The organism is Herbivorax alkaliphila (assembly GCF_030848475.1).
Lineage (GTDB): Bacteria > Bacillota > Clostridia > Acetivibrionales > Acetivibrionaceae > Herbivorax.
The window spans coordinates 1-57,624 of record NZ_JAVDDS010000025.1; the positions used below are offsets into that span (position 1 = coordinate 1).

52 protein-coding genes are annotated in these 57,624 nt (G+C 32.4%); 37 read left to right on the forward strand and 15 right to left on the reverse strand.

Features of this window, described 5'->3' with window-relative positions; all coding sequences use genetic code 11:
• Positions 1-136: 136 nt before the first annotated feature.
• Positions 137-1,474 (forward strand): anthranilate synthase component I family protein, encoded by a 1,338-nt coding sequence (locus RBH29_RS10345; RefSeq protein WP_306696744.1) that lies wholly within the window; start codon positions 137-139, stop codon positions 1,472-1,474.
• A 100-nt stretch (positions 1,475-1,574) separates the two neighbouring features.
• Positions 1,575-2,714, forward strand: a complete 1,140-nt coding sequence (locus RBH29_RS10350; RefSeq protein ID WP_306696745.1) for a pyridoxal-phosphate-dependent aminotransferase family protein — start codon at positions 1,575-1,577, stop codon at positions 2,712-2,714.
• A 113-nt stretch (positions 2,715-2,827) separates the two neighbouring features.
• Here the strand turns inward: RBH29_RS10350 and RBH29_RS10355 are convergent, their stop codons facing one another.
• Positions 2,828-3,328 (reverse strand): 4Fe-4S binding protein, encoded by a 501-nt coding sequence (locus RBH29_RS10355; protein WP_306696746.1) that lies wholly within the window; start codon positions 3,326-3,328, stop codon positions 2,828-2,830.
• A gap of 178 nt (positions 3,329-3,506) precedes the next feature.
• Here RBH29_RS10355 and RBH29_RS10360 point away from each other — a divergent pair, with 178 nt between their 5' ends.
• Positions 3,507-4,310: a glycoside hydrolase family 16 protein gene (locus RBH29_RS10360; RefSeq protein WP_306696747.1), complete on the forward strand. Its 804-nt coding sequence runs from the start codon at positions 3,507-3,509 to the stop codon at positions 4,308-4,310.
• Positions 4,311-4,955 (forward strand): dockerin type I domain-containing protein, encoded by a 645-nt coding sequence (locus tag RBH29_RS10365; RefSeq protein ID WP_306696748.1) that lies wholly within the window; start codon positions 4,311-4,313, stop codon positions 4,953-4,955.
• A gap of 126 nt (positions 4,956-5,081) precedes the next feature.
• On the opposite strand, the gene RBH29_RS10370 is transcribed toward RBH29_RS10365, so the two are convergent.
• Complete coding sequence (locus RBH29_RS10370) at positions 5,082-5,249, reverse strand: hypothetical protein (RefSeq protein ID WP_306696749.1); 168 nt, start codon at positions 5,247-5,249, stop codon at positions 5,082-5,084.
• 302 nt (positions 5,250-5,551) lie between these two features.
• Between RBH29_RS10370 and RBH29_RS10375 the strand changes: the two genes are divergently transcribed.
• The 7 genes from RBH29_RS10375 (at position 5,552) to RBH29_RS10405 (ending at position 11,848) form a co-directional block, all read left to right on the forward strand.
• Positions 5,552-8,392, forward strand: a complete 2,841-nt coding sequence (locus tag RBH29_RS10375) for a glycoside hydrolase family 9 protein (protein WP_306696750.1) — start codon at positions 5,552-5,554, stop codon at positions 8,390-8,392.
• A gap of 189 nt (positions 8,393-8,581) precedes the next feature.
• A complete protein-coding gene (locus RBH29_RS10380; protein ID WP_306696751.1) occupies positions 8,582-8,788 on the forward strand; it encodes a DUF1657 domain-containing protein in 207 nt (68 codons plus the stop codon).
• 12 nt (positions 8,789-8,800) lie between these two features.
• Entirely contained in the window at positions 8,801-9,661 is an 861-nt protein-coding gene (locus RBH29_RS10385; RefSeq protein WP_306696752.1) for a DUF421 domain-containing protein, read from the forward strand.
• Positions 9,662-9,768: 107 nt separating this feature from the next.
• Complete coding sequence (spoVAC, locus tag RBH29_RS10390; RefSeq protein ID WP_306696753.1) at positions 9,769-10,248, forward strand: stage V sporulation protein AC; 480 nt, start codon at positions 9,769-9,771, stop codon at positions 10,246-10,248.
• Complete coding sequence (gene spoVAD, locus RBH29_RS10395) at positions 10,249-11,250, forward strand: stage V sporulation protein AD (protein ID WP_306696754.1); 1,002 nt, start codon at positions 10,249-10,251, stop codon at positions 11,248-11,250. It abuts the gene before it with no gap.
• A 16-nt stretch (positions 11,251-11,266) separates the two neighbouring features.
• On the forward strand, positions 11,267-11,620 hold the full coding sequence (spoVAE, locus tag RBH29_RS10400; RefSeq protein WP_306696755.1) for a stage V sporulation protein AE: 354 nt from the start codon (positions 11,267-11,269) through the stop codon (positions 11,618-11,620).
• Positions 11,621-11,641: 21 nt separating this feature from the next.
• Entirely contained in the window at positions 11,642-11,848 is a 207-nt protein-coding gene (locus RBH29_RS10405; protein ID WP_306696756.1) for a DUF1657 domain-containing protein, read from the forward strand.
• Between the two features lie 168 nt (positions 11,849-12,016).
• Here the strand turns inward: RBH29_RS10405 and RBH29_RS10410 are convergent, their stop codons facing one another.
• On the reverse strand, positions 12,017-12,220 hold the full coding sequence (locus tag RBH29_RS10410; protein WP_306696757.1) for a hypothetical protein: 204 nt from the start codon (positions 12,218-12,220) through the stop codon (positions 12,017-12,019).
• Positions 12,221-12,372: 152 nt separating this feature from the next.
• A complete protein-coding gene (locus tag RBH29_RS10415) occupies positions 12,373-12,996 on the reverse strand; it encodes a YhcN/YlaJ family sporulation lipoprotein (protein ID WP_306696758.1) in 624 nt (207 codons plus the stop codon).
• 169 nt (positions 12,997-13,165) lie between these two features.
• Between RBH29_RS10415 and RBH29_RS10420 the strand changes: the two genes are divergently transcribed.
• Both RBH29_RS10420 and RBH29_RS10425 read left to right on the forward strand, forming a co-directional pair.
• Entirely contained in the window at positions 13,166-13,483 is a 318-nt protein-coding gene (locus RBH29_RS10420) for a hypothetical protein (RefSeq protein WP_306696759.1), read from the forward strand.
• A 109-nt stretch (positions 13,484-13,592) separates the two neighbouring features.
• Positions 13,593-14,888, forward strand: coding sequence for a glutamate-5-semialdehyde dehydrogenase (locus tag RBH29_RS10425; protein WP_306696760.1), 1,296 nt, complete (start codon positions 13,593-13,595; stop codon positions 14,886-14,888).
• Positions 14,889-15,143: 255 nt separating this feature from the next.
• On the opposite strand, the gene sigI is transcribed toward RBH29_RS10425, so the two are convergent.
• The 3 genes from sigI to RBH29_RS10440 all read right to left on the reverse strand — a co-directional run bounded on the left by sigI (position 15,144) and on the right by RBH29_RS10440 (position 19,241).
• Positions 15,144-15,881, reverse strand: a complete 738-nt coding sequence (gene sigI, locus RBH29_RS10430; RefSeq protein WP_306696761.1) for an RNA polymerase sigma-I factor — start codon at positions 15,879-15,881, stop codon at positions 15,144-15,146.
• A gap of 251 nt (positions 15,882-16,132) precedes the next feature.
• Positions 16,133-17,290, reverse strand: a complete 1,158-nt coding sequence (locus tag RBH29_RS10435; protein ID WP_306696762.1) for a D-alanyl-D-alanine carboxypeptidase family protein — start codon at positions 17,288-17,290, stop codon at positions 16,133-16,135.
• A 190-nt stretch (positions 17,291-17,480) separates the two neighbouring features.
• Entirely contained in the window at positions 17,481-19,241 is a 1,761-nt protein-coding gene (locus RBH29_RS10440; protein ID WP_306696763.1) for an MXAN_6640 family putative metalloprotease, read from the reverse strand.
• A gap of 213 nt (positions 19,242-19,454) precedes the next feature.
• Between RBH29_RS10440 and RBH29_RS10445 the strand changes: the two genes are divergently transcribed.
• Both RBH29_RS10445 and RBH29_RS10450 read left to right on the forward strand, forming a co-directional pair.
• Positions 19,455-19,580 carry a hypothetical protein gene (locus RBH29_RS10445; protein WP_306696764.1) on the forward strand — a complete coding sequence of 42 codons (126 nt, stop codon included), beginning with the start codon at positions 19,455-19,457 and terminating at the stop codon, positions 19,578-19,580.
• A gap of 39 nt (positions 19,581-19,619) precedes the next feature.
• Positions 19,620-19,859 (forward strand): hypothetical protein, encoded by a 240-nt coding sequence (locus tag RBH29_RS10450; RefSeq protein WP_306696765.1) that lies wholly within the window; start codon positions 19,620-19,622, stop codon positions 19,857-19,859.
• A 205-nt stretch (positions 19,860-20,064) separates the two neighbouring features.
• Here the strand turns inward: RBH29_RS10450 and RBH29_RS10455 are convergent, their stop codons facing one another.
• Positions 20,065-20,289 carry a hypothetical protein gene (locus RBH29_RS10455; RefSeq protein ID WP_306696766.1) on the reverse strand — a complete coding sequence of 75 codons (225 nt, stop codon included), beginning with the start codon at positions 20,287-20,289 and terminating at the stop codon, positions 20,065-20,067.
• Positions 20,290-20,511: 222 nt separating this feature from the next.
• Here RBH29_RS10455 and RBH29_RS10460 point away from each other — a divergent pair, with 222 nt between their 5' ends.
• Positions 20,512-21,330, forward strand: coding sequence for a sporulation peptidase YabG (locus RBH29_RS10460; protein WP_306696767.1), 819 nt, complete (start codon positions 20,512-20,514; stop codon positions 21,328-21,330).
• A 98-nt stretch (positions 21,331-21,428) separates the two neighbouring features.
• On the opposite strand, the gene RBH29_RS10465 is transcribed toward RBH29_RS10460, so the two are convergent.
• A complete protein-coding gene (locus tag RBH29_RS10465; RefSeq protein ID WP_306696768.1) occupies positions 21,429-21,821 on the reverse strand; it encodes a hypothetical protein in 393 nt (130 codons plus the stop codon).
• An 87-nt stretch (positions 21,822-21,908) separates the two neighbouring features.
• Entirely contained in the window at positions 21,909-22,223 is a 315-nt protein-coding gene (locus RBH29_RS10470) for a hypothetical protein (RefSeq protein ID WP_306696769.1), read from the reverse strand.
• 199 nt (positions 22,224-22,422) lie between these two features.
• Between RBH29_RS10470 and RBH29_RS10475 the strand changes: the two genes are divergently transcribed.
• The 3 genes from RBH29_RS10475 (at position 22,423) to RBH29_RS10485 (ending at position 24,916) form a co-directional block, all read left to right on the forward strand.
• Positions 22,423-23,589, forward strand: coding sequence for a patatin-like phospholipase family protein (locus tag RBH29_RS10475; RefSeq protein ID WP_306696770.1), 1,167 nt, complete (start codon positions 22,423-22,425; stop codon positions 23,587-23,589).
• Positions 23,590-23,708: 119 nt separating this feature from the next.
• Positions 23,709-24,065, forward strand: a complete 357-nt coding sequence (locus RBH29_RS10480; protein ID WP_306696771.1) for a hypothetical protein — start codon at positions 23,709-23,711, stop codon at positions 24,063-24,065.
• A 437-nt stretch (positions 24,066-24,502) separates the two neighbouring features.
• Positions 24,503-24,916: a hypothetical protein gene (locus RBH29_RS10485; RefSeq protein ID WP_306696772.1), complete on the forward strand. Its 414-nt coding sequence runs from the start codon at positions 24,503-24,505 to the stop codon at positions 24,914-24,916.
• A 132-nt stretch (positions 24,917-25,048) separates the two neighbouring features.
• Here the strand turns inward: RBH29_RS10485 and RBH29_RS10490 are convergent, their stop codons facing one another.
• Positions 25,049-26,677, reverse strand: a complete 1,629-nt coding sequence (locus RBH29_RS10490) for a DEAD/DEAH box helicase (RefSeq protein WP_306696773.1) — start codon at positions 26,675-26,677, stop codon at positions 25,049-25,051.
• 196 nt (positions 26,678-26,873) lie between these two features.
• Positions 26,874-27,683, reverse strand: coding sequence for an adenosylmethionine decarboxylase (gene speD / locus RBH29_RS10495; RefSeq protein WP_306696774.1), 810 nt, complete (start codon positions 27,681-27,683; stop codon positions 26,874-26,876).
• Positions 27,684-28,030: 347 nt separating this feature from the next.
• Here speD and RBH29_RS10500 point away from each other — a divergent pair, with 347 nt between their 5' ends.
• From RBH29_RS10500 to RBH29_RS10520, 5 genes are all read left to right on the forward strand, one after another.
• Positions 28,031-29,572 carry a Ppx/GppA phosphatase family protein gene (locus RBH29_RS10500; protein ID WP_306696775.1) on the forward strand — a complete coding sequence of 514 codons (1,542 nt, stop codon included), beginning with the start codon at positions 28,031-28,033 and terminating at the stop codon, positions 29,570-29,572.
• 6 nt (positions 29,573-29,578) lie between these two features.
• Positions 29,579-31,684: an RNA degradosome polyphosphate kinase gene (locus RBH29_RS10505; RefSeq protein WP_306696776.1), complete on the forward strand. Its 2,106-nt coding sequence runs from the start codon at positions 29,579-29,581 to the stop codon at positions 31,682-31,684.
• A gap of 23 nt (positions 31,685-31,707) precedes the next feature.
• Complete coding sequence (locus RBH29_RS10510; RefSeq protein WP_373463320.1) at positions 31,708-32,574, forward strand: class I SAM-dependent methyltransferase; 867 nt, start codon at positions 31,708-31,710, stop codon at positions 32,572-32,574.
• Positions 32,574-33,254 (forward strand): RluA family pseudouridine synthase, encoded by a 681-nt coding sequence (locus RBH29_RS10515; RefSeq protein ID WP_306696777.1) that lies wholly within the window; start codon positions 32,574-32,576, stop codon positions 33,252-33,254. The genes RBH29_RS10510 and RBH29_RS10515 overlap by 1 nt, the downstream gene beginning before the upstream one ends.
• A 312-nt stretch (positions 33,255-33,566) precedes the next feature.
• Complete coding sequence (locus RBH29_RS10520; protein ID WP_306696778.1) at positions 33,567-34,928, forward strand: cache domain-containing protein; 1,362 nt, start codon at positions 33,567-33,569, stop codon at positions 34,926-34,928.
• 308 nt (positions 34,929-35,236) lie between these two features.
• Here the strand turns inward: RBH29_RS10520 and RBH29_RS10525 are convergent, their stop codons facing one another.
• Positions 35,237-36,451: an MFS transporter gene (locus RBH29_RS10525; protein WP_306696779.1), complete on the reverse strand. Its 1,215-nt coding sequence runs from the start codon at positions 36,449-36,451 to the stop codon at positions 35,237-35,239.
• A 269-nt stretch (positions 36,452-36,720) separates the two neighbouring features.
• Between RBH29_RS10525 and glgA the strand changes: the two genes are divergently transcribed.
• Complete coding sequence (gene glgA, locus RBH29_RS10530) at positions 36,721-38,163, forward strand: glycogen synthase GlgA (RefSeq protein WP_306696780.1); 1,443 nt, start codon at positions 36,721-36,723, stop codon at positions 38,161-38,163.
• 260 nt (positions 38,164-38,423) lie between these two features.
• Here the strand turns inward: glgA and RBH29_RS10535 are convergent, their stop codons facing one another.
• Complete coding sequence (locus RBH29_RS10535) at positions 38,424-39,452, reverse strand: LacI family DNA-binding transcriptional regulator (protein WP_306696781.1); 1,029 nt, start codon at positions 39,450-39,452, stop codon at positions 38,424-38,426.
• A gap of 428 nt (positions 39,453-39,880) precedes the next feature.
• Here RBH29_RS10535 and RBH29_RS10540 point away from each other — a divergent pair, with 428 nt between their 5' ends.
• The 4 genes from RBH29_RS10540 to RBH29_RS10555 all read left to right on the forward strand — a co-directional run bounded on the left by RBH29_RS10540 (position 39,881) and on the right by RBH29_RS10555 (position 47,727).
• Positions 39,881-41,086, forward strand: coding sequence for an NADP-dependent isocitrate dehydrogenase (locus tag RBH29_RS10540; protein WP_306696782.1), 1,206 nt, complete (start codon positions 39,881-39,883; stop codon positions 41,084-41,086).
• Between the two features lie 364 nt (positions 41,087-41,450).
• Positions 41,451-41,630, forward strand: a complete 180-nt coding sequence (locus tag RBH29_RS10545) for a hypothetical protein (protein ID WP_306696783.1) — start codon at positions 41,451-41,453, stop codon at positions 41,628-41,630.
• 177 nt (positions 41,631-41,807) lie between these two features.
• Entirely contained in the window at positions 41,808-46,946 is a 5,139-nt protein-coding gene (locus RBH29_RS10550; RefSeq protein ID WP_306696784.1) for a protein kinase domain-containing protein, read from the forward strand.
• A gap of 133 nt (positions 46,947-47,079) precedes the next feature.
• A complete protein-coding gene (locus tag RBH29_RS10555) occupies positions 47,080-47,727 on the forward strand; it encodes a response regulator transcription factor (protein ID WP_306696785.1) in 648 nt (215 codons plus the stop codon).
• 214 nt (positions 47,728-47,941) lie between these two features.
• Here RBH29_RS10555 and RBH29_RS10560 read toward each other — a convergent pair whose 3' ends face one another.
• The gene (locus RBH29_RS10560) at positions 47,942-49,276 is read right to left on the reverse strand and encodes an amidohydrolase family protein (protein ID WP_306696786.1); all 1,335 of its coding nucleotides are present in this window, start codon (positions 49,274-49,276) and stop codon (positions 47,942-47,944) included.
• A 296-nt stretch (positions 49,277-49,572) separates the two neighbouring features.
• Between RBH29_RS10560 and RBH29_RS10565 the strand changes: the two genes are divergently transcribed.
• The 8 genes from RBH29_RS10565 (at position 49,573) to RBH29_RS10600 (ending at position 57,392) form a co-directional block, all read left to right on the forward strand.
• The gene (locus RBH29_RS10565) at positions 49,573-51,303 is read left to right on the forward strand and encodes an ABC-ATPase domain-containing protein (protein WP_306696787.1); all 1,731 of its coding nucleotides are present in this window, start codon (positions 49,573-49,575) and stop codon (positions 51,301-51,303) included.
• A 410-nt stretch (positions 51,304-51,713) separates the two neighbouring features.
• Complete coding sequence (locus tag RBH29_RS10570; RefSeq protein WP_306696788.1) at positions 51,714-52,295, forward strand: GrpB family protein; 582 nt, start codon at positions 51,714-51,716, stop codon at positions 52,293-52,295.
• A 271-nt stretch (positions 52,296-52,566) separates the two neighbouring features.
• On the forward strand, positions 52,567-53,001 hold the full coding sequence (locus tag RBH29_RS10575) for a DUF3795 domain-containing protein (protein ID WP_306696789.1): 435 nt from the start codon (positions 52,567-52,569) through the stop codon (positions 52,999-53,001).
• Positions 53,002-53,338: 337 nt separating this feature from the next.
• On the forward strand, positions 53,339-53,806 hold the full coding sequence (locus tag RBH29_RS10580) for a hypothetical protein (protein WP_306696790.1): 468 nt from the start codon (positions 53,339-53,341) through the stop codon (positions 53,804-53,806).
• 287 nt (positions 53,807-54,093) lie between these two features.
• Positions 54,094-54,408 (forward strand): hypothetical protein, encoded by a 315-nt coding sequence (locus RBH29_RS10585; RefSeq protein WP_306696791.1) that lies wholly within the window; start codon positions 54,094-54,096, stop codon positions 54,406-54,408.
• Positions 54,409-54,710: 302 nt separating this feature from the next.
• Complete coding sequence (locus RBH29_RS10590; protein ID WP_306696792.1) at positions 54,711-55,415, forward strand: metallophosphoesterase family protein; 705 nt, start codon at positions 54,711-54,713, stop codon at positions 55,413-55,415.
• A gap of 294 nt (positions 55,416-55,709) precedes the next feature.
• Positions 55,710-56,699, forward strand: coding sequence for a HEPN domain-containing protein (locus RBH29_RS10595; RefSeq protein WP_306696793.1), 990 nt, complete (start codon positions 55,710-55,712; stop codon positions 56,697-56,699).
• A gap of 477 nt (positions 56,700-57,176) precedes the next feature.
• Positions 57,177-57,392 (forward strand): hypothetical protein, encoded by a 216-nt coding sequence (locus RBH29_RS10600; protein WP_306696794.1) that lies wholly within the window; start codon positions 57,177-57,179, stop codon positions 57,390-57,392.
• The last annotated feature ends 232 nt before the right edge of the window (positions 57,393-57,624 follow it).

Consider the following 57,624-nt stretch of genomic DNA (forward strand, 5'->3'; position numbering starts at 1 on the left):
TAAATTTAATAAATAGTTGTATTGACTGTATAATCACTTGACACAATTTTATTGTACATTGTATTATGAATCTACTATAGCAAAGCATATAAGGAAAGGTAATTATATTGCAAAAATAGATAAGGGTGCAAATAAAATGAAGATAATTAAGTCTAATTGTATTGATATGTATAAACTATACAAAAAGGTAAAAAAAATATATAAACACACATCTATTTTAGAAAGCCTTGGATGTAGCGATGTGAAAACATCTAGATACTCAATAATGGGAGTTATTCCTGATAAAATATTAAAAGGCAACTACAATTCTACGTATTTAATAGATGTAAAAAGTGGAAATGAATTAAAGGCAAATTGGCTTAAAGTAATGGATGAATGGACTTTATGTAATGAAGAAAACTGTATTTCTTCTCCTATTCAATCAGGGGTAATAGGTTATATAGGCTATGAAAATAAATTTTTATTCGAAAAACTTGACTGTACAATAAAAAAAGATCATAATGTGCCAGATGTATACCTAGTTAAATATGCACTGATTATGGTATTTGATCGTGTAACAAATGAAAAGTACTGGGTTTTAGATGGAGTTGATGAAAACGTATGTCAAGATATAGAAAATATGGAGATTAAAAAAGATGAGAAAGATAGTTTTAGAGTTGAAAAAGAAATAAATGAAGATTTTACAAAATCACAGTATCTTGATATAATCACAAAAACTAAAAAATATATTGCCGATGGAGATATTTTTCAGGCAAATATGACTATGCGTTTTAATGGTAATTATAGTGGAGAAACATTTGAATTGTACAGGCATTTAAGAAAAATAACCCCCAATCCATTTTTTGCCTTTTTTGATTTTGAATATCCTCTAATATCTACTTCTCCTGAAAGGTTTATTTTACTAAATGGGAGAGAAATTTTCACCAATCCAATAAAAGGGACAATTAAGAGGCAAATAGGAGGTAAAGATGCAAGTAGTATTTTAAAAAACAGTGAAAAAGACAGGGCTGAAAATACCATGATAGTAGATTTAATGAGAAATGATATAGGAAGGATATGTGAATTTGGAACTGTAGAAGTGCCTGTTTTATGTGGAGTAAAAAAGTTTAATTCTATATATCATTTAGAGTCAATTATTTATGGTAAGATAAGAGAAAATATAAAGTTTTCAGATATTTTAAAGGCAACATTTCCAGGAGGATCTATTACAGGAGCACCTAAGATACGTGCAATGAATATAATTGAAGAGCTTGAGCTAAAAAAGCGAGGTTGTTATTGTGGAATTACAGGCTTTTTTGGAAGCAGAGGGTGGGTTGATACATCCATTGCAATAAGAACCATCTATTTTGACAAAAATAAATTTTACTTTCATGGAGGAGGGGGAATTGTGGCAGATTCTAAAGAGGAGAGTGAGTATCAGGAGTTATTGTTAAAGCTTAATTCAATTAATTATGCCTTAAAAAAATTTATTTGACTAAAAAAATTTTAAATATGTCTTTTATAATTAATGATAAAATAGTAGAATAGTATTGAGCATACCTAAAGCAAACAAAAGATTTGAAAGGAGAAGATATATGAAAAATACTGAATTTAAAGATTTAGTTTTATTTATCACAGGTCCAACGTATATAAGACCTGAGATACGTCAAGCAGGTACTTACTGTGAATTTGGACATCGTGATAAAGTTGCAAAAGTTAAAGTTGAATCAATTTTAAAGAATTTAAGAAAATTAGCTGGAGTTAATGAAGATTATGAGGTTTGTTTAGTTTGTGGCAGTGGTTCGTTTGCCATGGAAGCATCCATTCGTTCATTAGTAAAGGATAACGAAAATATTCTTAATGTATCTGTAGGTGCATTTGGTGACCTTTATCACAAAATGACTGCTTCTAATAAAAAGAATGTTGATTTGTTAAAATTTAAACCAGGAAAGGCAATTGATTTAAACAAATTAGAAGAACAACTTAAATCTAAAAAGTATGATGTTGTTACATTTACTCATAATGAAACTTCAACTGGTGTAACAAATGATATGGTTAAAGTATGTAAGCTTATACAAAAGTATGGTGCAATGCCGCTTGTAGATGGTGTTAGTATTTTTGGAGGAGTGAAGATTCCTTTTGATGAAGCAAAGCCTTCAGTTTATATAACCAGTACACAGAAATGTCTTGGATTGCCAGCTGGTTTTGGAATTATGTTCGTGCATAAAGATGCTTTGGAAAAGGCTAAGAGTGTTGAAAGCAGAGGATATGTAACAGATCTTGTTTCTATAGTGGCAAGTGGTCAAAAGTCACAAACTGTAACTACTCCAAACTGTACTCTAATTAACCAGATGATGGAGCAACTTGAGTATATAGTAGAAGAAGAGGGAATTGACAATAGATTTAAGCGTCATGAGGACATGCAGAAGATGGTAGCAGATTGGGTAGAGAACTCATTAAGCGATGACTTTAAATTCTTTTCACAGGAAGGTTATCGTTCACCAGTAGTTTCAGCTATAGAAATTCCTAAATATGTTGACAGAATGGCAATTAAGGAGAGCTTAAGAGAAAAAGGTTACTTATTTGACCCAGGATATGGCAAGTTGAATAAAAGCTTGGAAGAAAACGGAGAGAATTTAAATATTAGAGTAGGTCATATGGGGGATATAACTCCTGAAATGCTTTCGAAATATCTTGAAGAATTGGAAAGTGAATTTAAAAAATACAAACCATAAGCTTAGTAGTAAGACTATTTTAAAGTTAGGAAATTCAATAGTACAAGGCGAAAAACTTAAAAGTAAAGTTGCTTACCCGAAGGTAAACGACTTTACTTTTTACAATAAAAGCATTATTTTTTGACGTCTCTTATCATTCCTGCTGCGTAGCCCATAGGACATACTTTGCACCAGCTTCTAGGTAGGAAAATTACTCCAAACACAAGTCCTACAAGAAAAGAGCGTAGCATCATGTTAAAAACTGCTCTTCCTATGTTTTCATATCCCCATCCCATTTGATAGAGCAGAACGCCAAAGTTGGTAAACATCAATATAAGTAAAAAAGTTTTAAACCATTTAGTGTTCATAAATTTAGGAAGAGACTTTTTTACTGATACAAGAGGCAAGAATTTACCAAAGAAAGACCCTCTTGGACAATAGTGGGAACAGTGCCTTTTGCCTTTTCCGATAACTGCAAATGCAATAGGAGAAGTCATACATAAAAATCCTGCCAAAGCAAAACGCACATCTATAAAAGATAATAGAAAAAATAAAACAAGAAATATCCAGCTCCATTTCATTATTGATACAGGTTTTTTATTTTTTGTAGTAATTTTTGCACTTATTGTATTCATAGTGTACCTCCTAATATTATAAAATCTATATATTATAATATTAGCATATAGTCTTTTTGGTGTCAATGGTTTATTTTTTTAGGTTATTAAATAAATAATCTTTAAAAAATATGAAAAAAATGATAATATGGTAGTATAGTTAATGTTTACAATGTTTTTTTTATGGGGAGGAAATACAATGAAAAAAATAGTTTCTTTAATGTTGGTGTTTATAACGAGCATTTCTTTGGTTGTGCCCTTTGTTGGTGTGCATGTTTCTGCAAATCAAAATCCTACGCCTCCTCATGGAGATTCTAGTTGGGAACTTGTTTTTAGTGATGAATTTGAAGGGACAAGTCTTGATACAAATAAGTGGAGTTACAATTATCCATGGGGAAACACCCATAATCACAGTGCGTACTGTGTACCTGAAAATGTATCAGTTTCTGATGGGTTGCTTAGAATTAGAGCAGAAAACAAGAGACATCCTGATGCACCAGAAGGAGTTGACCATGATGGGTGGCATTATTTGGATTACACATCAGGTGCAATTAACACAATGAATAAATTTAATTTTACAACAGGATATATTGAAGGAAGGTTTAAAGTTCCAAGCACAAGGGGGTTTTGGCCAGCTTTTTGGACTCTTAATGCTCACACAGGATGGCCTCCTGAGATAGATATTCTTGAAGTATTGTGTCATGCCCCAAATGAACTTCACACAAATTATCACTATGGACCTTCGTGGGATAATAAGTGGTCTCATTATGGTCATTTTACAACAAATGATTTATCAAGAGATTTCAACACTTTTGCAGTAGAATGGGCACCAAATTACATGATGTGGTATTTAAATGGTGAACAAGTAGGAACTGCTTTTCGTGATAGAGAATGGATTGACCAAGCACAGGAGATGTATCTTTTAATAAATATGGCGATAGGGGGCTGGGAATACCTACCTGATGACTCTACTCAGTGGCCTTCATATTTTGAGTGTGATTGAGTGAGAGTCTGGCAGAGGACAATTGCTAACGCAGGATTTGAAACAGGTTCCCTTCATCCTTGGTATTCATGGAATGATGCTGAGGTTGTTAATAATAACCAGAGATCAGGGAATTATGCACTTAGAATTGGAGATGCACCTTCTTCTGCTGAACAGGTAGTAGTGGTAGAACCTAATACTACATATGAATTTTCAGGATACGGAAAAGTTCCAGAAGGTCAGGAAGTTTTAATTGGTGTTAAAGATTATGGAGGTTCCCAGATAGTACATCCAATTAGAGGTACTGATTATACAGAAGGCAGTGTTACTTTTACAACAGGGGAAGACAATACTTCTGCAACTGTGTTTTTTTACAGGGACGGCGGAACAGGGTATGCTTATGGTGACGATTTCAGTCTTAGGGTTAAATCTGCTCACACAGAGCCAGAACCTGATATTATGATTGGGGATTTAAATGGAGATGGAATTATAGATTCATCTGACTATGTTTTGCTAAGCAGATATTTGTTAGAAATAATTGATGAATTTCCTGTTGGAAACATTGAAGCTGCTGATATAAATGGAGATGGAGTGATAGATTCAGCAGATTACGTTTTATTGGGGAGGTATCTACTGGAACTTGTTGATGAAATTCCTGTATTTTAATAATACAATTAAATTATAGAAAATTAAACGTGATTGAAAGATACTCTTGTGGGAAAGAAACTTTTTTTTCCTCCCCACAAAAACTACAAATTATGTAGCTTAATTGAATTGATAATTGTTTTAGTTTTACTCGTTAGCAAAACCGCCTGCACCAAAACCACCAAAGCCACCAAGGCCAAGCATTGGCAGGAATAGGATGATAAGAATAATTATAAAAAATATTCCAAATGGTCCTGCAAAAAGTGCACCTGGGCCTGCTGCAGCAAATGCTCCTTGTCTTTCATCGTATGACATTAACGACAACTCCTTTCAATCAACTTATAATTATTAACAGTATATACTATTAAAGAGTGTTTTAAAGTGTTACAATTATTAAGCTATATTGTTAAAAGAGCGACCTTAAAATAACAGATTAATGCGAATTTTATATAAACGGTTAATTTAAAAATTGTTGGTTTTCATGTAGCATTGTAGGGGGGTGAGTTGTTGAAGTTTGAAAATCAATAATAAATTATTAAAAAAGCAATTATGCCTTTAAAACTGTTTTGCTTATGTGAAACAGTAAAAAATATTTAAATGGGGAGAGTGAATTTTAAATGGTAAAAAAGTTTAGTAAACAAACAAAACTCACAGTTTTTCTTTTGATTTTTTGTTTGTTAGGTTTTGTAATGGTTTCACCATCTGCTGTGCATTCTATTGGGCCTATTGAACCAGAATATAATTTTGCAGTAGGATTGCAAATGGGTCTGCATTTTTATGACTCAAACATGTGTGGACCGGTAACTGGAGAAAGGTTGCCATGGAGAGGGCCATGTCATATGGAAGATGCAGAAGTACCTTTAATTCCTATGACAGAAGATTCTTTTGGTACAAATATGTCTCAGGAATTTATTGATGAACACAGAGATATTTTAGACCCTGAAGGAAAAGGTACCGTTGATTTAAGTGGTGGATTTCATGATGCTGGTGACCACATCAAGTTTGGGTTACCTGGTTCATATGCTGCTTCTACAGTTGGATGGGGCTTTTATGAATTTAGAGATGCATATGAAGAGATAGGAGTAGACGATCATGTAAAAGACATATTAAGATGGTATAACGATTTTTATCTTAAAGCTACATTTAGAGATGATGATGGTGACATAGTAGCTTATGCTTATCAAGTCGCAGAAGGTGATATAGACCATAACTTCTGGAATCCTCCAGAACTTCAACACTCGGAGATTTTACTTGACTTTTCAAGACCTGCACATTTTGCTACAGTTGAGACACCAGCAAGCGACCAGTGTGCAGGAGCAGCAGCATCTCTTGCAATAAACTACCTTAATTTTAAAGATGAAGACCCAGAGTATGCAGAAGAGTGCTTAGATACTGCAATAGCACTTTATGATTTTGCAGTAGAAAACAGAGGATTAGGATTTGATGGTGGTTTTTACACTTCATCATATGATTATGATGAAATGGCATGGGCTGCTGTATGGCTACATATTGCAACAGGTGATTGGGACTATATTGAAGATATAAATAGGACAGACGAAGACGGTTATTATACTGGATATTTTCAAAGAATTTTCGCAGATCCAGGTGATAGCTGGCAAAACATATGGGTACATTGTTGGGACACAGTTTGGGGAGGAGTTTTTGCAAAACTGGCTCCTATAACTGATACTGAGAGAGATTGGTATGTTTTCAGATGGAATCTAGAGTATTGGTCAGGAATACCTCATGAAGACCCAACAGACACTACTTTTTTGGCTCAGAGTCCAGCAGGATTTAGTGTGGTTAATCCTTATGGTTCTGCAAGATATAACACAGCAGCACAGCTCTGTGCAGTTACTTACTCAAAAGAGACTGGTGATATGAGATTTGCAGAGTGGGCAAAAGATCAGATGGAATACATTATGGGTGATAACCCCATGGAGAGAAGCTATATTGTAGGATATGGTGAAAATCATGCAGAACACCCTCATCACCGTGCTGCACATGGTTCTAGAACCTTTAGTATGTTAGATCCAGAAGAACATCGCTTTACTCTTTGGGGAGCTTTAGTTGGAGGACCTGACTTAGACGATTATCATGTGGATTGTACTACTGACTATATATATAATGAGGTTGCTGTAGACTATAATGCTGGATTTGTAGGAGCTCTTGCAGGATTATATGAATTTTTTGGAGAAGGACATTATCCATTAGAAGATTTCCCACCAGAGCCTGATCCAGTTTTAGAGTTTTATTCAGAGGCAAAGGTGGAGCAGGAAAATGATGAGAGAACACAGGTGACATTAAGATTAAACAATTATTCTGCTTATCCTCCTAGATTTGAAACAGAACTTAAAATGAGGTATTATTTTAATATTTCTGAATTAATAGCAGCAGGTCAGACTATAGATGATGTTGTTATGGAAGTGTATTATGATGAAAATGAAGCTGGTTATGATGGACCTGCTGAGTATAATGGACCATTTAAACATGATGATGCAGGTACATACTATGTAGAAATTGATTGGACTGATCGTATTGTATATGGTAAGCGTGATGTACAATTTGCAATAATGGCAGATCAGGATTCAAATTTCAACAGTAACTGGGATCCAACAAATGACTTTAGTAGACAGGGATTAAATGATGACGACTTTGTTATTACAGAGAATATTCCTGTTTATATAGGTGATGAATTGGTATATGGTGAAGAACCAGAGCCGGTTATACCTGAACCTACTCCAGAGCCTGACCCTGACGCAACACCCGAGCCGGAAGTATATTCTTTAGAAGTTGAATATAAGAGTGGCTTGTCTGTAACTGATACTAATGATATTAGAGCAGCAGTAAATGTAAAAAATACAGGAACAGCACCTGTAGATCTTTCAGATGTTACAGTTCGTTATTGGTACACAAGGGATGGAGATGATGCACAGGAATTTTCATCCTCCTACGCACATATTGGAAGTGAAAATATTACAGGGGTTATAAGAGAGATTGAAGATCCTGTAGAGTTAGCAGACAGTTATCTAGAAATTGGGTTTACAAGTGATGCAGGTACCTTAGGTGCTGGATCTCAAACAGGTGAAATACAATTTAAAATAGAAAAGGTAACTTTCGAAGCATATGATCAGACAAATGACTATTCATTTTTAGATACAGACGAGTTTTTACCAAATCCAAATATCACTGCATATGTAAACTCTTCATTGGCATATGGTGATGAACCAGTTGAAATTTCAGATGGGGATATAGTTTATGGCGATTTAAATGGAGATGGTGTTGTAGATTCAACTGATGCGGTACTACTTAGTAGATATATACTGGAAATTACAGATTCTTTCCCAGCACCTTTAGAAAGTGCTGATTTAAATGGAGATGGTGTAATAGATTCTACTGATGCAGTATTGATGAGTAGATACGTACTAGAGATGATATCCTCATTTCCTGTAGAGTAGTTGTATTAAAAGTAAAAAAGTTCTTCTGTTTTTAAAAACAGAAGAACTTTTTTTAAATGGTATTAAAAGACTCCACTTTATAGAAGGTGGAGTCTTTGTTTTTTAAAAAGGAACATATTACATATTACTTTAACGGATTAAAAGCAATAATTAGTGTAATAATAAATTTGAAATTGGAGGGTGATTAAATTGACTGTTGCTTCACAGGTTAAGCAAACTTTAGCAAACTTAAAAGGAATTCAAGGAACTTTGGGAATATACTCAAATCAATTACAGGATGAAGAGACAAAGGGTGTTTTTAATGAAGCACTAAGTGTTACAGATGATGTTGTAAAAGATGTTGAAAAAAGGCTTCAAACTTTAGAATTTGAAGAACCTCAGTACAAAGGAAATTGATAGGTGGAGATTATGCAGGAATGGATTGAAATACTATTAAGAGCTTCGTCGCTGCTTATTCTAGTTTTACTTTCAGCTAGAATTATGGGCAAAAAAAATATGGCAAAGGTAACTCCCTTTACTTTTATAAGCTATATAGTTATTGCAGTTATATCTGCTTTAATATCAACAAAAGTTATTGAAAGTCTTGTTTTTGGATTTATAGCTTTAGGAATATGGGTGATGCTACCTATTGCAATAGAATATCTTTCCATAAAGAGTAAGATTGTTCATGATATTGTAAATGGAAAAGGGACAATACTTATTAAGCAAGGTAAAATTATGGAAGAAAATTTAATTAAGGCAAGATTTACAGGAGAAGAGCTTTTGCGAGAACTCAGGTCAAAAAATGCTTTTAACTTAGCGGATGTTGAATTTGCACTTATGGAGCCAAATGGTGAAATAAATGTATTGATGAAGGCTGACAAAAAGCCTGTAACCGCTTATGACTTAGGTAAAAAGGTTGCACCAAAATCAGAATCGCAAACAGTAATATTAGATGGAACTGCTTTAAATGGTCCTCTTAAATCTTTAGGACTTAATCAGAGTTGGCTTAAAACTCAGCTTGAAAATATGGGTGTATCTATTGATAATGTTTTTGTAGGTCAGGTAGATTCTTCAGGAGATTTATATATTGACCTTTTTGATGACTCAACACAGGTACCCCAGCCAAGAGTTAAAGAAATGGTGTATGCAAATATAGAAAAATGTCATGCTGATTTTATGAAATATGCACTTGAAACAAAGGATGAAAGTGCAAAGAAAATGTATCAAAAAAACGAACAAAAACTAAAAGATTTAAAGGAAAAATTAGAACCTTATCTGCTACGATAAGCAATGGCTAAGGAATATACATCATCGGGATTTTGTTCTTGAGAATAGCGTGTTATTTCTAATGTAATTGTCCAGGAAAGATTTTATGTGCTTGGAAGGTGAGTAAAATGTCAAGTAAAAAGAAAAAAAAACTGACTCCAACTCAGCAGCAGTATCAGCAACTGGCTAAGTCAAAAGAACCAAAACGCCCCATATTAAAAAATTCAATAAAAGCATTTTTTGTGGGAGGATTAATATGTACAATTGGTCAGGCAATTAAGATGATGTTTATACATTTTTTTGAATTTACTGAAGAAAGTGCATCTAATCCTACTGTAGCGGTATTGATTTTTATTTCTGCCCTTATGACATCTTTGGGATTTTATGATTATATTGCCCAATGGGCAGGGGCAGGAACTGCAGTGCCTGTTACTGGATTTGCAAATACAGTTACTTCAGCTGCTTTAGAGCACAGAACTGAAGGATATGTTTTGGGAGTAGGAGGAAATATGTTCAAAATTGCAGGGCCAGTTATTGTATTTGGAGTTTTTTCAGCTTTTGTTGTAGCAATTATTAAAATAGCAATTGAGGCGTTAGGAGGGATGTAATTGTTACAGGGCCATCAAACATGGATTTTTGACTCTAAGCCCGTTATTGCAGGAAGTTCCGCAGTTGGAGGACCTTTTGAATCAAAGTGTGCTCTAGCTGATGATTTTGATATATTTAATGAAGACTTATGGCTTGGTCAGGATAGCTATGAAAAGGCAGAAAAAAAGTTGATGGAGCAAGCTTGTGAGCTAGCCATAAAAAAGGGTGGAACCAAAAAGGAAGATGTTCAGTTTTTTTTAAGTGGAGATTTAATAAACCAGATAATATCAAGTAGTTTTACAGCACGTACCTTAGGAGTTCCATACTTAGGAATCTATGGAGCTTGCTCAAGTTCCATGGAAGGATTGGCACTAGCATCTCTTTTGGTTGATAGCAAATTTGCTAAAAATGCTTTAGCGGCTACTTCTAGTCATAATGCAGCATGTGAAAAACAATATAGATATCCTACAGAGTACGGAGCACAGAAGCCTCCTACGGCACAATGGACAGTAACAGGTGCAGGAGCAGCTTTAGTGGCTCAAAAAGGTGACGGACCAAAGGTTGTAGCAGCTACTATTGGACGTGTTGTAGATATGGGACTTTCAGATCCCTTTAATATGGGTGGAGCTATGGCACCAGCTGCAGTAGAAACAATTACAGCTCACATAAGAGATTTGAGAATTGATTTATCCCATTACGATATTATTGCTACAGGAGATTTAGGAAGAGTTGGACATGGAATAGCTGTAGAGTTACTGAAAAAACATGGTATCAGTTTTCCAGAAGAAAGATTTACTGACTGTGGCATGCTTATTTATAAGGATGAGCAACCTGTTTTTTCAGGAGGAAGTGGTTGTGGGTGTGCTGCAGTAGCTACTTATGGACATTTTATAAATAGAATGAAAAAAGGTGAGATTAAAAAAATACTGGTGGTTGCAACAGGTGCATTGCTGTCACCTATGTCATACCAGCAAAAAGAATCAATTCCATGTATTGCTCATGCAGTATCTATAGAGATGTAAGAAGGAGGTGTGAGAAATGGAGAAATTTATCTGGGCGTTTATAATTGGGGGACTTATCTGTGTGATTGGTCAGATTCTAATGGATGGTTTCAAACTTACTCCTGCTCATACTATGTGTACCTTTGTTGTCTCAGGAGCAATTTTGGGTGGACTAGGACTTTACGAACCTCTTATTAAATTTGCTGGTGCGGGAGCTTCAGTTCCAATAAGCAGTTTTGGTTATTCGTTGGTAAGAGGAGCTATTATAGAGTCTGAAAAAACAGGCGTTGTAGGGGTTTTGACAGGTATTTTTGAGGTTACAAGTGCAGGTATTTCATCTGCAATAATTTTTGGATTTATAAGCTCATTAATATTTAAGCCAAAAGGATAGTATTGAAAGGAGGTGAGATATATGACAGTAGGAACTCAAATGCAACAGGCGGTGGCAGGTGTTCAAAGTGCGGCTGCTACAATGAAAACTTTTGCTCTTGAAACACAGGACCAACAGGCTAAACAGACATTCCAACAGTTAGCACAAAATCTTGATGATGCACTTGAACAGTTAAAAGGAAGACAGCAGTATATTGAGGAGCAGGAGCCTCAATATAAACAGCAGTAATAAGAAAAAAATATATAATAAAATGTGATGCAAAGTGTGCGTTAAAAAGCTATTAAGTACATTTTGCATCACAGTATTATTAAAAGTCTTAGAATGAAGCAGAAGACTTAATGTAGGAGGTGGTTTACGTCCTGACATTTCGTCTTTTTGTTTTCTTGATTAAAGTTACTACAAAAATAGAAATTGATAATCCCAAGCTTTAAGTTCATATTTTCCAGCTTCATCTATATTAAATTTAAATATACTTTTGCCACTACGTCCAAAAAATGAATAATTAAAATTTGCTGTAGGATTTTCAAGTGTTATAAATTCATCAGTTTCAGTATTTCTTAAACTACACGCTAGATTACTTATGTTAGTTGTTTTAAACACTTTTTCGTCAACAACACTTTCGTATTCAAGATATTGAATAAGATATTTTAAAAAGCTTTTCTATTAAAATAAGGACAGGAGTGTTGTCTCTTTAAATTAAATATTTAACACATGATTTAAAGAGACAAATTCACCTGTCCTAATTTGAATAATTAGCGTCTAGGATTTATTGTACGCATTAATCTTTCAAACATATCATCTAATTCTTCAGCAGGTCTTCTTCTGTCAATATTATTCCTTAAATCTTCGGTTTGAGTCATTGCATCAGGTGAATGACTTACCTCAACTTTTGTTATTGTATCGTCTATATCCTTAACCTTTTCTGCTATCATATTATCTGTTTCATCAGAAGGTTTTTCTGCTTCATTTGGACTATAGACAACAATGGCTGTATTGCCGTTTACAACTGCATTAATTTCACGAACACCTTCAACATCATCTAGCTGCTGCACTATTTTATCTGCCCTTTGCTTGTCAAAGCCTGTTTGCTGTTCAGGAGCCTGATTATCCAACCCAGTCATATTTCTTTCTCCTGGTTGTGGTGTTACGCCTACTCCAGGGGTTTGACGATCGTCATCTAACAGATTTCCTCCTTCAGGTCTTTGGGCGTCAGGTCTTGTTCCAATGTTTTCACCAGGAACATTTCTTTCTGGTGAAATTTCATTTTGTCCTTGTTCCTGTCGCTCAGTGCCTGGTTGAGCACATCCCGTAAATGCAAAGGATAGAGTGCATATTCCTAGAAAAGTTGCTAAAATTACTTTAAATTTATTTTTCATATTATAAACACCTCCAAAATTATTCTTCTCAATTTATATTATTTTATATTAGGAAAATATGGATTTGAATTTAAAAAATCAGTGATTTAATAGATATTTGTTTTAATATATTAGTTTAGTGGTATATTATCAATAATAATTATAAAAAAATTATTTAGGAGGTTATATTATGAAATGTAAGGATTTAAAGGTTGTAAACTTGAACATTACTGAAGACAATTATGAATATAAGGCTTTGTTTCGATTGTGCACAGAAGAAAAATGTATGGATATAGATTTATCTCAAATTTCAGAAAGTAAAATTTTAAAAGAGATAAAAGATACATTTGAACTTGAAGATGAACAAGATGAAATAAAGGATATAATTATGGAAAAAGTAATGAAAGCTTCCAAAATTGAATCTCGTACCACCGAAGGAAAAGATTGCTGTAAAAATAAGGCTGATGAAAAAACTGAGAGAGATATTGATGCATTAAGTACGTCTTAATATTGTTCTTCACATTAAATATATACACTCCAAATTGCTCACTTGCTTGAAGCTGCCGATTTTATATGTTATAATCATGTAAAATAAAACAGCTGGTGAGGAGATATTTATGGAGTTAAATGAATTAGCGTTTAATGTGAAAAAAGCATCTATCAAGTTGGCAGCAGCAGAGACTGAATTAAAAAACAAAGCTTTAGCTCAAATTGCAAAGGCACTTATTGATAGGAAAGATGATATAATAAAAGCTAATACTGAGGATTTAAAAAGAAGTGAAGAGGAAAACTTAGCTCCACCCCTTTTAAAAAGACTTAAATTTGATGAAGCAAAAATAAAGGATGTTGTTGATGGAATAAACAGCCTTATAAATTTAGAAGATCCTGTAGGAAGTACAGAGTTTTCTACCGAGCTTGATAAAGGGTTAGATTTATATAAGGTTACATCTCCTATAGGAGTTGTAGGAGTTATTTTTGAATCAAGACCTGATGCACTTGTTCAAATTTCCACTCTATGTTTAAAAAGTGGTAATGGTGTAATGCTAAAAGGGGGTTCGGAGGCGAAAAAAACCAACCGTATACTTGCAGATATTATAGTTGAAGCTACAGAAAAAGCAGGTATTCCTTCCGGATGGATTAATCTTTTAGAAACAAGATCAGATGTTAATGAAATGCTAAAAATGGATATGTATATTGATCTTATTATTCCAAGAGGATCAAACGACTTTGTAAGGTATATTATGGACAATTCAAGAATACCTGTTATGGGTCATGCAGATGGTATTTGTCACTGTTATGTTGATAAACATGCTGAGACTGACATGGCAGTAGGAGTTGTGGTAGATTCTAAGACCCAGTACGTTGCAGTTTGTAATGCAACTGAGACTCTTTTAGTTCATAATGATGCAGCACCTGAAGTATTGCCTCAACTGAAAAAAGCTTTAGATGAAAAGAATGTGACTTTAGTTGGCTGTTCAAAAACTAAAGAAATTATACCTGTATTACCAGCTAAAGACGATGATTGGAAGACTGAATATTTGGACTATAAATTGTCTATCAAAATAGTAGATGATATTCAGGAAGCAATTGACCACATTAATATTTTTGGTTCTGGACATACAGATAGTATTATTACAAATGACAAAGACAGAGCATATATGTTTATGAATCTAGTTGATTCAGGCAATGTGTTTTGGAATTGCTCAACAAGGTTTAGTGATGGATTTAGATATGGATTTGGTGCTGAAGTAGGTGTAAGCACCTCTAAAATACATTCTAGAGGGCCTGTAGGATTGGATGGTCTTTTAATTTACAAATACAAAGTTATTGGAAAAGGTCATATTGTAGAGGACTATGCAAAAAGAGTAAAAAGTTTTAAGCACATTAAAAAAGATACTAAGTTTCCTTTATAAAAGTATTAAAAGCAAGTGAACTCGGTTAGCTAAAGCTAAACATCAAGTCTTCAGGTGGAGCCTCAACTCTACCTGAAGGTTTATTGAAATCTTTACGTTTAGATGGTAATGGCTAATTCATCGTCTAAAACTCTTTAAATCATGAGAGTTTCTCCTTGAGAATAGAGAGTTATTTCTAAGAAATTTCTAAATACAGACGAGATTATTTAGAGTATACTTTAGTGTAAAATTACCATATATTTACTGCAAATTATTTTAGTCTGAAAGTGCTACAAATTCTTTTAGAGAATAAAAATCATTTCCTAAAATTAAAGCCGATGCTATAATAAATACACGATTTCTTTCAAGGGTTTTCCTATTTATATTTATAAGTTTAAGAAGTTCAGATTTAGGTATTTTTTTGGTTACAGCTAATTTTTTTAGGAGTATTTTATCGTCGGCAATTATTTTAGCGATCTTAAAGCATAGATATTTTGAGTCTTTGTGTTTAGGTGCTGAACTAATTAAATCTTCAAATTTAATTCCAAAGCGAGAAAGCATTTTTATATAATTTTTAGTATCAATGCACATTTCGTATGAAATATGTATTGAAAACATATTTTTAAAACGAGTCTGTTCAAAAAAACTAATTCCACTGTCTTCAAAATATGTAAAAGGATAAACTCGATTGTGTTTATTATTCTTTCTCACATAGTCAGTTAATCTTCTTTTTATTACTAACTTACAAAAGGTAAAAAACATAATGCTTTTATTTTGGTCAAAAGAATCTATTGCTTCATTAAAGGCAGAAAGACCTATACTGAATTCATCGCTGTTTTGTACATCTATGTATTTTCCTGATAGAGAGGACACAGTTTTAATTATATATGGCTTAAAGTCATTTATAAAATCTTCTCTTAGTGAATTATCGCCATTTTTTATTTTATTGACAGTTTCTATTATAATGTTATTTAAATTGCTATTAGCTTTCCTTGTAGAAAGAGCATCCATCATAACTTCCAACTCCTGACTATCAATTTGTAGATAGCCTACTTTAATCGAATATATCTATACACTTATTATAGCATACAGCATATAGACCTGCAATCAAAGAAGTTGGAGATTAAAGTGAATTAAAATATGAAAGAAACATTGTGGAGCAAGTTGGAGAGCTTGTAAATACAATTTTAAGATATCAGGCGAATTTGAAATTACGCCTGATATCCAGAAGGGAATGTTTTAGAGTTGATATGTTTTGTTAGATCTTAATTAGAAAAGAATCTAAAGAAATTAGATATTCTACGAAAAAAAACTCTAAAAAAACCTAAACGAGAAACCTCTTCAGATGTTGATATATCAGAACTGGCTAATATTTCACCATCAAGTTTTACCTCTATTTGTCCTACAGTTGTCCCCTTTGTAACAGGTGCATCGATAGTTTCAGAATCAATTAATGTTATAATTTCAAGATTCTTTTCCTGAGAAATAGGTACTATCAATGAAATATTGTTGTCAACACTTACGGGTACAGTTAGCTCATTTCCATTTTTTACATTTATATTATCAACAAATTCACCAGAATTAATTACATCTACTATTTTGAAATTTCTAAACCCGTAAGTTAAAAGCTCCTGAGAAGCTTCAAATCTTTCCTGCTCATTTTCTGTGTTGAGAACAACAGATATCATTCTAATGTCGTCCTGTTTTGCAGTTCCTACAAGACAGTAACCAGCTTCAGTAGTCCATCCTGTTTTCAAACCGTCAGCACCTTCGAAAGCACCAAGTAATGGATTGCGATTAAATTGCCGTATACCGTTATATGTGAATTCTGTTTTTGATTCTAGTTCTAAGACATCAGGATGGTTTTGTATTATATAACGGGATAAAATGGCTATATCCTTTGCACTCATTACATGTCCTTGGACTGGCATGCCACTTGCATTCTTAAATGTAGTGTTAGTCATTCCAATTTCTTTAGCTTTTTTGTTCATAACTTGTACAAAGGCATTTTCACTGCCATATATGTGTTCAGCTAATGCAACACAACCATCGTTAGCCGAGACAACTGAAATTCCTGTCATGATATCACCTAATTTTACTTTATCTTCAACGTCTAAAAACATTTTTGAACCTTCCATTCTCCATGCCTTTTCAGAGATGGTTACGTCATCGTCCCAGCTGACTAATTCCTGTTCAAGAGCTTCAAAGCCTATTAAAAGAGTCATTACCTTTGTAATGCTAGCCGGAGGGAGAGGAGTATCAGCATTTTTTTCATAAAGAATTTCTCCTGTAGATGCCTCCATTAAAATAGCAGAACCTGCTACTGTTTCAAATTGTCCAAAAGTAGTTGATTGAAAAGTAAAAACAACTACCAGCAAAATAATGATTCCAGAAAGCTTTCTGGAGATTTTTGGATTTTTCATAAATAATAACACCCCTGTACACATGAAATAAAATTTATGTTAATTTTTATGTAAACAATCTCTTGGCCATTACTTATAATCTAAAATTAATTAAACGAACATTAAAATTATAATGGATACGTTCTAATTTATATTAACATTAAGTTATTCAACTATACAAATGTAAATTTTGCATTAAATATTTTTTGCATTAGCTTTTGTATGAGTAGGGAAGTTTATCCTTTTCTTTTTCAAGATTAGAGGGAACAAAACATATTTCAGGGTATTGATTATCAAAATTTGCTATTTTAATTTCAGCCATATTTGCATGTGTATTAAAAGGTAATTTAATTATTTCGTACTCATTAGAATTATTTTTCTTTTTTATTATCTTTAAGCCTAATAAATAACTTATTGGATATTCTATAAAAACATTAAATGAATTTGGTAAATTTTTAAAAAGCAGATAATTTGAAGATAGATGATTGAGCTTTAATTTTTGTGACTTAACAGGATAAAGTTTATGAGTATTTTGATAAGATAAAGGTGTGGTCCATAAATATCCTTCTTTATAAAACTGAGAAGGACTATAGTTAAATGCTGCAAATCTATTGTAAGCTGTACTTATATTTTCATTAGTGTAGTTTTCTCTTAATGTTTTGTCAATAGCTTCTATGCTATTTCTATGGCTTTCTGCCTGCACAGTCCAGATTTTTTTAATTGTATTATATCCGTCGAAATATTCAGAAAGATATTTGGCAAAAATCACTCCATCATAGCTGGTCTTATCAAGGGATCTATCTGGATATGAAAAAAACTTTTTAAGATAGTCAACATAATCATTTACATCGTCATATATTTCATCTTCATTCCATGTAGCAGAAGCTTCCATCCACCAGAAATCTGCATCTATATTGCATGCAAATTGAACTGCATGAAAATATTCGTGTGCTGCTGTCACATTTAAGCAGTCCTCACGACTTTTTTTAAATCCTTTTAAGGGCGAATAACTGTTATCTACAGCAATATAACAAGAAGCAGTTCGAGTTCCTTTTGAAGACTTGAATATGTTAATCGAAGAAGTGTAGCCGTATACTCCTTTTAAATTGTACACATATATATCCATTGAGTCTTTCTCTTTGTGAAGTATTGGATGTGTAAATCCTCTTTTAATGCAGGTAATATTTCTTACATTTTCAAAAGCATCTGCTATATGTTTTATATACGCAGGTACTTGCTTTGGATTTCTTATACTTCCTTTAATTGCATTTTCACCTGACAGTGTATAGTGAATATTAAAATGTCCATCAGAGCTTAAATATGTTTTATCAAGGTCTGGGAGAGTGTGTCTAATTAATTTTTCTGCTCTTTTTACAACTGATGGGTCAGAATTTTTATTGTCTATGTAATCTCTTATTTCCTTTAATACAGTTGTAGTGCTCTTTATTGGAACCTGTGAAGTAAATCTGCTTCTAAGCGAATTTTTGTCGTATAATGCATTTAAGTATTGTGATATTTTGTTTCTTTTATCTATTAATTTATTTTCATAGCTTAGCCTGATTTTGTCAATAGAACTGTTTTCAGGTGCTTTGTAATTTAAAGAAAAGTTTTTTGAAGTGTCACATTCTATATTGTGAATTTTTCTAACAATAAAATTATATTTTTGATGCGAACCTTTGCCTGATTGTAATTCTTTTTCCAAAGCACCAGTTCCTCGAGGCAGATTTTTTATATCTATCTCAACAATGTGAAAATTATTTTTAACAACAAAAAGGTATTTCCCATATCTATTGGTTTTAGTTGAAGAAATCAGTTTTTTTTGATACAGATTAAATTCACTGCTGCTTTTTAGTTTTTTAATACGATATAGATTGATTTTAATATTTTTTAAAGTAGAAGGTGAATTGTTTTCTTTTTCATAAAATACTGTACCTTGTATTAATTTGTATTTATTTATGTAGTTAAAGAACATTGTAAAAAATCACTCCTTATATAATGGAAATGGATAGTACAGCATATGTATGGACTATTATTGTGGTTACTATAGAATTTTCTTGAGATAAACAAAAGAATTATATATTTTTAAAAAACAGTATAAAGGTATTTTAAAATTCGCACAGTCTTAATTTCATTTAATATAATAATATAGAAAATTGTAAATGTATGCTTATGAAAGGTGATTTAAGTGTTTTTAGACAAGAAATCAGGATGCTATGTACTATTAATTATTTCAACCTTAATATTTACTTATTTTGGTTCAGGCCTTGCGGCAGATCCTGTTGAAGATCCAGGTCCAATAGTTATATCGTAAATTATTTTGGTTTTAACTCATGATAAGGAGGAGATAGATTTGTATACAGAGGGAGATTTAAGTTCGCTGGTAAAAGAGCTTTTAAATATTTTAAACAAGCCTGAAGCAGGGGCTGCTGCTTCTAAAAAGAGTCCAAAAAGGCTATCACCGGCACAGGGGCTGGTTATAGCAGGACTTTTGCTAAATCTGTTTGAAGTAAATTCTCTTCTTATAGATAAAGACAGAACTGTACAGGTTGTTCTATTAGGTTCTCTTGATCCTAATAATAATAATTTTTAGATTATTTGAATGCCTAGATATCTTTTGGTAGTACATACTTTTAGTAAAATTATAACTATAGGAGGTGGGACTTTAAAGTGAATAAAGACTTCTAAATCATAATTAAAGGGGGATAATCCCCCTTTAATTGATTGCTTTAAGTCTTAAAATGTATTGCTAGACTTAACCAAAAGGGCTCGATGCCCCGCGGCTTTTATTACGTATATCAGTCTTCGTGTGCAAAAGCTCCAAAGCCGCCAAATCCAAAGAGAGGAAGAAGAATGATTATTATTAGAATAATAAATATGAATCCAAAACCTCCAAAAAACGTCCCTGCACCCGCCACTGCACCTGTTCCACATGCAGGACCAGCGGCAGCACCTGCGGCAGCTGGGGCAACTGGTGCAGCGGCAGCACCTGCAGCAGCTGGGAAAGCTCTATCATCAGACATATAATGCACTCCTTTCTAACATAGATATAATATAGACACAAAAATACTCAGGGTAATAATACAATATATTCATATATTTAAAAAAGTGTTACCACATCAATATTTTTCTTCACTAATTTTATTATCCAAAATATAAGGTTTTGCATAGGATGTATTGTGCAAATTTCATGTGTTTAAAACAATACATAATTTTAGAAATAGTTCAAAGAAGGGGGACTTAATATGTCAGACTATAAAATAGGTGATATTGTTGCAAGAAAATCATACGGTGCAGATATTACATTTGAAATTGCTGATGTTATAAGAAATGATGACCGAGATGAACAATATCTACTAAAGGGCTTGTTTTTTAGGTTAGCAGCTGATTCGGATGAAAGTGATTTGATAAAAGTAAATTCTAGAACCGTTCATTCCAACACTCAAAAAAATATTTTTATGTTGAAAGCAAATCAGTTTTTTAATAGGCTATTTAGAAATCCGTATCTATTTAACATGCAAAGAAGAAGACCAGGAAAAATACTACATGTAGATGGAAGTAGAAGTTTTCTAAATACAAGTATGATGTATTATAGAAGTAGAGGGTTAAGACCTGTAGGTGTATATGTAGATGAGCCAGATCAACCTCAGGCTGCAAGAAGTCTTTTAAGTCAGCATAATCCTGATATTGTAGTTTTTACAGGACATGACGGATTAAGCAAAGATGCTACAGATGTTAATTCATTTGAAAGCTATACGTATTCAAGATATTATGCTCAGACGGTACGAGAAGCTAGGGCGTATCAACCAAATTCTGATAATTTGTTTATATTTGCAGGGGCATGCCAATCATATTATGAAGCACTTGTTTCAGCAGGTGCTACTTATGCAAGTTCACCATCAAGAGTATTGATACATTCTGTTGATCCAGCGATTGTGGCTTCTAGATTCGCTATAACCTCACAAAACAGAATTATAACTCCCAATCAAGCAGTAAGAGGCACATATGCAGGCACAAGAGGGATAGGAGGAGTAAGCACGAGAGGCAGATTAACAACAGCTTAAAATTTTGAGAATGTGAGTTTGAGAAAGAAATTTGTATAGCATATTAATGCAGAGAGCAAAGGAAAATCTATTATAATAACCATAAAAGTCCAGGGAATTTATGTTCCTGGACTTTTATGGTTATTCATTTTTAATATAACAGGTAAAAGTTGTGAAACTCTCAATAGTTGTACGCAATCATTAACAGCTTTTTGTCTTTTTTTGTTCATAAAAGGTGTTATGGCACTTAGAAGGTTAATTCGAGGGTCATTCCTAGAATCTAATGTACTTACTACTTCTTTAACTTTTCTCAAAAGTTCTACATTTTCATCCATGTCTGTTCCTAACAAAGTGTTTTCATTTTTTTTATCAGTTGAAAGTTGGTTTTGAGTTTGATTGGTTGAGGGTTTACTGTCGGTATTTCCCAAAACACTTAAAAGCCCTTTTAAAGTTTCAGGTTTACTTATCATTTCTATTGCTTGTTTTATACTTTTATCCATGTCTTCACTCATAAATTATTCCTCCGTATTATTTGAAAAATATTAAAAAATTTTTGCATCACATTTTTTATTAATGTGATGCAAATTTTAACCTGTTCACTATTCCTTATTAATGACATCTTTAAGTTTGTCTTTAACTTCGTCACCGTGGCTGCCTATGTAATTAATAAGTTTTTCTAATTCTGAAGGGTTAATATTTTTTATTGCATTTGTATCAACATTTAACTTATCTAAAGATTGTTTATCCGATGTGTTTTGTGAGCTATTACATGCAGAGTTTATTTGATTTGCTAAGTCATCTGCATTACTTTGCTTTAATGTGTCTAAAGCTTTTAACAAATTATCCTGCAAAGTTTTTTTGTCCATGTTTTCCATGATGTCTGAAAGTGTTTTATTCAAATCATTATCCGCCATAAAATCAATCCTTTCTTTTTTAAATTAATAATAACAAAATACTTTGAACGCAATAAGTTAAAAATTTTGCGTTCAATAGCTTGTGATAAATTTATCTTTTCCATTACAGTATATTAGTTTTCTGTTTTAAATGTTACATTCTAAGTTTAATATTTTTTAAATATAATATATAGTGCAAATTATAGAAGGGGAGATGTATGTGTCTGTAAGTAATAAAAGATCAAATCTTATACTAAGTGGTGGTGGTGTTAAGGGAATTGCATATATAGGTGCTCTTGAGGAATTTGAGCGTAGAGGATGGAATTTCTTAAACATAGCAGGTGTGTCTGCAGGGTCTATAGTGGGAACTATTCTTGCATCGGGCTACAGTGCACATAGTTTAAGAGGTATTTTAAATAATTTTAATTTTGAAAAAGTAAAGGGCAGCGATATTGTAAGGAGAATTCCTATGGTATCTGACTACATACATTTTTTTCAAGATCAAAGGTCTTTACAAGAAGATATGAATCCTTTTTTATTTATGGAACGATTAAACAAAGACTATAAGCACAATCTAGGTGAGCCTAACTTTTTTGATATGCGTAGCGGCATTGTCAAAAAAATAATTAAATTTTGTAAGCAGGGGTATCTTTTTGATGGCGACTATATAGAAGAATGGATATATGGTATTTTGCGTAAAAGAGGAATAAGAACCTTTGGTGACTTAAGAGGAGGATTATCAGACAGGGTAAATCCAAATGGGTATAAAATGAGAATGACAGCGGTAGATGCTACTAGAGGAAAAATTGTTGTTTTACCAGATGATATGGAGTTTTACGGAATAAATCCTGATAACCTAGAAGTTGCAAAGGCTGTTAGGATGAGTACAAGTGTGCCATTTGTATTTAAACCTGTACATGTTAAAAGAATAGAGAATAATATACAAATAGATCATAATTTTGTTGATGGAGGTGTATTTGATAATTTTCCTTTTTGGCTGATTGATAGTAAAACTAGATATGTGAATAGGTGGGGACATCCTTTTAATATACCTTCAATAGGAATGAAATTAGAAGGCAAAAAGAGCTTTCATGGATTAAATCCTTTTAATATACTTAAAAATATTATTTCCAGTATATACGATATTGGTGTCCCGGAAAATGTTAGTTTTAATGAAAAAAATATTATTAAAATAAATACATCCAATATATCTTTTCTGGATTTTGATTTAAGTGATGATGAGTTGGATTACCTTATGAAATATGGATATAAATCAGCAAAAAAATTTTTAGGGAAAGATAGGATTGGAGGAATTGATTATTGGTATTTAAATAGTATACTTATTTTGATGTTGCTATTTTTAAAAAGTTTTTTCAATAAAATTTAGAAAACACTTAAAGGATAAAATGCGTCTTTTTACAAACATAACAACTAGACATAATAAGTAGCAACAATTTTATTTTATACATACTATATAGTAGCAAAACATTTTGGGAGGTGTATATTATGTATCAAGACATTGGTGGGATCGATAGGCACAGAAGGTTTCCAAGCAACATAAGAGATTTGCTTAGATTTCTTAAAGGTGAAAAAGTAGTAATTGTTCTTAAGTCAGGGCAAAAACAGGCTGTTGTGGTTGAAGCTGTCATAGGAAACATGGTTGTTGCAAGCACGTGTAGAGGTATTGTGAAGTTTGTTGACATTAATTGCATATGCGAAGTATTGGCAGAGTGTGAAGATATTCTAGGTAATGTTTTAGCACAGGATAAAGTAAAAAAGCTTAGAGAGAATACAGACATTGAGGCATTAGAAAAACCTGCTGAACCATATGGTTGGCAAGCTTACAATTGCAACAAAGAATAGTGAATTTGCCTAAATATCGGAGATTTAGATGGAGACTTTATCATCATCTAAAATTAAAGAGGAACTCCACCTTATAGAAGGTGGAGTGTTAAAATGAGATAGAAATTATGTAAAGCAAATCAGGGATAGGCAAGGGGGTGCCCCTTGCCTAATTTAAGGAGATTTCAGACTGGTCGTTTTACCATATCTAAAAATAGGTTATTTTTAAGTAAAGGTTAATTTTCTACTATAGATCAAAATCTAAAATGGACTATATGATATAAAAAGTGAACTCCTTTAGCTAAAGATAAACATCGAGGCTTCAGGTGGAGTCTTAGAACAAGATAAACATTTATATATGGTAGGTAACGAAGGATAAGAACTTCACATATTATACATGAGATAAACCATTTGATCTAAAAAACTAATGGTTTATTTATGGTTATTCCGTAGTAGCTATGAGTAAAATAAGTTTTGAAAGAGGTGAAAATATGGACGGGTACAAGACATTATATAATATTGCAAATGGAATATTTGCTGCAGGAAAAATAGGTGAGGTGTTATATTCTCCATCAGGCAATGAAAGAAATCAAATAGATACAACCAATACGATAACTAATGCCTGTGAAATATTGGATATTTTATCCCGATATGCACCTGAAGAACAAAGAGAAGCGTTAGGTGAAGTTGCTAAGAAAGGTAAGTTGTGTTTGGAAACGTGTAATAATCTTAATAGACATTTTAGTACATATACAAGAGGAGTGGATATAAAAAAAACAGTGGAGGCTCTTAATATAATAAAACCTATTTTTGGCAATCGTGAAAGAATGATAGTTGATAGGGTTTTAAAATTGTACGAAGCCCTGAGTTGAATTTTAGGTTTTATAGTTTTTTGTGTTAAAGTGAAATCAACTGTATGTAAAACATAGTGCTTCAGGTGGAGATTTTACTCTACCTGAAGCTTATAAGAGGGGTTTCTCCCTTTTAACATTTATAAATTAGTATTATAATCTTCTTTGACGTTTTCGTTTTTTATGGGATTTTTGAATGACAACTTTTCTACCCTTGACGGTATTATCCTTCATTGACTTTAAAACTTGAGGGACGTATTTTCCGGGAACATCAACAAAACTAAATTTATCAAAAATATTAATAGCTCCGATAAGTTTACCAGGTAATCCTGTAGAAGAAGCAATGCTTTCAACAATATGCCTTGGTTGTACTTTGTTATTTCTGCCAATATCCATATAAAGTCGAACCATTCCATCAGGGACATTGGTATCCTTAGTAGGTTTCTCACAGATATCCTGCGGATTATCTTTGTAGAACATTATTTTTAGTAATGCTGCAGCAATTTCTAAAGTTGTCACATAATTATCACTGCTTTTTACTGAATTTGAGTCATCAAGAACACTTTCTATATATGGTACGTACTTGGAAAAACTGCCATCATTTAAAGTTTCTTCTATCTTATTTAAAGTATTACCAATTTTTCTTTCCTCCACATCCATGAGAGATGGGGGTTTAATTAATTTAATATATGACTTTGTGTATCTTTGAATTTCTTTTAATTTGTGTATTTCACGACCTACAACAAGAGTAAATGCTTTTCCAGCTTTTCCAGCTCTTCCTGTTCGTCCAATTCTGTGTACATAGTATTCTTCATCGTTGGGTATATCATAGTTGATAACAGCTTCTACATCATCCACATCTATTCCACGAGCTGCAACGTCTGTGGCAATAAGGGTATCAATAAGGCCTTTTCTGAATTTGGACATAACACGATCTCGTTGTTCCTGCTTCATGTCACCATGAAGAGCTTCAGCTGAATAACCTCTTGACTGAAGGCTTCCTGTTAGCTCATCTACCATTTTTTTTGTATTGCAAAATATTAAAGATAGTTTGATATCATTTACATCAAGTAATCTTGACAATACCTCCAGCTTAGCTGTTGAACTTACTTCAAGATAGAATTGCTCAATTGCAGGCACTGTAATTTCTTTGTGTGCAGATTTTGCATGAATTGGGTCGATTTGATATTTTTTTGTTAAATCCAGTATTTCTTTTGGCATAGTAGCAGAGAAAAAGATGGTCTGTCTTTTAGAAGGTATTTTTTGTAAAATAGTATCAATATCTTCTCTAAAGCCCATATTAAGCATTTCGTCTGCTTCATCTAAAATCATCATCTTTATGTTCATAAGTTTTAGAGTGTTACGCCTTAAGTGATCCATAATTCTCCCAGGAGTACCTATTATAATTTGAGGGCGTCTTTTAAGAGCACTAATTTGACGATTAATTGGCTGTCCCCCATATATTGGGAGAATTCGTACCTTTTCCTTATATTTAGATACACTTTTTAATTCCTTTGATACCTGTATAGCAAGTTCTCTTGTAGGACACAATATTAGAACTTGTGGATCTTCAGTGTCAGAGTTTAACATTTCAATTGCTGGTATTCCAAAAGCACATGTTTTTCCTGTTCCAGTTTGAGCCTGTCCAATAACATCACGACCATTTAGTATGTGATTAATGGTTAGAGATTGAATTGGAGTAGTTTCTTCAAATCCCATGTCTTCAATTGCTTTTTGTAATTGAAAAGACAAGTTTAGTTCATTAAAAGTTAAGTTATTCATATTTCAAATCCTTTTCATTAATTAGTAATAGACCTTTATTTAGTAAAAAGTCTATCGTGTTTATTAAAATCCATTGCTAATGAATGTATTTTTAGTATGTGTATATTTAATCATCTTTATAGAGCTTGATTTATAAACATAATAAATTAATTATACCATTTAGTTCTTAAACATTAAAGCATTTATAAATAGAAAATTAGATATTTCGACCATAAAAAATTTCAGACATTTCTTTTTTAAGTTTAAGTTTTATTTTTCTCTTTTCATTTGCCTTAAGGTCTTTTTTTGTAATTCCAAAAAGGTAGTTGTCTAAATCAAAATCCTTTAAAAGCATTTTTGTATGGAAGATATTTTCCTGGTATACATTAACATCAATTAAATGATACATATTTTTAGTGTCATTTGATATATAGTTTTGAATAGAGTTAATTTTATGGTCAATAAAAAATTTTCTTCCGGACACATCTCTTGTGAAGCCTCGTACCCTGTAATCGATTGTTATTATATCCGAGTCAAAGCTATGTATTAAATAATTTAGAGCCTTAAGAGGTGATATTCGTCCACATGTGGAAACATCAATATCCGCTCTAAAAGTACTAATACCATCATCAGGATGGCTTTCTGGATAAGTATGCACAGTAATATGACTTTTGTCAAGGTGTGCTAAAACTGTTTCAGGTAATGGGCCTGGAGATGCAGTCTCATCAGAATCATCAATAGGTGCATTTATGATTTTTTCTTCTGAAATAAGCATTGTTACACTGGCACCTTGGGGCTCATAATCCTGACTGGCAATATTTAAAATATTAGCACCAATTATTGATGATACATTTGACAAAATTTTAGTTAGTCTTTCAGCGTTGTATTGCTCATCAATATAGTCAATATAGCCTTTGCGATGATTGAAATTTTTAGCATAACATATATCATATATATTAAAACTTAGAGTTTTTGTAAGATTGTTAAAACCATATAATTTTAGTTTTTTAAAAGAATTAACTTCCATAAATTCCCTCCTCTATATAATAATATCTTAAAACTTTTACAATTTATATTATAAATTTATAATAATATTTTGTAAATGGGACAATAAAAATATGTATGTTTTTTTAAAATAAAATAAAAGCATAAAAGGTGTATTTAGTGAACCCATTTAGCTAAAGCTAAATATCAAAGGTTCAGATGGTGGGGCTACTTCATCTGAAAATATTAGATTAAGATAAACAACATGTGCAAAAAAAAATACATTTGATATATAAGATTTAAATGTTATAATACTTTGTATAGACATTCATTCTATTTTAAAAATATTTTCGGTATAGTAATAATTTAGAAGAAAGGATGTAGCCTTTTATGGAGAAAGAAAAATATGAAGTAATGGCTGCTATTGATGTGGGATCTAATTCTTTAAGAATGATGATAGCACAGGTTACATCAGAAGGGGAAATTATTCCTCTTGAAGATTTGTATATGCCTACTCATATAGGTAAAGATACTTTTTCATATGGTAGGATACAGGTGGAATCAATTCATGATACATGTGATACATTAAAAGGGTTTTTAAAAATCATAAAAGACTATAAACTTAAGAATTATAGAGCAGTAAGTACAAGTGGAATACGAGAAGCAGAAAACAGAGAGTATGTTTTAGAGCAAATAAAAAATAGAACTGGTTTAGAGGTTGAAGTGATTAATAATGCTCAAGAACGTTTTTTAATGTCTAAAGCTATAAGAAGTTATATGGCTAATGAAAAGAAATTTACTGATAAGGGCATATTAATAATAGACATACGTTCAGGAGGTGTTGAAATTTCAGTATACAGCGAAGGCAGTTTGCGATTTACTGAATATATGAAAGTTGGTTCTTTAAGACTTAGAGAAATTTTAGCCAGTCTTGAAAAGAGAACTCTTGATTTTCCTGGATTGATGGAGGAGTTTATTGAAAGCAGAATAGATTTTATGAAACTTATACTACCTAAATTCGATATTAAGAGCTTTGTTGGCCTAGGTGGAGAATTAAAAACAATTATAAAATTATGTACAAAGAAAAAGAACAATAAATTTCAAATTAAAAAAGAAGATCTTAAAAAGCTATATGAAAAAGTTCATAGATTAACGACATCTCAGATAATAGAGGAGTTTAGTCTTTCAAAAAATCAGGCAGAAATTCTTTTGCCGTCTATAATACTTTTTAATAGTTTTTTGGAAATGACCAATGCAAATTCTATATTTGCACCTATGGTATCGCTAAGGCATGGGCTTTTAGTACATATGGTAGACGATAGATTTAACACCGCAAGAAAAAAGGAGGCATATGATGATATAATTACTTCTGTGTGGCATATTGGAAAGAAATATTCTATTGATGAAGTTCACAGCAGATTTATTGAAAAAATTGCATTGTCTATATTTGATCAAAGCAAGAAAATCCATGTTCTTGGTGAAACTGAAAGATTTTATTTGAGAGTGGCATCAATATTACATGATATAGGGAAGTATGTAAATCATAACAATCACGATGTTCATTCATATAATATTATTCGTTTTCAGGATATTATGGGATTGTCAGATAGTGAACTGAATATTGTTGCAAATATAGCAAGATATCATAGTGATGAAATTCCTAATTTATCACATGATAATTATTATGTACTTGATGCTGGTGAAAAAATAATTGTCTCAAAACTTGCAGTGATTTTAAGAATAGCTGAAGCTTTAGATATATCTCATAAACAAAAAATAAAGAAGCTTGAAATCAACAATTATTCTAAGGAACTGCACTTTAATGTGTGGGCAGATCAGAATATTATGTTGGAAAAATGGACTTTTGCAAGTAACGTCAATTTTTTTGAAGAAGTAATGGGAAGTAAACCTGTTATTAGATGTAGAGGGTGATATTTTATGAAAAAATTTGAATACCAATTAAAGAGAAATTATTTTAACAGAGAATTAAGCTGGCTTGAATTTAATGAAAGAGTACTTAATGAAGCATGCAAAGGTAATAGTAACCCTATTTTAGAAAGGCTTAAATTTTTGTCAATTGTAAGTTCAAATCTAGATGAGTTTTTTATGGTAAGGGTTGCATCGCTGTTTGATCAGGTGTTGGCAGGATTTAAAGAGCCTGATATTGCAGGCTTTACGCCAAGAGAACAGATTAATTTGATTTCTATGAGAGCTCATAAAATGATATGTGACCAGTATAGTTGTTACAATCGTTCTCTTGTCCCCTGTCTTAAAAAGGAAAAAATATTTTTATTAAAGCCTAAAGATCTTAATGAAAAGCAAAAAGATTTTATTGAGACATTTTATTATAATACAGTTTATCCTGTTCTAACGCCTATGGTAGTTGACAGGAGCAGACCTTTTCCTCTTGTATTAAATCAAAGTCTTAATATAGCATTGCTTATTGAAAACAAAGAAGAAGGGGATGAACCGATATTTGGAATGGTTCAGGTGCCTTCAGTTTTGGGTAGAATTATTGAGCTTCCAGGAGAAGATGATGAAAAGTGTTTTATATTACTGGAAGATATAATTAAAATGTACATTAAAACTATTTTTGAAGGGCATAACATTATAACAATGGCTTGTTATCGTATTACACGTAATACTGATCAAGGGCTTAATGAAGAGGAAGCAGAAGATCTTTTAGAAGCCATTCAGCAATATATTAAAAAAAGAAAATGGGGAATGGTTATAAGACTTGAAATTGAGCATGGGATGGCACCGGATCTTTTAGAAATATTGATTAGAGAGTTTGAAGTGCCGAGAGAAACTGTTTATGAAATAAATGGGCCTTTAGATTTGACTTTTTTAATGAAAGTTCACTCAATAAAAGGTTATGATCATTTGCGATATCCAGTATATCTACAACAGCCTGTTCCAGAGTTAATTGATAAAGAAGATATTTTTAGTACTATTTCTCAAAAAGATATACTTCTTCATCATCCCTATCAATCATTTGAACCTGTCATTGAATTTGTAAAACAGGCAGCAAACGACCCTGATGTTTTGGCAATAAAGCAGACCCTGTACAGAGTAAGTGGTAACTCACCTATTGTTGAAGCCTTAGCTCAAGCTGCTGAAAACGGTAAACAGGTTACAGTGCTTGTTGAGCTTAAAGCTAGATTTGATGAACAAAACAACATAATATGGGCAAAACGTCTTGAGATGGCAGGATGTCATGTAATATATGGACTGGTAGGTTTAAAGACTCACTGTAAAATACTTTTAGTGGTAAGAAAGGAAGAAGATGGCATTAAAAGATATGTTCATATGAGTACTGGAAACTACAATGATGCAACGGCAAAAATTTATACAGATTTAGGGCTTTTTACATCAAATCCTTATTTTGGGGCAGATGCTTCAGCAGTTTTCAATATGTTGTCAGGGTATTCGAGACTCAATAGAATGTATAAATTAGCTGTTGCACCTGTAACACTGAGAAAGAGGTTTAAAAAGCTTATACGCCAAGAAGCTGAAAATGCACGTAATAGAAAAAAAGCCAAAATAATTGCAAATTTAAATTCCCTTGTGGATGAAGGTATAATAAATGAGCTTTATGCAGCTTCAGAGGCTGGTGTCGAAATTGATTTAATAGTAAGAGGAATTTGTTGCTTGAGACCAGGTATTAAAGGGCTTAGTGAAAGAATTAGAGTAAAAAGTATAGTTGGTAGATTTTTAGAGCATCGGAGAATATATTACTTTCATAATGATGGTGAAGATTTAGTTTATTTATCTAGTGCAGACTGGATGGGGAGAAATCTTGACCGTAGAGTTGAAATACTGTTTCCTGTGGAAGATTCTGATATTTCTAAACGATTAATAGAAATATTAAATACATGTATGAAAGACACCCAAAAAGGAAGAATGTTGGATAAGAATGGTGGTTATGTAGAAGTGGACAAGAAAGAAAAGGAAAAGTTAAACTGTCAGGAACATTTCTGCAAATTAGCCATCAAAGAAGCCCAAAAAGCGGTTTTAGAGAAAGCGGAAAAAGACTTACAGTAATTAGTTTAAATGGAGGAGTAATTGTGTTAGTTACAAAGGATTGGAAAGATTATGAACTTATAGATACAGGTAATGGAGAAAAGCTTGAAAGATGGGGAAAGTATGTTTTGAGAAGACCTGATCCACAAATTATTTGGCCTGTTAGTGAAGAAAAGAGTTTTTCAAAAAATGCAGATGCTATTTATCATAGAAGTTCAAAAGGAGGGGGCAAGTGGGAGTATAAGAAAAAAATACCTTCTAGATGGAGTATTTCATATAAAGGTATGTCTTTTTTTATAGAACCTACTGGATTCAAACATACTGGAATTTTCCCTGAACAGGCGATTAATTGGGATTGGATAATAGAAAAAATACATTCTCAGTCAAGGAAGATTAATGTGTTAAATCTTTTTGCTTATACAGGAGGTGCTACTGTTGCAGCAGCACATGCAGGAGCTTCAGTGTGTCATGTTGATGCTGCTAAAGGAATGGTAAAGTGGGCAAAGGAAAACGTGGAACTGTCAGGTCTTTCAGATAGACCAGTTCGCTTTATAACTGATGATGTTATTAAATTTGTCAAAAGAGAACAGCGTCGTGGAAATAAATATGATGGTATAATTATGGATCCTCCTTCTTATGGAAGAGGTCCAAAAGGAGAGTTATGGAAGATAGAAGAGTCTCTTTTTGAATTTGTTGAAGAATGTATGAAAGTATTGTCTTCAAAGCCTTTATTTTTTCTTATAAACTCTTATACAACAGGTTTTTCACCAACTGTAGTTTCAAACATTCTCAAAATGACTGTTGCTAAGAAATACAAGGGCAATATTTCCTGCGGAGAAGTGGGAATTCCTGTTTCTAAAACAGGTCTTATTTTGCCCTGTGGTATTTATGGTCGCTGGGAGGCAAAGTGATGGTTAAAAGAGAAAAAATAGATGTTATTTACGAAGACAATCATCTTTTGGTGGTAAAAAAACCTGTTAATATGCCTGTTCAAAGGGATTCTACAAATGATGAAGATATGTTAACAGCTTTAAAAGGTTATATAAAAGAAAAGTATAATAAACCTGGCAACGTATATTTAGGCCTTGTTCATAGACTAGATCGTCCAGTTGGCGGTCTAATGGTGTTTGCACGAACTTCTAAAGCTGCATCTAGACTTTCAGATTTTATTAGAAAAAGAGAGTTTTATAAGAGATATTTAGCTGTAATTCATGGTGTTTTAAAAGATAAAAGTGGCAAAATGGAAGATTATCTTTTGAAGGATAAAAGTAAAAATACTGTAAACATAGTAAGCGAGAGTACAAAAGGTGCCAAGTATGCTTGTTTAGAATATAACGTTTTGAATGAAAATAATAATTTTAGTTTGGTGAAGATAAATTTACATACTGGTCGCCCTCATCAAATAAGAGTTCAATTCTCTAAGGCAGGCCACCCTTTATATGGGGATCAAAAATATGGCAGAAAACTGAATTCTCTAGGTCAGCAAATAGCATTATGGTCTAATGAAATAAGCTTTATTCATCCTACAACTAAAAAAAAGATAGAATTTAAATGCAAACCCCCTGAGGATAAACCTTGGAATTGCTTTTAAAAGTATATTTTTTTTGCTTTTAAGTTCTAGGATAAATTATATTTCAATCAACAAAAAAACATAAAATTCTTCAAAAGTATTGCAAATTTTTTCTACATAGTATAATATTATGTTTGAAGAGTAGTTTTTATCTGTCTTTTTAATTAAAGTTCTAGAAGACATGAAACACTTTATAATAAATTAGCTTTACACTGATTTATTTAATGGATTATCCAACAATATTAGAGCAATATCGCAAGTTTTTCTGTATGAGATAAAAAAATTATTATATATAGTTACATTTTAAAATTTTTATTAGGAGGAGATGTAATAATGAAAAAAAAGGTTATGCTTAAAAAAAAGCTGCTGAGGGTTTCGATTGTTCTTATTGTGCTATTTACAGCTACCATTTTTTTTGTAACCAACAACAGAGTAAGTAATTTAGTTGAAGATAACATATCTAAGAAACTAGATTCTATTTCAGCACTTGGTTTGAATATTGTTGAAAGCAGGTATGATGGTGACTGGAATGTTAGGGATGGCAGATTATTTATAGGAGAAGACTTAATAAGTTATAATTTTGAGATTGTAGATGAAATTAAAGAAAAAACAGGTGCTCTTGCAACTATATATCTTGCAGATGAAGGAGTATCTACAAGTGTTCTAGATGGTGAAGGTGAAAGAGTTATTGGATCTAGGGTATCAGATAATGTAGTAGAAAGTATTTTTGGAAATGGCGTTTCTTATGAAGGGGAAGAAAGTATTCTAGGTGAAAGGCATGCCGTTAAATATGTCCCTATAATAGATAATGAGGGTGAAATAGTTGGAATATGGTCTGTGAGTATGCCTAAGACTTATGTCGGTAATCAGGCAGAGCAGATATTTGCTATGAGGGCTTCTATTGTTGTTGTATCTATATTGTGTGGTTTATTGGGTTGTATGATATTGCTGCTCTATTCTAAAAGATATCTTAGTGACATAGATACGCTCAATGTTTCATTTATTGAACCTGATTCTGATAGTAATAAAGCTCAAAAAAAAGTTTTAATGATGTCAGTATTACTTATAGGTACATTCTTTTTGATCTGGTTTACCATTCAGGGATATACAATTGGTAATGTTGTTGATAAGCTTGAAAATGATAATATAGAAGATAGATTAACAGTTAGTTCAGAATTAGGACATGCTCTAATTGACGATGTATATGAAGGAAATTGGTCAATTATAAACAACAAATTATACAAAGGATCTAATTCTTTAAACGAAAACTTTGAAATAGTAGACAAAGTCAGTCCAGATACATTTTTAACTATTTTTATGGGGGATACAATAGTTTCTACAAATATTTTAAGAAGTGATGGGACGAGACCCATAGGAGCTAAAGCCTCTAATCAGGTTAGGGAGAATGTTTTAGAGCAGGGAAGAGATTACATAGCTGAGACCTCTATTGTGGGGCAAAAATGCATTACAAAGTATACACCGATTAAAAATGACAATGGAGAGGTGATTGGCATGTGGGCAAAAGGTATTGAGAGAAAAGTTGTCGCTAATCAAATAGCTGGTTTAAGAAAAGCTATAACACAAATTAGTTTGTTAGCCATTATAATATCATTCATAACATTTTTGTACTTGTCTATAAAGATGGTATCTGATATAAAGAACTTTGATGTAAGATTTCAGACAAATATAAATTAAAATTTTAGATGGTTAAATCATTGGGATTTTATCTTTAAGAATGAGGCGTTATTTTTAAGGTATTACTTAATACAGCAGGAGGAATGTATTTCCTTGACTGCTGTATTTTGAACTTTCATAACAAGTGAATTCGTTTAGCTAAAGCTAAACATCGATGCTTCAGGTGGAGATTCAACTTCACCTGAAGATTTATAAGAGGCACTCCACCTTGTGGAAGGTGGATTCTTAGAATAAGATAAAAAGATTTGAAAATGAAATGAGCAAAAGCTTTTGAATTATTTAATTTGAGATTCTATAAGACCTAAAAATCAGGCAGGTTTGGGGTGGTTTTTTTTAGGCCTTATAAGAAGAAGTGTTAAAATAATTGCTGCCAAACCTGCTCCGGCAAGGGTATAAAAAACTGCCATAGTACCTGATTTAAGAAGTAAAGCGGCAATAGGAGGACCTATTGCGACTCCAAGTAGTCTCATGCTGCTGTACAGGGCTGTTATCGTTCCCCGATGTAGTTTTTCCACACCCTCAGTTACTAGTGCATCAAGGCATGGAAGAATTGCACCGATTCCTATACCGGCAAAAGAAAGAATTGTGGTTAAAAACACTAAATTATCCCAGAAGCTTAAAATAATAAGTGAAGCTATAGTTAATGTATTTCCAGCTACTATTATCCATTTCATTAAAAATTTTTTCTTTCCTATGATTTTTCCAATGACAAAAGAAGTAATACAAAGAGTTAAAAGAGGAACAGCAACAATCAGACCTCTTGGAATTCCCTCTATACCATGATTGTCTTCTAGGATTGAAGAAAAGAAGAATAGAAGTCCAAAAAGGATGAAGGTGGTTATCAAACCGCCAATGAAAATACCTGAAAGCCAACGACCTTCTTTTTTTAATAAATCTTTTATTTTTTTTACAAATACCTTAAAGTTGTCTTTTTTTTCTTCCTCTTCTTTACTGGGAGTTTTTACTAAAAATATGACAAGCAAAATTGATATTATTGCAAAAAAAGAAATTGCAAAAAAAGGAATAAACCATAAAAGAGCTGCCAAGGCTGCCCCTAATATAGGGCTTACTACTTTTCCAAATGTATTTGAAGTTTCTATTATACCAAGTCCCTTACTTACGTCAGTTTCTTCCTTAAACATGTCTCCAACGGTTGGTATAACTACAGGAAAAGCACCTGAGGCACCTATTCCCTGAATTAAACGCCCTATAATTATTACCCAAAAAGGATTTGGAATAAGCCAGGCTGCCAGACCTGAAACAATTCCACCAATACCTGTTATAATAAGACTTGGTATTATTATTTTTTTTCTTCCTAGTTTGTCAGAAAGATATCCAGCAACAGGAACTAAAAGTATAGATGCAAAAGAGTATATTGTTAGTATTAAACTTGATTGGAATTTAGTTATATTTATTTCTTTTTCAATGGTTGGAAGTATGGGTATTAACATTGAACCTCCAAGAGTCATAATCAATGGTATTGATGCTAAAGCAGTCAAATCCCATTTTTTATTTGCTTCCATAATAAGCCTCCAAATAATTAATAAATATTATTTTTTATTGTAACTACTGTTATGATATTATTAATTAGTATAAAGAGATGTAGACATTTTATTATCAATTTTGAAAATAATAATATGCGTAATTTTTGTAAAAATGATTTTACTTATTTAAAATGTTTATTATAATATATATGAGGCAATGTTAGTAATAAAAATAGCACGTCAAGAAAAACCACCTTTTAACAGGTGAATTAAGCTAAGCATTAAAAAAAATACGCAGGAGGTCTTTTATGAAAAAAAACAAAGTTCTTTTTGCATCATCAGAAGTAGATCCATTTGCAAAAACGGGAGGGTTGGCCGATGTGGCAGCTTCACTTCCTAAATCACTAAGCAGTTTAGGGCAGGACATAAGAGTGATAATGCCTAAGTACAAAAACATACCGCAAGAGTATGTTGACAAAATGGAATATGTTGGTTACATATATGTTGACATCTCATGGAGACATCAATTTTGTGCTATTTTAAGTTTAGAACAGGATGGAGTTATATACTACTTTTTGGACAATGAATATTACTTTGGAAGAGATGGTTATTATGGCTATGATGACGAAGCAGAGAGATTTGCCTTTTTTTGCAAGGCATTAATAGAAGTTTTGCCTGTTATTGACTTTAAACCAGATATTATTCATTGTAATGATTGGCAAACTGGAGTGGTGAGCCTGTTACTTAATGCACATTACAGGCATTTGGATTTTTATCAGGGAATAAAGACGGTGTACACAATACACAATCTTAAATATCAGGGAGTGTATCCTAAAGACGTATTGAGTGAAATACTGGCAGTTTCTTGGGAATATTTTAACCCTGAAGGCATTGAATTTTATGATCAAGTAAATTACTTAAAAGCAGGTGTGGCTTATTCTGATATTATTACTACCGTAAGTAAGACTTATTCAAAAGAAATTAAGACTGATTTTTTTGGTGAGAATTTAAATAATATTTTAGAGTTGAGATCTGATGATCTTTATGGTATTTTAAACGGAATTGATATGGAAGTTAATGATCCTGCTACAGATAAGAGAATTCATGCAAATTTCAGTAAGGACAATATTGGAGGGAAACTTGTAAACAGGCATATGCTTCAGCAAGCAGCTGGCTTTGAAGAAAGAATTGATGTACCAATTATAGGTATAATATCAAGACTGGTTGACCAAAAAGGATTTGACCTTATAGATTTTGCAATGGAGGATATTTTAAAGCTAGATGTTCAACTTATAATTCTTGGTGCAGGTGAACAAGGATATGAAGAGATGTTAAAGCATTATGAGGGGAAATATCCAAATAAACTATCTGTTAATTTAAAATATGATCCGCTACTGGCACAGAGGATATATGCTGCTTCGGATATGTTTTTAATGCCCTCTCTTTTTGAACCCTGTGGTTTGAGTCAAATGTTTAGCTTAAGATATGGTACAATACCTATTGTAAGAGAAACAGGAGGATTAAAAGATACTGTAACACAGTATAATGAAATTACACAAAAAGGGAATGGATTTACTTTTACAAGATACAATGCACATGATATGCTTTTTGCAATTAAGCAGGCGGTACATTTTTATTATCACAGAGCAACATGGGAATTTCTCGTGAAAAATGGAATGGCTGAAGATTTTAGCTGGGAGAGATCAGCTAAAGAGTATATTAATTTATACAAAAAAGCATTGAAAAAGTAAATCGGTTTAGTATTTTTTGCTTCAAAGATAAGATTATGTTTAAAGCAAATTGATTGGACAAAGTTTAGGTATTATGGCTTCAGGTGAGGAAAATCCTTGCCTGAAGTTTTTATGATTAACCTTAGTGAACTCGTTTAGTTAAAGCCAAATAACAACATAAAAAGTATAAGAATGATTTTTGAAATGCTTAAAAATAACGTCCCATTCTTAAGGTAAAGATTTTTATAGTTTAGCGGGTTTGGGATGATGAGAATCGGATGTTATTTTTTAATTGTTACTATATTTTTAACAGATTGTCTTTCTACTAAATTTGCTGGTAATAATATTTTTTCTTTTGTATAATCTGTCTTGGTCATTTGTAAAGTAAGCTTTTTAACAGCTCTTTCTCCTAGAAGTTCTTTGCAAATATGCATGGTGGTTAGTTCAGGAGAAATATTTTTTGACAATTCAATATCATCAAATCCAATGATGGATATGTCATCAGGAACACTTATTCCCATTAAAGACAAAGCTTTTATTATAGATATAGCCTCAATGTCATTACAACAAAACATAGCAGTAGGGAAAGAGGGGAATTCTTCTAATTTTTCAATTATCATTTTGTGACTTGACATCTCTGCCATGCAAGTATCTGTTATTGAGTAAAGTGGGTTGACATCAATCTTATATTGAGTTAAAGCTTTTAAATAGCCAAGATATCTATCAAAAAAGCTTGAAGATGAAAATATGTTTCCGCAAAAGCCAATTTCTCTATGACCTGAGTTAATTAGGTGTTCTGTAGCGATATAACCACCTGATACGTTGTCACTTAGTATGTAGCTGGCCTTAACATCATCAAAGAAATGATCAATTACAACAAGAGGTACATCAAGGGCAATGATAGACTTTAGAGTTTTTGGTGAAAGCCTTCCAAGAGTTATTATGCCTGAAATGATGCCATCTTTTATGCACAGTGGAACTTCAAAATCTTTTTTTTCATCAAAACAATGAAGTATTGTATTTAAATTATTTTCCTTTGCTTTAGATTCAATTCCATATTGTATAAAAGAAAAGAAATCAACAGAACTTCTTGTATCATCTGAAAGCATAAGACAGATATTCTTAGCTTTGCAGTTGTTTACTGTATCTAAAGAGTTTTTGTATTTATAGCCGTTTTGTTGGGCGGTTTTAATAACAAGTCTGCGTGTTTTTTCGCTGACTCCAGGCATGTTTCTAAGGGCTAAAGACACTGTGTTTTTAGTTATTCCAAGTTCGTTGGCTATGGACTCCATAGTGACCTTTTTATTCATTTCTCCCTCCAAAAATAAAAGTATTTTAATTTAGATTATAAATAGTATTTTAAATCATTTCAATGTTATAAGCAATAAGTCTTGTTTTAGATGGAGAATGTCAAATTAATTATAGGGGCGGCAATGAAAAAATGATAAAGAGCGATTCTACACTTATACCAGCTGTTACAGGTGATTTTAAGGCATTGAGAATACATGTATGATAATTTTTTGAAAAGAGTATGATTTTTTAAAAATATTATATCCTTTTTAAATATCACTTAATGAATTATGCCCTCTATTACATATTAATAGAATGAAAAATACCTTATTTTATAACCTTCTTGATTAATGGAGAAATTTATTTTAAAATAGTAGGGTATTTATCACTGTTTAAGCATGATATAATCTTTCACATAAATTTTAAATTACAGGGAGGAGAAGTAATAATGAGTAAAATAAAAATGAGTACTCCGTTAGTAGAAATAGACGGAGATGAAATGACGCGAGTTATATGGAAAATGATAAAGGATATTCTATTAGAACCATATGTGGATTTGAAAACTGAATATTATGATTTAGGTCTTGATAAGAGAGATAAAACAGACGATCAGATAACAGTTGATTCGGCTAATGCCATAAAGGAATATGGTGTAGGAGTAAAGTGTGCAACTATTACTCCTAATGCTCAAAGAGTCGAAGAATATAATTTGAAAAAAACGTGGAAAAGTCCAAATGGAACTATAAGGGCAATACTAGACGGAACGGTATTTCGTGCCCCAATAGTAACAAACAGTATAAAGCCTTTCGTTAAGCCATGGAAAAAGCCTATTACAATTGCGAGGCATGCATATGGTGATATATATAAAGATGCTGAAATTCATGCAGAGACATCAGGAAAGGCAGAACTTGTTTTTACGTCTGAAGACGGAAAAGTTTCTAAAAAAACAGTTCATGAATTTGATGGACCAGGTGTTATGCTTGGAATGCATAATACAGATAAGTCTATTAAAAGTTTTGCAAGAGCTTGTTTTAATTATGCACTTGATAAAAAAATAGATCTTTGGTTTTCAACTAAAGATACCATTTCAAAGACTTATGACCATAGATTCAAAGACATATTTGCTGAAATTTTTGAAGCTGAATACAAGGACAAGTTTGAAGAGAACAATATTGAATACTTTTATACATTAATTGATGATGTTGTCGCACGTATTGTAAGGTCTGAAGGTGGAATGCTATGGGCATGTAAAAACTATGATGGTGATGTTATGTCGGATATGGTAGCATCTGCTTTTGGAAGTTTAGCTATGATGACATCAGTTTTAGTTTCTCCTGATGGAAAGTATGAATACGAAGCTGCTCATGGTACAGTTACAAGGCATTATTACAGACATTTAAAAGGTGAAGAGACATCTACCAATTCAATGGCCACTATATTTGCATGGTCTGGAGCTCTTAAAAAACGTGGAGAACTTGACAAAATAGATGAGCTTGTAGAGTTTGCAAGCAAGCTTGAGAAAGCAGCAATTGAGACAATTGAAAAAGGTGTAATGACAAAAGATTTAGCAATGCTATCTGAACAAAAAGAAAAGAAAGTGGTTAATACTGAAGACTTTCTAAAAGAGGTTAAAAATACTTTGGATAGTATGTAAAGCATCATTACAGAGCAAAATATTTTTCTTTGCATTTACTAAGTACATCTGTATAAGATGATAACAGACAAAAAACGTGGCTGAGGTCACGTTTTTTTGTGACTATGGTCACGTTTTTCCGTGACTATAGTCACATTTTTTTTATAAAAGTAGTGACCATAGTCACGGAAAGTAGTGACTAATGGCACTTACATACGTGACCTTTTGTGATGTATTATATAAATTGTCAGCTGGTAATGTTGCATATTAAAAAAAGAAAAAGAAGGGATGTATCTGTGTGGAATGTTTATACAAGGGGAGTATTTTGAGATTAATATAGAAGAATGGAACGGTTAACTTTTTAAAGAAGAGAGAAGGTTATAAATTGAAAGATGGTTATAAGAAAAACTTGCAAAAAGTAGAAATGCTGTTGGCAAACACCTGTAGTTTTGATGTCCTCCTAATTCAAAACGCCAGAAAAACCCATAAAATTATGTTTTCCTACACAGATAAAGGTGGTAATGACAAATTTAACAAGGGGATAATTTTTGAGAAAGTTATGTAACATACCAGCTGTTTTCGGATAAAAAATATTTAAGTTGGCAATTAAAATACGAGGAAAAATGGAACTCCACATTAAATATGTGGGGTTTTTTATAATTAATAATTTATTGCACCATTTATTGTGATATGATATTATTACTTATGGAAAGATATTAGCCATTTATTAGGGGATGCATTTATGGATTACATAGGATCAATAATTAATGAAAAGTATAAAATTGTAGAATTATATGGTGAAGGTGGGAGCAGTTTTGTCTATAAAGCTTTGGACGCAGAGACAAAACAATTTGTTGCTGTTAAATTAATGAAGGATAAAATTACAACAAGATACATAGAAGATGTTATAAGATTTAAAAAAGAAGTACATATAATTAGCAGACTTAATCATCCTAACATAATAGAGGTATATGATATGGGTGATCATGAGGGAGTACCTTATATAGTTACTGAGTTTTTGAATGGTCAAAGTTTAGATGAGCTTTTAAGAAGAGAAAAAAAGTTTTCAATAGATGAAAGTATTCAGATTTTTAAACAGCTAACAAAAGCATTGGAGTATGTTCACAGCAAATCTATAATTCACAGAGATGTAAAACCTGGAAATATATTTGTGGAAAATGGAAAAAATGATATAAATATAAAACTTCTTGACTTTGGAGTTTCTAATATACTTGAGCTTGGAGAAATAAATGGACAGGATGAGGTTGTTGGTACTTTTGGTTATATGTCACCTGAAGCCACAGGAATTCTTAATAGAAGAGTGGATGAGAGAAGTGACTTATATTCTTTAGGTGTGGTTTTTTATGCTATGATGACAGGAACTCCTCCTTTTAGAGGTAAGGATGTTAACAAAATACTTCATCAACAGCTTGCACTTTTACCTGAAGAACTTTGTAAAATACGTGAAGATGTACCTTATTCTCTTAGTGGAGTAATAATGAAGCTTCTTTTAAAAGATCCTGACTTGAGATATCAGAGTGCAGCAGGACTTTTATTTGATTTAGAAAGAATTATAGAAGGTAATTATACATTTAAGCCTGGAGATCGTGATTTTAAAGTAAAATTGACATATAACACAAGAATAACTGGAAGAGAAACAGAATTAAAAATAGCCCAAAAGCTTTTGGATTCTGCAAGAAATGGTAATTCTAAAATGTTATTGGTGGCTGGTGAGTCAGGTTCGGGAAAGACTAGTTTTGTCGATGAAATATCAAAAAATGTATATGAGAATAATGGTGTGTTTTTGAAGTCAAGGTGTTTAGATCAAAAAAACAAAATACCATATCAAATATTTAAAGAGCTTATAAATGAATATATAAGTTATATTGAAAGGATGGAATCAAAAGAATTTGATGCTGAGATTAAAAGGTTAAGAGAAATTGTAGAGCCTTTTGGAGAAATTTTCATTACTTTAAATCCATCAATGAAAAAGTATCTTGGAAAGGTACAAAAGCTGAATTCTTTAGACCCACAAAGAGAAAATCAAAGGCTTTTAATGGTACTGGCAAAGTTTTTCATAAAACTTCCTTTTAAAAGTGAAGTTGTGCTTTTTTTAGATGATTTGCAATGGACAGATGAAGGAAGCCTTAATCTTTTAGATGAGATTTTAAGAAGAATGGGAAATGAAAAACTTTTTATAGTGGGAACTTATAGAAAGGATGAAGTAAGCTTAGGACATGGTCTCTTAGACTTAAAGGCTGAAGCAAAAGAAAGAAAATACCCTCTTGATGAAATACAATTGAATTCATTGGGATTTGAAAAGCTAAATACACTTGTAGCAAATATACTTGGAGAAAAGAAAAAGAATGTTGAGAAGTTAACATCATTTATTCAAACTAAAACTAGAGGGAATCCATTTTTCTCAATAAACCTTTTGAGAGAATTAGTTGAAAAAGGAGCGGTATTTAGAGATAAGGATTCATGGAATTTTGACAAAAATAAACTTGATTCAATATCTGTATCTGGAAACATGATTGAAGCGATACTTAAAAGAATAAATCAGCTTACAAAAAAGCAGATTGACATTTTGACTAAAGCTGCTGTGGTAGGGAGAGAAGTAAAGATTAGCGTGCTCTATAGTATATGTGATATTGATATAGATGATTTTATTGAAATGATTGATAAATTTATATCATTACAGTTACTAGAGAAAGTTAAAGGTAAAAGAAGCGTTTTATTTGTTCATGATAGGATAAGAGAAACTTTCTATCAAATGATTGGGGATGAGGAGAAAAGGATAATACATAAAAGCATTGCAAAGGTTATTGAAAAAGAAGGGGCAGATAATAAGGAAAACGTGTTATTTGAGTTGGTACATCATTATGTCGAAGCCTGTGATGAGGAAAAGATGAGGCAGTATCTTATACCTGCGGCAGATAAGGCAAAAATTGCCTATGCCAACGAAGAAGCTGTAAAGTACTATATTATGGGGGCAGAACTTATAAAAAAAGAGGATACAGGTAATAAGGAATGGATTGGCTGTTACTCGAAACTTGTGGATGTTTATCTTACAATGGGAAAAAATAATGAAGCTATTGAGCTTTTAGAAGAAATAATTCAATTTTTACCTAAAAAAATTGATAAAGCTCGTATATATAAAAAAATTGCTCGGGCATATTTTAAGAAAGGTAATTGGGATGAGAGTGAAGAAAATTTTATAAAAAGCCTTTATCTTTTAGGTGAGAGAATTCCTAAAAGTAGGGTGGAATGGGAAGTTAACTTTGTAATTGAAATTCTAATTCATTTATATAGAAGTACCTTTGGAGGAGTTTTTAGCAAAAATCCGAATAAACCACTAAAAGAAGAGGATGTGGAAAGAATTTCGTCTTATCTTGGATTAAATTGGCTTTATGTGCTTATAGATAATAATAAGTTAAAATGTATCATATTAAGAATGTTAAATATAGCAGAAGCAAAACTTCCAAAAACTGAATATCTGGGAAATTCTCTTGGAGGATATGCGGTTGTGCTGGCTAGTTTGCCTATGTTTAAAAGATCTATGAAATATCAAAAAAAAGCAATTAAGTTAAGAGAAGAAATCGGTGAAAAGTGGGGAATGGCTCAGAGTTTTCAGTTTTTAGGTTACTTATATTCATGGAAAGGTGAGCATGATAACAGTATAAAAGCATTTCAAAAAAGTATTGATATGTTTAGTGAAGTTGGTGACATGTGGGAGTTGGGAATGGTTTTAAATGGCGTGGGTTATGGATATAGATATACTTCAAGATATAGTGATGGCATAGAAGCGAATGGAAGATACTTGGATATAAGCAAAAAAATCAAAAACAAATATGGGCTTATGTCAGCATATATTGAATTGGCTTTTTGCTTTTTGGAAAGTGGTAATTTTGATGAGGCTGAAATTAATTTAAAAAATGCTTTAGAGTTGAATATAGAAGATAGAGATTATTATTTGTACTGTTGTACTCTTATCTGTAAAGGTTATATGGAATTTGAGAGAGGAGATTACGATAAAGCAGTAAAAACTTTAGAGAAAGCAAAAATTGTAGAAGAAAATAATTCTTTTATTAAGGAATATACTATAAATGTTTATCCATATTTGGCAGAAGCCCTAATCAGAAAGTCTGAAAAGAGATACAGTAAGGGGAAACTTAGTGAAAAAGAATTAAAAAATCTTATGTATTTTGCAAAGAAGGCTGTAAAGAAAACAAAATCTTGGGTAAATCACTATGGAGGTGCCTTAAGGTGCTTGGCCAAAGCATACTTTTTTGCAGGAAAAAAACAAAAGGCTAGAAAGATTTTGATGAAAAGTATATTACATACAAAAAGAATTGACAGAAGGTATGAAACAGCTAAAGGACTTTATGAATTGGCAATGATGTACAATTTATCAGGACTTGAAACAAAGGCAAATAACATGTTTAAAACTGCTAATAAAATATTTAAAGATATTGGTGCAGTTCATTATGTTAAAAAGTGTTTTAGTTATATAGAGACAAAGGATGAATACGAAACTCATAATTCAATGAGTAGCATGCGATTAAATATGGAGAGAAAGCTTTCAACTATATTAAATACAAGCAGGTACTTAAGTTCAATTCTGGATTTAGATGAACTTATGGAAAAGATTATGGACAGTGTTTTAGAGCATGTTGGAGCAGAAAGAGGAATTTTATTTTTGTATCCTGAAGAGGGAAATCAGAAATTGGAAGCTTTTGTTTCAAGAAATGTATCAAAAGAGGAAATTGGTGCTGAAAGTTTTAAAATAAGTCGGAGTGTAATAAAGAAAGTTGAAGATGAAAAAGTTCCACTTATTGTTTCAGATGCTTTATTAGATCAAAAGTTTAATACTCAGGAAAGTGTTATTATAAATAAAATTAGATCTGTTATGTGTACTCCCATAATGGCAAAGGGAAAGATGTTAGGAGTTATTTATTTAGACAATAGTCTTATTGGAAATCTTTTTTCAGGTGAAGAACTTGAAGTTTTAGACCTAATTGCCTGTCAGGCAGGTGTATCCGTTGAAAATGCTAGGCTTTATAACAAACTTAAGATATCTTCTAAAGAAATAGAAAAGTCTAGAGATGAAATTAAAATGTGGAATGAGACATTAGAACAGAGAGTAATTAAAAGAACAGAAGAACTTGAAATTATGAGTAACAAACATAAGGCGTTGGCAGATGAGCTAAATGTAAAAAATTCTGAATTAAGAAAAATGATAGAGAAGTTAAAAGAGCATGCTCAGACTGTTGAGGAATTGGCAATAACAAAAGAGAGAAATCGTTTTGCAGTGGATGTACATGATACTTTAGGCCATAGTATGGTACTTTTAATAAAGCTTCTTGAGGTTTGTAAAATGGAAATGATGAACAATCCATCAAAGGCTAAGGCTAGACTGACTGAAGCAATTAACACTGCAAGAGAAGGAATGAAGGAACTGAAAAGATCTATATATGGACTTGTGCCTGAAAAGTTAGAGGTAAATAAGTTTATAACTGCAATAGAGAAGCTTGTGGAGGAGTTTAAGACATCAGGTTCAGACGTTAAACTTTCCATTGATGGTATTTATGATTATAGAAATCCTGTATATTCATATACTTTATATAAAGTGTGTCAAGAAGCTATGACTAATTCTGTGAGACATGGTAAAGCAAAAAATATTCATATTGATATAAGATTTAAAGATGGTAAGATTAAACTAAAGATAAGTGATGATGGAGAGGGATGTAAAAAAATCAAAAAGGGCTTTGGTATAAATGGTATGGAGCAGAGGATTAAAGAGTTAGATGGAAAAGTGAGATTTGATACAGGTCATAATGATGGATTTAAAATAAATTTAGAACTTCCACTGGAAGTATAGCTTTTGATATAGGTGTTATTCACAAATTTAGGGGGTGGAAACTTTGCCAGTAAAAAATTTATTGGTATAAGTGGTTTTAAGATTTTTGTTATTCATTACAAGGATAAATAAAACAGCAGGGGGGGAAATATGTATGATAAAAGTTATTATTGCAGATGATCAAAAACTATTAAGCGAAAGTCTTAAAAGTATAATTGAAAATGATAAAGATATACGCGTTATAGACTGTGTTGAAAATGGGCAAAGGGCTTTTGAAAAATGCAAAAGTGAAGATGTGGACTTGATGTTAATGGATATTAAAATGCCTGTATGTGATGGAATAGAAGGTACAAGATTAATTAAAGAAAAATGTCCTAAAGTAAAAGTTCTAATTTTAACAACATTTGAAGATGATGAGAATGTATATAAAGCATTAAGAAGTGGTGCAGATGGATACATATTAAAAGATATTACACCGGAAGAGCTTATTCAAGCTGTGAAAAATACTGCTAAAGGATTTGGAATATTCAGCAGGAATCCTTATAGTTCGGTTATGAAAAATGTTAATACAGAAAGCAAAGAAGAGATTACTGTTGTTAAGGAACATGAGTTTAAAGAAAGAGATATAGAGATAATGAAAATGGTTGCAGAAGGTATGAATAATAAGGACATAGCTCAAAGATTTTGCCTTAGTGTGGGAAGAATTAAAAATATTATATCTGAAATTTTAGCAAAATTAGATTTAAGTGATCGCAATCAATTGGCAAATTATGTATACAAGAACTCCAAACAACTTAAGTAGACGTTCTGAAGCTTATAAGAGTGACACTGCATTTACAAAAAGTGGGGTCTTAGGGTGCAGTTATTTAAGAGAATGATGATATTTCTAGAAACCTTAGTTTTTGGAAATGTTGTTTTTTACCTTTATCTTATTCTAAGACTCCACCTGAAGCCCCGATGTTTAGCTTAAGCTAAACCAGTTAACTATATACCCAAGTCTTGGGATTGTATTTAAGTTAAATCTTTTTATGGTATAATTTAGACTTAGAAGGAGTTTTAGGTTTAAATTTAGCAAGTTCATTTTTAAATAGAAAGCGTTGAGGATTAATTGAACAAAAATAATCTTTTTCATCAGGGGTAAAATGTTTTGTCTTTGAAAAAACATCAAAGTAATCACAGTAAGATTCGGTTTTTAACAGGTTAATCATAAAATCGGATCCAAAAAGAATTCTCTTTTTTATTTTTTCTCTTATTGAAGAATCTTTATATGAATAAATTGTTTTCTTTAAATATTCATAAAATTTATTGTCAAATCCTCTATAAGATATGTCAGAGTAAACATTAGCATGTTTTATTATAAGTTTTAATATTATTTTTTGCCAGTCGTCAGAGTGGTCTTGTTTACCCAAATGAGCTAGGTTAAGGGTTAGTCTGTTATAATTTTTTAAAACTTTTTCCCATTTCAAAGGAGATGTTAATTTTTCCATTTCTTTATTGTTTTTGATAGAAAAACCCTCATCGCTACAATGACATGTAATAGGAATGCCCTTTTTTTGACATATATCATAAAGCAGTTGAACTTTTTCAAGTTCTCTTTTATTTTCCGGCCAAGGATCAAATCCTAAAGGTGGATAGAGCTTTATTCCTGCATACCTATTGTCGGCTATGTTTTGCATAGAGCCACTAAAATTCCCCATTTTCTTTTTAAATGCTTGGTGGGATCCTTTATAATTGTCAAAGTATGTGTTTAGCATTATTCGTATTTCATTTAAAGAATAATTAGTTGTATTTATGCCCATAAATGGATATATTTCGAGCATGTTATAGCGAGATAATTTTTTATAATTTTTAATTCCATTAAATATGTCTATTATTTGTTTTACAACAGGTTTGTTTATAGGTCTGTTATTATAGTGAATTTCATCATAATAAACTGTTTTAGTACCAAAGTCCATAATGAGAGGTGTGATAATAATTTTATCATATTCCTTATTATCAATAATAAGCTTTCTGTTTTTCACCAAGTTATCCATTAAACATTCTTCCATTAACAGAAAGAAACTTCCAGTGTCATTTTCCATGGCAGCAAGAAGGTTTTTGGCTCTGTCAGGGTATTTGTCAACGCCTGTTTTTTTTAGAATTTTTACTAGATTTTTATAATCAAACTTTTTAAAGAATAAAAACTTAATTAAAAGGAAGTTTGCAGCAAGTAATAAAATGAGCCTATTGCTTTTTAAAAATTTATCTGTATCTTTAAACACCATGTCTTCAAATCTTTTAATAAATGCTAAAAAATTTGGATGGCTCATATTCATAGCGTGGCAGTGAATATCATAAAAGTATTTTTTCATTTGTAATCCCCTCTAAATTATTCATATAAATAGTATAATTCAATGAATATTTTACCACAGATAATGAATTTATTGAACAAATTTTTAATGATATATACTATATTTATAAAAAAGCTGAATAACAGAGTGGATGTTATTGGAGTAAATGAAAGTATGGAAGAAGTATTGTGGAACTTTAGTTTCTGGAATATTGTTTTTCACATTTAATATATACAGCCTAAATAAAGGGTTCCTTTATTTTTTTATAAGAATATGATACCATCTCAAAGAGAACTTTTAAAGAGGAGGGTATTAAATTGAGAGATAGAATGGATTTACAAAAAAAACTTATATCTATTGATGGAGCTGGATATAAAGCATATAAAGATATCAAAGGCCAATATAATTTTAATAAGTATGCATTATCAATTGACTACGTTCAGGGAGACCCTTTTGCCTCTCCTTCAAAGGCTAGAGTTATTGTATCACAGAAGGAGGCTGGTTTTCCAAAGGACTTGTACGACAAACCCCATAAGAGAATAGCAGTTATAGACTTTTTAACAAGACTCTTTTTTGAAAATATAATGAAATTTCATAAGGGAACAGATGGTTCAGGTAAAAGCGGTATGCTTTCAATAGATAAGTGTGGACAGGAAATTTTAGATAGGACATCAGTCACTATTGATGATGATAAATTAGAGGCAAGGTTTGAAGTAGGATTACCAGCTAGGGGAAGGAGAATATTAGGAAGAGCTGCAAACACAATATTTTCTAATTATATTCCTCAAATAGTTGAAAAAACATTATATTATGGCAACATTAATCAAAAAGCTTTAATAAAACAGGTAGAACTATCTGAAGATCAAGCTTTTTTAAGGCAACAAATAAAAGAAAAAAACTTAGTATCATTTATAGCAAATGGATCAATATTACCCAGAGAAAGTGGTATTTCTGATAGACCTCTTAAAAAGGGAGCAATACCTTTTCAAAGTCCTGAAAGCCTTGAAATAGAGATTAATCTTCCCTATAAAGGCTCTATAAAGGGAATGGGAGTTCCCCAAGGTGTTTCTTTAATTGTTGGAGGAGGATATCATGGTAAGTCTACTTTGTTGCAAGCACTGGAATTGGGAGTATACGATCATATTTCAGGTGATGGCAGAGAGTATATAGTTACAAGAGAGGATGCAGTAAAAATTCGGGCTGAGGATGGAAGAAGAGTTGAGCAGGTTAATATATCGGCGTTTATCAATAATCTTCCAAATGGTCAAGACACTAAAAATTTTTCAACTGAAAATGCAAGCGGCAGTACTTCACAGGCGGCAAATATTATTGAGGCGTTAGAAGTAGGGACAGATCTTTTGCTTATTGATGAAGATACTTCGGCAACAAATTTCATGATACGTGATGAGAGAATGCAAAAGTTGGTTTCAAATGATAGGGAGCCAATAACACCTTTTATTGATAAAGTAAAAAACTTGTATAATGAATATGGAGTTTCAACTGTGCTGGTTGTTGGTGGCTCAGGAGATTATTTTGATGTAGCGGATTTAATTATTATGATGGACGAGTATATTCCTAAAGATGTTACAAAAAGGGCAAAAGAAATTGTAAGTGAATATCCTATATCCAGAGACAATACAGTTGATTTGAAGTTTGGAGAAATTACTCCAAGAATAGTTTTAAAATCAGGCTTTCCTGAGGGGCGTAAGGGAAGAGATATAAAGGCAAAAGGACTTAAAACTATTTTATATAATAAGTCTCAAATTGATCTTTCATATGTTGAACAGCTTTCAGATTCTAGCCAGACAACTTGTATAGCAGTTATGCTGGATTATATGATAAAGAAATTATTTAATGGTGATACTACCATGAAAGAAGCTATTGACAAGCTGATGAAACAGATAGAAACTCAAGGACTTGATAGTATATCACCATATACAGGCCATCCAGGAAATCTTGCCCTTCCAAGAAAATATGAAATTGCTGCTTCAATAAACAGATACAGATTAGGGCAAAGATTTATAAAAACTTTAAACAAAAACATATAAAGAAGATAGTAGGGATAGTGTTATATAGCACTATCCCTATATAAATCCTTGTCGGGAAATAATTATATTGTCAAGTATTGAAAAGCTAACACACAATTCTCTTAAAAAGCTAAATTCTTTTTAACAAAATTATAAGAATAATATTGAAAAAATTAATCAAATTAGTAGACGGTACAGGGGGGAATCTGATAAAATATGGAGTATACTAAATAAAAAGCATGAGTGAAAAGGTTAAAATATAATGGGTATTCACGAACCTATGTTCGTGAATACTATGTACAAAAGAAGCATTTACGAACATAGGTTCGTAGTTAGAGAAGTTGGATGAAAAGGCTGTAGGTCCCGACATCGTGTCGGGGATTTCTAAGGTTGCTCTATGTAGATTTGATTAATAAGAGGTTGGTGATTTTGTGACAAAACCTTTAGATAAAATGACTAATGAAGAACGCTGGAAGTTGTTTCCTATAATTATCTGCAATCATAGTCCAGCATGGAAGGAAAAATATTTATTAGAAAAAGCAATTATAGAAAAGGTTATTGGTTTTGATAACATTTCAAGAATAAATCACATTGGTAGTACAACAGTACCTAATTTAGTAGCAAAGCCAACAATTGATATTCTTGTTGAAATAAACGATGCTACAGATACTGAAAAGTTAATTATCAATATGAAAGAGGCAGGTTACATATATAGTCCACAACCAGATAATCCAGCTCCTCATATGATGTTTATGAAAGGATATACCAGTGAGGGATTCAAAGGTCAGGTTTATCATGTTCATGTTAGATATAGTGGAGATTGGGATGAGTTATATTTTAAAGACTATTTATTGTTTCATCCAGATGTAGCAGAAGAATATGGAAAGCTCAAGCTTGAGTTGAAACAAAAGTTTGAGTATAATAGAGACGGATATACATATGCAAAAACAGATTTTATAAAGAAAATTACTAAATTAGCAAGGGTAGAAATGGAAAATAAATATGTTGTGTGATTTAAAGGTTTTAATTAAAGGCTCGGACGTCCTGTCCTCGTCTGGCTTCGCGGGACAGCCTGCATCATCCAACAAAGTATCTGAGTAAAGGGCATGCTTGCGGGTCATCCTGCCCGCAGATTTCCGTTTAAGATAGGAGCTATCTAAGACGGAAATCCACCTCAGATACAACACGTTTGATGAAATTGGTCGTTTGCCGATGCGTCCTGCATCGGATTTATTAGAGTAAAGCTTTGGGGATTTCATTTAAGTGTTAAGTGGGAGGTTTATAATGTTAGATAAAAAAGATTTAGTTGCACCCTGTGGATTAGATTGTTTCAATTGTGGAGCTTATGAAAAAAATATATCAGATATAGTCAGACAAAAATTATCTACTATATCGGGTAAAAAACCAGATGATGTTGCCTGTAAAGGTTGTAGGGTAACAAAAGGCAAAGATCTTCCTCTAGTAGATTGTTGTGCTACCTATCAATGCTCTCTTAAACAAAAAATAGATTTTTGCTATGAATGTGGGAATTTTCCTTGTAGTAAGTTAGCTCCATGTGCATCAAATGCGGATTTTGTTCCACAAAATATGAAAATATATAATCTATGTAGAATGAAAAAAGTAGGGATTGAAAAATGGATAGAAGAGACAAAGACTATAAGAGAATTATATTCAAAGGGTGAATATGTACCTGGGTGTGGACCAATTTTAAAAAAATAACTAATACATACATTTGAGATATATTTTAAGAGTATTTAAGGAATCATCGTACTGATGCTTTCTGAATAACGGGACGACCAACTTCATCAAACAATGTGTATCTGTAAAGGTGTGGATTAGAAAAAGCATGAAGCAGGTCTTTGGGGTCATCCCATGTAGCGTGCCACACCACAGCCATTCATCGGTGCAGAGCACGCCTTCGAAGATTAGCTCTGCGGGTCCGATTCATGGCCGTCAGATACACCGACGATATATGAAATTGGTTGCGTTTGACGCCCATCCATGGGCTTTTGAATTAAGGTAATTCTTTTGAAGGTGAGTTAGGAGGAAATCTAAAGTGTTAAAAAGAATGGCTAGTGTATATTACTTAGCCTTAATAAGTGGATATAATTTAAAAGAAGACATTATCAAATGGGCTGATGAAACAATAGAAAACTCTAACTCGGTAATATCTGATGAATTAATAGAACTATCTTTATCGGCAAGTAAAAGCAAGGAAGATGTTGCAAAAAAACTTTTAGCAATATTTGAGGGGTATACTTTTGATAATCCACAGAGAATTATTTATGGATTTTGCCTAAAAGATTTAAGAGATAACGCACTTACATATGACGATGTTGCATCAATATTATACTTGATTACAACTCAGAACTTTGTATCAATTCCAGAAGAAGAGTTAAATAAAATAATGCATTTAAGTGATGGGTTTTATTTAGCTACTGAATGTATATATGGCAATGTACAAGATGTGGAAAGGGAAATATTTGAATTTCTTCAAGGGTACAAAGAGGAGATGGAAAAATAATTTTGAGCAAGAAGTATGAGGGGCGACATCCGTGTCGCCTCTGAACAAAGAGGGCAACCAACTACAATATATCAAAAGAATCATGCAAGGGCTAGAAGCAAGTTCAAAGGAGCAAAAGCAAACGCCACACCTTTTCAGTAAGCCCTTCGGGCTAAACTTCAAAGGCATCATGATTCAAAAACGATATATGATATTCCCTGCGTTACCGCCACGTCCTGTGGCGGGTTTGCTAGGGTTAGACTTTGAAGAATTAATTCTTTCTAGGATCAATAGAAAAGAGGATTAACATGAAAGTTAAGTTAATTAGAAAAAATGAATTGTTAGAAGATTATAATAGACATTATGTAAGTGAAAAAAATTTAAGAATTGAAGTTATTGAAGTGACTCAAAATAGTAAAAATGTTACTCGTTTTTATGATAAACATAAAGGAGAATTACTTATTATTTCTTTAAAAGGATCTGGAAAAGTAATTACACCAGAAGCAGAAATTGTATTTGAAGAGCATGATCAGGTATTTATTAATAATGATACACCTTTTAGAATTGAGTCTGATTCTAAAACTTTAATTGAATTAGTTTGGTCTCCAGGACTGATAAAATAGAGAAAATATTCGATATTTATTGCAAGATTTTAATTACGGTAATTGGGGGTAGGTCGTCCGTGACCTATTCTGGCTAACGCGGGGCAGGGAACATCACATATCAACGCATACCCACAGAGGGCACAGGAAGAAGGAGCAAGGAGCTTGAACCGTGCCACATGGCTTCAGCTAGATAAGAGCTATCTACGCTTCAGCCACGTTGGGTATGCACACGATATACGCAATCACACGCTAAGCCGCCACATCGTGTGGCGGGGTTTGAGCAGAGCTTTGAAGTTATTAATAGAGGTGATAATTATAGAATGAAAAATTATAAAATCATAATGCTATCAGATATACATGCTAATATATATGCATTAAATAGGTTGCTTGATTATGCAGAATGTCAAAAAATTGAAATGATTCTAAATTGCGGAGACTTCTTGCAGATAGGCCCTAATCCTGTTGAAGTATTTGATATTGTTATGAGTGACGAAAGATTTATAAATATCATTGGAAATAATGAGCTATCTCTTTGGAAAAGAGATTTGATGGAATTTGATGAAAGTGAGAAAGAACACCAAAACTGGGTAATCAAACTAATTGGACTAGAAAGATTAGAAAAATTGAAAAATCTACCTAAAGCAAGGATTGTCAATATTGAAAATTATAGATTTTTGATGATCCATGCAAGGATTAATAATATAATAGAAATGCCATTATTATACCAATCAAAACCAATTGAAGAGTATACAACTGATTATGGAGATGATTGTGATTATGTAATATTAGGACACACACATTTGCAAAGTTTTATATCATATTGGAAAGGAAAAACAATAATTAATCCTGGTTCTTTAGGGTGTTCAAAGGATGGAACGATTAGTTTTGTAATATTTAACATCAATCAGGAGGGGATTGGGTTTGAATTCAAAAAGCTAAAGTATAATTATTATCATACCATTAGTGATTTGATGAGCTTAGGTGTGCCTGCTAAAGAGAAAATTATTAATAAATTTTATAAATGAATCTGAGTTAGGGATTTTTTGAGGATCTCACGTCCTGTGAGCTTCTGAATTACGGGGCGTGTGGCTGCGTATATCAACGCATACAAGGGTAGTAATGAATTACGAGTTGCTCACCAAACCTTTTCGGGGACATAGGAGCTATGTAACCCCTCAAAGGCTTCTTGTATGCTGACCGTTAACTGAAATCCTAGATATTTTAATTTTACCTATATGAATAATTTGTTGTGTGAAAGAAAAGAAAACCCTGGTATAGTCATTGAAATGTAGTAGCAAGAAAGGAGAAAAGGAATTTTAATGAGTTATGTTTCAGAGAGTATCTTAGGAGATAAAGCGAAGGTTAAACACGTTAGGGAAGTAATTAAACTTCTCGGTTACGAGCGATTTCAAGATGATTTAAAAACTCCAAACCAAACAGATGCTTTTTTCTGGAGTGAACAGAATGAGTATAAATCTTATGTAGGAATTGAACTATATATTTCTAAAGAAAATGATTTAATTACTGTAACAACAAGAACAAGAGCTGGAAGAAGTTATTGGGATTTAGTTCAGCAGAATACAACAATTAAATATCTTCGCGATTTATTTGGAGGTTATTTTACAACTGATGCAGGGAGAAATAGATATTGGCATCCAGAATCTAAACCTCCTACAAAACGTGAGTCTGGTTTATTTCTTGCACGATGGATATATAATAATGCTTTAATTAAGCCTAAAGTTTACCTTGATTCACGTAATCTAGACGGAAAAATTTCTCGTGAGGAGCCTACTGGTCTAGCTTATATGGATGAAATGAATCCTAGATTCTTTTCAAATACTTTATTAATACCATACCTTGTAGGAATATGGGAACATTATTTAAAATCAAGTTTTATTATCCTTTTGAAGTGTTGCGAAAACAAAAAAAGGATATTCAAATCAGTTAAAATTACACCGCTACAATTAGAAAACATATCTGATGAAGACTTAACGATTGAGGAGGCAATAGGAGATAACCTTTCTTTTCAAAGGCCTAAAGTTGTTGCAGAAAATTTTAAATTAATTGATGAAAATATTGATATTGCTGGAATTCTTAGAAAACCATATAGAAAAAGAAAAAGGTCACTATATGATTCAATTGATTCTATTATTGACCTTAGAAATCATATGGTTCATTCGGGTTTAACAGACGGTTCACTTACTGATGCTCGGCTTAAAGTCATTATTAATGATTTTGAAGTCGCAGTTGATAGAATATATGACCGCTTTGGAAATTGTTATAGCTTTACACCTAATAGACATTTTTAAGCATTGATATGTATAGGATATTACCGACGGACTTCAGTTAACACGAGGGTTTGCGGCTCCGGCTAACGCCTCCGACCTAACTTGACGATTGTCACGATTTTTGAAGGGTGGAAAGGCTTGGGGTCAAAAATCGCGCCAACCGCCAAGTTCGCAAACCCCGAGAACGTTCTCTGAAATGCGGCGGAAGAGACCTCGCCATTCATGGCTCGGATTTGCTAGGGTTGTTCTTTGCGGTTAGGATAATACTTAATTATGGTGCAAAATGAAATAAAGATGGTAACGGGTATTATTATATTCGTAGTATTTATGTAATATATTTATAATTAGATATTAACAACAGAATGAAAAGTGATAACTAATATATTGCTGGTATGAAGAATATTGGTACAAGGAAGATAAAAAGATAAGCGTATATATTACGGGATAGCATTATAAATTGGAAAAATTGTTACTAATAAAAGAAAGGTGGGGTTTTTTATGATAAGCAAAACTATACAGAAATTACGATTCCAAAAAGGTAACTACAGACGTGGTGGCATATTCATGATACCGGGTGTGGTTTTAGGAATTACCATTGCTTATTTAGCAGGGGACAAAGGAATAGGTATGACCAGCATTGCTCTATTTGGTTTTGTTACGTCAGCTATTCTTATAATTATTGGAGACAGAAGGAATAAAAAGCATAGTGCATAAAGGCGCAGCATCCGTGCTGCTCTGGCTTCGCGGGTTCGCCGCTCATCAGAGAACAATATGTCTATATAAAGGGCACGGCAGGAAGAAATGGCTAATGAGGGTCATCCCAGAGGTCATCCTGCCCACATCGGCTAGCTAACCGAGACGGTCAATGCATTAGCCAGTAAGGCCTTACTAGGCATGAGCATTGACCTGTAGAGCTAGCCGACGTCATAGACACGGGACGTTGGAT

Coding starts and splice junctions, on each gene's coding strand:
- spoVAC (WP_306696753.1), top strand. CDS start 9,769: ATGTCAAGTAAAAAGAAAAAAAAACTGACTCCAACTCAGCAGCAGTAT.
- RBH29_RS10515 (WP_306696777.1), top strand. CDS start 32,574: ATGGTTAAAAGAGAAAAAATAGATGTTATTTACGAAGACAATCATCTT.
- RBH29_RS10500 (WP_306696775.1), top strand. CDS start 28,031: ATGGAGAAAGAAAAATATGAAGTAATGGCTGCTATTGATGTGGGATCT.
- RBH29_RS10435 (WP_306696762.1), bottom strand. CDS start 17,290: ATGAAAAATCCAAAAATCTCCAGAAAGCTTTCTGGAATCATTATTTTG.
- RBH29_RS10595 (WP_306696793.1), top strand. CDS start 55,710: ATGAGTTATGTTTCAGAGAGTATCTTAGGAGATAAAGCGAAGGTTAAA.
- RBH29_RS10540 (WP_306696782.1), top strand. CDS start 39,881: ATGAGTAAAATAAAAATGAGTACTCCGTTAGTAGAAATAGACGGAGAT.
- RBH29_RS10525 (WP_306696779.1), bottom strand. CDS start 36,451: ATGGAAGCAAATAAAAAATGGGATTTGACTGCTTTAGCATCAATACCA.
- RBH29_RS10560 (WP_306696786.1), bottom strand. CDS start 49,276: ATGAAAAAATACTTTTATGATATTCACTGCCACGCTATGAATATGAGC.
- RBH29_RS10490 (WP_306696773.1), bottom strand. CDS start 26,677: ATGAATAACTTAACTTTTAATGAACTAAACTTGTCTTTTCAATTACAA.
- RBH29_RS10470 (WP_306696769.1), bottom strand. CDS start 22,223: ATGGCGGATAATGATTTGAATAAAACACTTTCAGACATCATGGAAAAC.
- RBH29_RS10420 (WP_306696759.1), top strand. CDS start 13,166: ATGAAATGTAAGGATTTAAAGGTTGTAAACTTGAACATTACTGAAGAC.
- RBH29_RS10480 (WP_306696771.1), top strand. CDS start 23,709: ATGTATCAAGACATTGGTGGGATCGATAGGCACAGAAGGTTTCCAAGC.
- RBH29_RS10425 (WP_306696760.1), top strand. CDS start 13,593: ATGGAGTTAAATGAATTAGCGTTTAATGTGAAAAAAGCATCTATCAAG.
- glgA (WP_306696780.1), top strand. CDS start 36,721: ATGAAAAAAAACAAAGTTCTTTTTGCATCATCAGAAGTAGATCCATTT.
- RBH29_RS10590 (WP_306696792.1), top strand. CDS start 54,711: ATGAAAAATTATAAAATCATAATGCTATCAGATATACATGCTAATATA.
- RBH29_RS10350 (WP_306696745.1), top strand. CDS start 1,575: ATGAAAAATACTGAATTTAAAGATTTAGTTTTATTTATCACAGGTCCA.
- RBH29_RS10520 (WP_306696778.1), top strand. CDS start 33,567: ATGAAAAAAAAGGTTATGCTTAAAAAAAAGCTGCTGAGGGTTTCGATT.
- RBH29_RS10555 (WP_306696785.1), top strand. CDS start 47,080: ATGATAAAAGTTATTATTGCAGATGATCAAAAACTATTAAGCGAAAGT.
- RBH29_RS10405 (WP_306696756.1), top strand. CDS start 11,642: ATGACAGTAGGAACTCAAATGCAACAGGCGGTGGCAGGTGTTCAAAGT.
- RBH29_RS10460 (WP_306696767.1), top strand. CDS start 20,512: ATGTCAGACTATAAAATAGGTGATATTGTTGCAAGAAAATCATACGGT.
- RBH29_RS10360 (WP_306696747.1), top strand. CDS start 3,507: ATGAAAAAAATAGTTTCTTTAATGTTGGTGTTTATAACGAGCATTTCT.
- RBH29_RS10385 (WP_306696752.1), top strand. CDS start 8,801: ATGCAGGAATGGATTGAAATACTATTAAGAGCTTCGTCGCTGCTTATT.
- RBH29_RS10600 (WP_306696794.1), top strand. CDS start 57,177: ATGATAAGCAAAACTATACAGAAATTACGATTCCAAAAAGGTAACTAC.
- RBH29_RS10550 (WP_306696784.1), top strand. CDS start 41,808: ATGGATTACATAGGATCAATAATTAATGAAAAGTATAAAATTGTAGAA.
- RBH29_RS10455 (WP_306696766.1), bottom strand. CDS start 20,289: ATGTCTGATGATAGAGCTTTCCCAGCTGCTGCAGGTGCTGCCGCTGCA.
- RBH29_RS10355 (WP_306696746.1), bottom strand. CDS start 3,328: ATGAATACAATAAGTGCAAAAATTACTACAAAAAATAAAAAACCTGTA.
- RBH29_RS10575 (WP_306696789.1), top strand. CDS start 52,567: ATGTTAGATAAAAAAGATTTAGTTGCACCCTGTGGATTAGATTGTTTC.
- sigI (WP_306696761.1), bottom strand. CDS start 15,881: ATGATGGATGCTCTTTCTACAAGGAAAGCTAATAGCAATTTAAATAAC.
- spoVAE (WP_306696755.1), top strand. CDS start 11,267: ATGGAGAAATTTATCTGGGCGTTTATAATTGGGGGACTTATCTGTGTG.
- RBH29_RS10485 (WP_306696772.1), top strand. CDS start 24,503: ATGAGTAAAATAAGTTTTGAAAGAGGTGAAAATATGGACGGGTACAAG.
- RBH29_RS10345 (WP_306696744.1), top strand. CDS start 137: ATGAAGATAATTAAGTCTAATTGTATTGATATGTATAAACTATACAAA.
- RBH29_RS10465 (WP_306696768.1), bottom strand. CDS start 21,821: ATGAGTGAAGACATGGATAAAAGTATAAAACAAGCAATAGAAATGATA.
- RBH29_RS10440 (WP_306696763.1), bottom strand. CDS start 19,241: ATGTTCTTTAACTACATAAATAAATACAAATTAATACAAGGTACAGTA.
- RBH29_RS10370 (WP_306696749.1), bottom strand. CDS start 5,249: ATGTCATACGATGAAAGACAAGGAGCATTTGCTGCAGCAGGCCCAGGT.
- RBH29_RS10415 (WP_306696758.1), bottom strand. CDS start 12,996: ATGAAAAATAAATTTAAAGTAATTTTAGCAACTTTTCTAGGAATATGC.
- RBH29_RS10505 (WP_306696776.1), top strand. CDS start 29,579: ATGAAAAAATTTGAATACCAATTAAAGAGAAATTATTTTAACAGAGAA.
- speD (WP_306696774.1), bottom strand. CDS start 27,683: ATGGAAGTTAATTCTTTTAAAAAACTAAAATTATATGGTTTTAACAAT.
- RBH29_RS10375 (WP_306696750.1), top strand. CDS start 5,552: ATGGTAAAAAAGTTTAGTAAACAAACAAAACTCACAGTTTTTCTTTTG.
- RBH29_RS10585 (WP_306696791.1), top strand. CDS start 54,094: ATGAAAGTTAAGTTAATTAGAAAAAATGAATTGTTAGAAGATTATAAT.
- RBH29_RS10535 (WP_306696781.1), bottom strand. CDS start 39,452: ATGAATAAAAAGGTCACTATGGAGTCCATAGCCAACGAACTTGGAATA.